Source organism: Streptomyces sp. NPDC012827 (genome assembly GCF_042900905.1).
GTDB lineage: Bacteria > Actinomycetota > Actinomycetes > Streptomycetales > Streptomycetaceae > Streptomyces > Streptomyces gulbargensis.
Window position 1 is genome coordinate 285,306 of the sequence record NZ_JBIBBY010000002.1, and the last position, 56,457, is coordinate 341,762.

At 73.2% G+C, this 56,457-nt stretch carries 51 protein-coding genes (2 of these 51 running past the window's edge); 22 read left to right on the top strand and 29 right to left on the bottom strand.

Annotated elements, in window-relative coordinates:
• Positions 1-109 carry the 3' portion of a TetR/AcrR family transcriptional regulator gene (locus ACFY60_RS04710; RefSeq protein ID WP_388609793.1) on the top strand. 485 nt of this gene lie to the left of the window's left edge, so the window shows 109 of its 594 coding nt (coding positions 486-594); its start codon lies beyond the left edge, outside the window; it ends in the stop codon at positions 107-109.
• A 102-nt stretch (positions 110-211) separates the two neighbouring features.
• Here the strand turns inward: ACFY60_RS04710 and ACFY60_RS04715 are convergent, their stop codons facing one another.
• Positions 212-790 (bottom strand): Lrp/AsnC family transcriptional regulator, encoded by a 579-nt coding sequence (locus ACFY60_RS04715; protein WP_388609791.1) that lies wholly within the window; start codon positions 788-790, stop codon positions 212-214.
• 177 nt (positions 791-967) lie between these two features.
• On the opposite strand from ACFY60_RS04715, the gene pdhA (ACFY60_RS04720) reads away from it, so the two are divergent.
• The 7 genes from pdhA (ACFY60_RS04720) to ACFY60_RS04750 all read left to right on the top strand — a co-directional run bounded on the left by pdhA (ACFY60_RS04720) (position 968) and on the right by ACFY60_RS04750 (position 9,118).
• Positions 968-2,128, top strand: coding sequence for a pyruvate dehydrogenase (acetyl-transferring) E1 component subunit alpha (pdhA, locus tag ACFY60_RS04720; RefSeq protein WP_388610217.1), 1,161 nt, complete (start codon positions 968-970; stop codon positions 2,126-2,128).
• A complete protein-coding gene (locus tag ACFY60_RS04725) occupies positions 2,128-3,165 on the top strand; it encodes an alpha-ketoacid dehydrogenase subunit beta (protein ID WP_388609790.1) in 1,038 nt (345 codons plus the stop codon). Before pdhA (ACFY60_RS04720) ends, ACFY60_RS04725 begins: the two co-directional genes overlap by 1 nt.
• Positions 3,165-4,574 carry a dihydrolipoamide acetyltransferase family protein gene (locus ACFY60_RS04730; RefSeq protein ID WP_388609789.1) on the top strand — a complete coding sequence of 470 codons (1,410 nt, stop codon included), beginning with the start codon at positions 3,165-3,167 and terminating at the stop codon, positions 4,572-4,574. The genes ACFY60_RS04725 and ACFY60_RS04730 overlap by 1 nt, the downstream gene beginning before the upstream one ends.
• Positions 4,575-4,607: 33 nt before the next feature.
• A complete protein-coding gene (locus tag ACFY60_RS04735) occupies positions 4,608-5,516 on the top strand; it encodes an NTP transferase domain-containing protein (protein WP_388609788.1) in 909 nt (302 codons plus the stop codon).
• Positions 5,513-6,973 carry a molybdopterin molybdotransferase MoeA gene (locus ACFY60_RS04740; RefSeq protein ID WP_388609787.1) on the top strand — a complete coding sequence of 487 codons (1,461 nt, stop codon included), beginning with the start codon at positions 5,513-5,515 and terminating at the stop codon, positions 6,971-6,973. The genes ACFY60_RS04735 and ACFY60_RS04740 overlap by 4 nt, the downstream gene beginning before the upstream one ends.
• A 20-nt stretch (positions 6,974-6,993) precedes the next feature.
• Positions 6,994-8,055, top strand: a complete 1,062-nt coding sequence (locus ACFY60_RS04745) for a potassium channel family protein (RefSeq protein ID WP_388610216.1) — start codon at positions 6,994-6,996, stop codon at positions 8,053-8,055.
• Between the two features lie 76 nt (positions 8,056-8,131).
• Entirely contained in the window at positions 8,132-9,118 is a 987-nt protein-coding gene (locus ACFY60_RS04750) for an NAD(P)H-quinone oxidoreductase (protein WP_388609786.1), read from the top strand.
• Positions 9,119-9,250: 132 nt separating this feature from the next.
• Here the strand turns inward: ACFY60_RS04750 and ACFY60_RS04755 are convergent, their stop codons facing one another.
• The 6 genes from ACFY60_RS04755 to ACFY60_RS04780 all read right to left on the bottom strand — a co-directional run bounded on the left by ACFY60_RS04755 (position 9,251) and on the right by ACFY60_RS04780 (position 17,454).
• The gene (locus ACFY60_RS04755; RefSeq protein ID WP_309049389.1) at positions 9,251-9,796 is read right to left on the bottom strand and encodes a bacterial proteasome activator family protein; all 546 of its coding nucleotides are present in this window, start codon (positions 9,794-9,796) and stop codon (positions 9,251-9,253) included.
• Positions 9,797-9,893: 97 nt separating this feature from the next.
• Positions 9,894-12,758: an ABC transporter permease gene (locus tag ACFY60_RS04760; RefSeq protein ID WP_388609785.1), complete on the bottom strand. Its 2,865-nt coding sequence runs from the start codon at positions 12,756-12,758 to the stop codon at positions 9,894-9,896.
• On the bottom strand, positions 12,755-13,513 hold the full coding sequence (locus ACFY60_RS04765) for an ABC transporter ATP-binding protein (protein WP_388609783.1): 759 nt from the start codon (positions 13,511-13,513) through the stop codon (positions 12,755-12,757). The genes ACFY60_RS04760 and ACFY60_RS04765 overlap by 4 nt, the downstream gene beginning before the upstream one ends.
• Positions 13,514-13,751: 238 nt before the next feature.
• On the bottom strand, positions 13,752-14,390 hold the full coding sequence (locus ACFY60_RS04770; RefSeq protein ID WP_388609781.1) for a PadR family transcriptional regulator: 639 nt from the start codon (positions 14,388-14,390) through the stop codon (positions 13,752-13,754).
• A 95-nt stretch (positions 14,391-14,485) separates the two neighbouring features.
• The gene (locus ACFY60_RS04775) at positions 14,486-15,202 is read right to left on the bottom strand and encodes a hypothetical protein (protein WP_388609779.1); all 717 of its coding nucleotides are present in this window, start codon (positions 15,200-15,202) and stop codon (positions 14,486-14,488) included.
• 611 nt (positions 15,203-15,813) lie between these two features.
• Positions 15,814-17,454: a protein kinase gene (locus tag ACFY60_RS04780; protein WP_388609778.1), complete on the bottom strand. Its 1,641-nt coding sequence runs from the start codon at positions 17,452-17,454 to the stop codon at positions 15,814-15,816.
• A 264-nt stretch (positions 17,455-17,718) separates the two neighbouring features.
• Between ACFY60_RS04780 and ACFY60_RS04785 the strand changes: the two genes are divergently transcribed.
• Complete coding sequence (locus tag ACFY60_RS04785) at positions 17,719-19,365, top strand: protein kinase (protein WP_388609776.1); 1,647 nt, start codon at positions 17,719-17,721, stop codon at positions 19,363-19,365.
• Between the two features lie 24 nt (positions 19,366-19,389).
• Here the strand turns inward: ACFY60_RS04785 and ACFY60_RS04790 are convergent, their stop codons facing one another.
• The 3 genes from ACFY60_RS04790 to ACFY60_RS04800 form a co-directional block, all read right to left on the bottom strand.
• Complete coding sequence (locus ACFY60_RS04790) at positions 19,390-20,406, bottom strand: phosphotransferase (protein ID WP_388609774.1); 1,017 nt, start codon at positions 20,404-20,406, stop codon at positions 19,390-19,392.
• A gap of 15 nt (positions 20,407-20,421) precedes the next feature.
• Entirely contained in the window at positions 20,422-20,877 is a 456-nt protein-coding gene (locus tag ACFY60_RS04795; RefSeq protein WP_388609773.1) for a pyridoxamine 5'-phosphate oxidase family protein, read from the bottom strand.
• Positions 20,878-21,114: 237 nt separating this feature from the next.
• Positions 21,115-21,774, bottom strand: coding sequence for a response regulator transcription factor (locus tag ACFY60_RS04800; protein WP_309049398.1), 660 nt, complete (start codon positions 21,772-21,774; stop codon positions 21,115-21,117).
• A 362-nt stretch (positions 21,775-22,136) separates the two neighbouring features.
• On the opposite strand from ACFY60_RS04800, the gene pdhA (ACFY60_RS04805) reads away from it, so the two are divergent.
• The 5 genes from pdhA (ACFY60_RS04805) (at position 22,137) to ACFY60_RS04825 (ending at position 27,907) form a co-directional block, all read left to right on the top strand.
• Positions 22,137-23,333: a pyruvate dehydrogenase (acetyl-transferring) E1 component subunit alpha gene (pdhA, locus tag ACFY60_RS04805; protein ID WP_388609771.1), complete on the top strand. Its 1,197-nt coding sequence runs from the start codon at positions 22,137-22,139 to the stop codon at positions 23,331-23,333.
• 2 nt (positions 23,334-23,335) lie between these two features.
• On the top strand, positions 23,336-24,316 hold the full coding sequence (locus ACFY60_RS04810; RefSeq protein ID WP_388609769.1) for an alpha-ketoacid dehydrogenase subunit beta: 981 nt from the start codon (positions 23,336-23,338) through the stop codon (positions 24,314-24,316).
• Between the two features lie 31 nt (positions 24,317-24,347).
• Entirely contained in the window at positions 24,348-25,748 is a 1,401-nt protein-coding gene (locus ACFY60_RS04815) for a dihydrolipoamide acetyltransferase family protein (RefSeq protein WP_388610214.1), read from the top strand.
• Between the two features lie 192 nt (positions 25,749-25,940).
• The gene (locus ACFY60_RS04820; protein WP_388609767.1) at positions 25,941-26,582 is read left to right on the top strand and encodes a GntR family transcriptional regulator; all 642 of its coding nucleotides are present in this window, start codon (positions 25,941-25,943) and stop codon (positions 26,580-26,582) included.
• Complete coding sequence (locus tag ACFY60_RS04825; protein ID WP_388609764.1) at positions 26,579-27,907, top strand: nitrate/nitrite transporter; 1,329 nt, start codon at positions 26,579-26,581, stop codon at positions 27,905-27,907. The genes ACFY60_RS04820 and ACFY60_RS04825 overlap by 4 nt, the downstream gene beginning before the upstream one ends.
• 31 nt (positions 27,908-27,938) lie before the next feature.
• On the opposite strand, the gene ACFY60_RS04830 is transcribed toward ACFY60_RS04825, so the two are convergent.
• Positions 27,939-28,766 carry a maleylpyruvate isomerase family mycothiol-dependent enzyme gene (locus tag ACFY60_RS04830; RefSeq protein WP_388609761.1) on the bottom strand — a complete coding sequence of 276 codons (828 nt, stop codon included), beginning with the start codon at positions 28,764-28,766 and terminating at the stop codon, positions 27,939-27,941.
• Positions 28,767-28,921: 155 nt separating this feature from the next.
• Between ACFY60_RS04830 and ACFY60_RS04835 the strand changes: the two genes are divergently transcribed.
• Positions 28,922-29,725 carry a carbon-nitrogen family hydrolase gene (locus ACFY60_RS04835; protein ID WP_388609759.1) on the top strand — a complete coding sequence of 268 codons (804 nt, stop codon included), beginning with the start codon at positions 28,922-28,924 and terminating at the stop codon, positions 29,723-29,725.
• Between the two features lie 165 nt (positions 29,726-29,890).
• Here ACFY60_RS04835 and ACFY60_RS04840 read toward each other — a convergent pair whose 3' ends face one another.
• The 3 genes from ACFY60_RS04840 to ACFY60_RS04850 form a co-directional block, all read right to left on the bottom strand.
• Positions 29,891-30,274, bottom strand: a complete 384-nt coding sequence (locus ACFY60_RS04840) for a VOC family protein (protein ID WP_388609757.1) — start codon at positions 30,272-30,274, stop codon at positions 29,891-29,893.
• A gap of 111 nt (positions 30,275-30,385) precedes the next feature.
• Positions 30,386-30,994, bottom strand: coding sequence for a hypothetical protein (locus ACFY60_RS04845; protein ID WP_388609755.1), 609 nt, complete (start codon positions 30,992-30,994; stop codon positions 30,386-30,388).
• Between the two features lie 20 nt (positions 30,995-31,014).
• The gene (locus tag ACFY60_RS04850) at positions 31,015-32,562 is read right to left on the bottom strand and encodes a PLP-dependent aminotransferase family protein (protein ID WP_388609753.1); all 1,548 of its coding nucleotides are present in this window, start codon (positions 32,560-32,562) and stop codon (positions 31,015-31,017) included.
• Positions 32,563-32,823: 261 nt separating this feature from the next.
• Between ACFY60_RS04850 and ACFY60_RS04855 the strand changes: the two genes are divergently transcribed.
• Positions 32,824-34,065, top strand: coding sequence for a trans-sulfuration enzyme family protein (locus ACFY60_RS04855; protein WP_388609751.1), 1,242 nt, complete (start codon positions 32,824-32,826; stop codon positions 34,063-34,065).
• 7 nt (positions 34,066-34,072) lie between these two features.
• Here ACFY60_RS04855 and ACFY60_RS04860 read toward each other — a convergent pair whose 3' ends face one another.
• From ACFY60_RS04860 to ACFY60_RS04870, 3 genes are all read right to left on the bottom strand, one after another.
• Complete coding sequence (locus ACFY60_RS04860; RefSeq protein WP_388609749.1) at positions 34,073-34,567, bottom strand: LURP-one-related/scramblase family protein; 495 nt, start codon at positions 34,565-34,567, stop codon at positions 34,073-34,075.
• A 62-nt stretch (positions 34,568-34,629) separates the two neighbouring features.
• A complete protein-coding gene (locus tag ACFY60_RS04865; protein ID WP_388609747.1) occupies positions 34,630-35,379 on the bottom strand; it encodes a hypothetical protein in 750 nt (249 codons plus the stop codon).
• Between the two features lie 4 nt (positions 35,380-35,383).
• On the bottom strand, positions 35,384-36,811 hold the full coding sequence (locus tag ACFY60_RS04870; RefSeq protein ID WP_388609744.1) for a hypothetical protein: 1,428 nt from the start codon (positions 36,809-36,811) through the stop codon (positions 35,384-35,386).
• 234 nt (positions 36,812-37,045) lie between these two features.
• Here ACFY60_RS04870 and ACFY60_RS04875 point away from each other — a divergent pair, with 234 nt between their 5' ends.
• Positions 37,046-38,857 carry a thioredoxin-like domain-containing protein gene (locus tag ACFY60_RS04875; protein WP_388609743.1) on the top strand — a complete coding sequence of 604 codons (1,812 nt, stop codon included), beginning with the start codon at positions 37,046-37,048 and terminating at the stop codon, positions 38,855-38,857.
• 21 nt (positions 38,858-38,878) lie between these two features.
• Here ACFY60_RS04875 and ACFY60_RS04880 read toward each other — a convergent pair whose 3' ends face one another.
• The 6 genes from ACFY60_RS04880 to ACFY60_RS04905 all read right to left on the bottom strand — a co-directional run bounded on the left by ACFY60_RS04880 (position 38,879) and on the right by ACFY60_RS04905 (position 45,826).
• The gene (locus tag ACFY60_RS04880; RefSeq protein ID WP_388609741.1) at positions 38,879-39,223 is read right to left on the bottom strand and encodes a hypothetical protein; all 345 of its coding nucleotides are present in this window, start codon (positions 39,221-39,223) and stop codon (positions 38,879-38,881) included.
• A 70-nt stretch (positions 39,224-39,293) separates the two neighbouring features.
• A complete protein-coding gene (locus ACFY60_RS04885) occupies positions 39,294-40,601 on the bottom strand; it encodes a M18 family aminopeptidase (protein ID WP_388609739.1) in 1,308 nt (435 codons plus the stop codon).
• 198 nt (positions 40,602-40,799) lie between these two features.
• Positions 40,800-42,629, bottom strand: a complete 1,830-nt coding sequence (locus ACFY60_RS04890) for an acyl-CoA dehydrogenase (protein ID WP_388609736.1) — start codon at positions 42,627-42,629, stop codon at positions 40,800-40,802.
• A 295-nt stretch (positions 42,630-42,924) separates the two neighbouring features.
• Positions 42,925-43,473: a hypothetical protein gene (locus ACFY60_RS04895; RefSeq protein WP_388609734.1), complete on the bottom strand. Its 549-nt coding sequence runs from the start codon at positions 43,471-43,473 to the stop codon at positions 42,925-42,927.
• The gene (locus ACFY60_RS04900) at positions 43,470-45,377 is read right to left on the bottom strand and encodes an alpha/beta hydrolase (RefSeq protein ID WP_388609732.1); all 1,908 of its coding nucleotides are present in this window, start codon (positions 45,375-45,377) and stop codon (positions 43,470-43,472) included. The genes ACFY60_RS04895 and ACFY60_RS04900 overlap by 4 nt, the downstream gene beginning before the upstream one ends.
• 5 nt (positions 45,378-45,382) lie before the next feature.
• Positions 45,383-45,826 (bottom strand): hypothetical protein, encoded by a 444-nt coding sequence (locus ACFY60_RS04905; protein ID WP_388609730.1) that lies wholly within the window; start codon positions 45,824-45,826, stop codon positions 45,383-45,385.
• A 131-nt stretch (positions 45,827-45,957) separates the two neighbouring features.
• Between ACFY60_RS04905 and ACFY60_RS04910 the strand changes: the two genes are divergently transcribed.
• The 3 genes from ACFY60_RS04910 to ACFY60_RS04920 all read left to right on the top strand — a co-directional run bounded on the left by ACFY60_RS04910 (position 45,958) and on the right by ACFY60_RS04920 (position 48,728).
• On the top strand, positions 45,958-46,464 hold the full coding sequence (locus ACFY60_RS04910; RefSeq protein WP_388609729.1) for an SseB family protein: 507 nt from the start codon (positions 45,958-45,960) through the stop codon (positions 46,462-46,464).
• A 136-nt stretch (positions 46,465-46,600) separates the two neighbouring features.
• Positions 46,601-47,563, top strand: coding sequence for a pirin family protein (locus tag ACFY60_RS04915; RefSeq protein ID WP_388609727.1), 963 nt, complete (start codon positions 46,601-46,603; stop codon positions 47,561-47,563).
• 85 nt (positions 47,564-47,648) lie between these two features.
• Positions 47,649-48,728, top strand: coding sequence for an AI-2E family transporter (locus ACFY60_RS04920; RefSeq protein WP_388609726.1), 1,080 nt, complete (start codon positions 47,649-47,651; stop codon positions 48,726-48,728).
• Positions 48,729-48,750: 22 nt separating this feature from the next.
• Here the strand turns inward: ACFY60_RS04920 and ACFY60_RS04925 are convergent, their stop codons facing one another.
• Positions 48,751-49,569 carry an MBL fold metallo-hydrolase gene (locus ACFY60_RS04925; RefSeq protein ID WP_388609725.1) on the bottom strand — a complete coding sequence of 273 codons (819 nt, stop codon included), beginning with the start codon at positions 49,567-49,569 and terminating at the stop codon, positions 48,751-48,753.
• Between the two features lie 148 nt (positions 49,570-49,717).
• Positions 49,718-51,844: a SpoIIE family protein phosphatase gene (locus ACFY60_RS04930; RefSeq protein WP_388609723.1), complete on the bottom strand. Its 2,127-nt coding sequence runs from the start codon at positions 51,842-51,844 to the stop codon at positions 49,718-49,720.
• 157 nt (positions 51,845-52,001) lie between these two features.
• On the opposite strand from ACFY60_RS04930, the gene aspS reads away from it, so the two are divergent.
• Entirely contained in the window at positions 52,002-53,822 is a 1,821-nt protein-coding gene (gene aspS, locus ACFY60_RS04935; RefSeq protein ID WP_388609721.1) for an aspartate--tRNA ligase, read from the top strand.
• A gap of 179 nt (positions 53,823-54,001) precedes the next feature.
• Here aspS and ACFY60_RS04940 read toward each other — a convergent pair whose 3' ends face one another.
• From ACFY60_RS04940 to ACFY60_RS04955, 4 genes are all read right to left on the bottom strand, one after another.
• Positions 54,002-54,442, bottom strand: coding sequence for a hypothetical protein (locus tag ACFY60_RS04940; RefSeq protein WP_388609719.1), 441 nt, complete (start codon positions 54,440-54,442; stop codon positions 54,002-54,004).
• Positions 54,443-54,721: 279 nt separating this feature from the next.
• Positions 54,722-55,285, bottom strand: a complete 564-nt coding sequence (locus ACFY60_RS04945; RefSeq protein ID WP_388609718.1) for a hypothetical protein — start codon at positions 55,283-55,285, stop codon at positions 54,722-54,724.
• The gene (locus tag ACFY60_RS04950) at positions 55,282-55,707 is read right to left on the bottom strand and encodes an Imm50 family immunity protein (RefSeq protein WP_388609716.1); all 426 of its coding nucleotides are present in this window, start codon (positions 55,705-55,707) and stop codon (positions 55,282-55,284) included. The genes ACFY60_RS04945 and ACFY60_RS04950 overlap by 4 nt, the downstream gene beginning before the upstream one ends.
• Positions 55,694-56,200: an Imm50 family immunity protein gene (locus ACFY60_RS04955; protein ID WP_388609713.1), complete on the bottom strand. Its 507-nt coding sequence runs from the start codon at positions 56,198-56,200 to the stop codon at positions 55,694-55,696. Before ACFY60_RS04955 ends, ACFY60_RS04950 begins: the two co-directional genes overlap by 14 nt.
• Before the next feature lie 146 nt (positions 56,201-56,346).
• Between ACFY60_RS04955 and ACFY60_RS04960 the strand changes: the two genes are divergently transcribed.
• Positions 56,347-56,457 carry the beginning of a response regulator transcription factor gene (locus ACFY60_RS04960; RefSeq protein WP_388609711.1) on the top strand. It continues 546 nt past the right edge of the window, so only the first 111 of its 657 coding nucleotides appear in the window; its start codon is at positions 56,347-56,349; the stop codon falls past the right edge of the window.

A 56,457-nucleotide genomic window follows, 5' to 3' on the forward strand; every position in this document is an offset into this window, starting at 1 on the left:
TTCGCTGGTGGAGTGGTACCGGCCCCAGCAGGCGACCGCCGAGGAGCGGGACCAGCTCGCCGGGACCGTCGTACGGCTGGCCTTCGACGGGCTGCGGACGGCCCGCTGAGATGTGAGCCCCCGGGCTCCCGGGTGCCTGCGGGTCCCTGGGGCCGGGGGCGGGCTGGGCCTGCCCTGACGCGCCCGCGGATGGGCGTGGGGCCCGCCCCTCTCAGGCCTGCGGGTCCGCGTTCAGGTCCGTCTCCTCGAAGACCAGCAGCGTGCGCGTGGACAGCACCTCGGGGATCGACTGGAGGCGGGTGAGCACCAGCTCCCGCAGCGTCCGGTTGTCCGGCGTGTGGACCAGCAGCAGGACGTCGAAATCGCCGCTGACCAGCGCGATGTGCGCGGCTCCCGGCAGCTTTCCGAGCTGTTCGCGCACCGTCCGCCAGGAATTCTGAACGATCTTGAGCGTGATGTAGGCGGAGGCGCCGTGGCCCGCCCGCTCGTGGTTGACCCGGGCGCTGAACCCGCGGATCACCCCGTCGTCGATGAGCCGGTTGATCCGCGCGTAGGCGTTGGCCCGCGAGACGTGCACCCGCTCGGCCACGGACCGCACCGAGGCACGGCCGTCCGTCTGGAGCAACCGCAGGATGTCGCGGTCGATCGCGTCGAGCGGCCGCGCCGGGGCGGCGTACGCCGGCGTGCCCACCGGGGTGCTCAGGAGTTCACCCGGGGGTTCGGCCCCGGCCTCGTCCCGTTCCCCGCCCGGAACCGAGCTCCGGTCGACGGCCATTTGTTCATCCGCCATGTCCCCCCGCCTCTCTTCGCTGGACGACCTGCTCCTATCCCAGGCTGTGGAGAACCGTTTGTCCACAGGCTGGAGGTGCCTGTAGCCAAAATGCCTCCACGACCGAACAATCGGTAGGTGAGGCGCGCCACACTCGCGCCACCCGCCTTCGGGTCTTGTGCCCGCTCCCACGAGGAGGTGGACTCGTTGCAACAGCGCAGTTCGACAGTCCAAGAGCCGCCCGGTGACACCGCCGCCCACCGGCCCAGCCCGCCGCCGGCGTGGCAGCCGCGCACCGACCCCGCGCCGCTGCTGCCCGAGACCGAGCCGCTGCGCGTGCTCGGTACGGACGCCGTGGCCGACGCCGACCCCGCGCTGCTGCGCCGGCTGTACGCGGAGCTGGTCCGCGGCCGCCGGTACAACGCCCAGGCGACCGCCCTCACCAAGCAGGGCCGGCTCGCCGTGTACCCGTCCACCACCGGCCAGGAGGCGTGCGAGGTCGCGGCCGCGCTCGCCCTGGAGGAGCGGGACTGGCTCTTTCCCTCCTATCGGGACACGCTGGCGGCCGTGGCCCGAGGTCTCGACCCCGTGCAGGCCCTGACGCTGCTGCGCGGCGACTGGCACACCGGTTACGACCCGCGCGAGTACCGGGTGGCGCCGCTGTGCACGCCGCTCGCCACCCAGCTGCCGCACGCCGTGGGCCTCGCCCACGCGGCGCGGCTCAAGGGGGACGACGTGGTCGCGCTCGCCATGGTCGGCGACGGCGGCACCAGCGAGGGCGACTTTCACGAGGCGCTGAACTTCGCCGCCGTGTGGCAGGCCCCGGTGGTCTTCTTCGTGCAGAACAACGGCTTCGCGATCTCCGTGCCGCTGGCCAAGCAGACGGCGGCCCCGTCCCTCGCCCACAAGGCCGTCGGGTACGGCATGCCGGGTCGCCTGGTCGACGGCAACGACGTGGTCGCCGTCCACCAGGTGCTGACCGAGGCCGTGGCCCGTGCCCGGCGCGGTGGCGGCCCCACCCTCGTGGAGGCCATCACCTACCGGATCGACGCCCACACCAACGCCGACGACGCCACCCGCTACCGCGCGGACGGCGAGGTCGAGGCGTGGCGGGCGCACGACCCGATCCTGCTGCTGGAGAGGGAGCTGACCGAGCGCGGGCTGCTCGACGAGGACGGCAGGCGCGCGGCGGCCGAGGCCGCCGAGACGATGGCCGCGGAGCTGCGCGAGCGGATGAACGCCGACCCGGTGCTCGACCCGATGGCGCTGTTCTCCCACGTGTACGCGGAGCAGACCGCGCAGCTGCGCGAGCAGGCGGCCCAGCTGCGGGCCGAGCTCGAAGCCGAGGGTGAGGCGTGATGACGACGGCGACGACCGGTCCGGCGGCGGCCAAGGCGGCCGGGAAGCCGAAGCCGGCCACGATGGCACAGGCCCTCCAGCGGGCCATGCGCGACGCGATGGCGGAGGACCCCACCGTCCATGTGATGGGTGAGGACGTCGGCACGCTCGGCGGCGTCTTCCGGGTCACCGACGGCCTCGCGAAGGAGTTCGGTGAGGACCGCTGCACGGACACCCCGCTGGCCGAGGCGGGCATCCTCGGCACGGCCGTCGGCATGGCCATGTACGGGCTGCGGCCCGTCGTGGAGATGCAGTTCGACGCCTTCGCGTACCCGGCGTTCGAGCAGCTGATCTCGCACGTGGCACGGATGCGGAACCGGACGCGTGGCGCGATGCCGATGCCGATGGTCATCCGTGTGCCGTACGGCGGCGGGATCGGCGGCGTCGAGCACCACAGCGACTCCTCCGAGGCCTACTACATGGCCACACCCGGCCTGCACGTGGTGACGCCGGCGACCGTCGAGGACGCTTACGGGCTGCTGCGGGCGGCCATCGCCTCCGACGACCCGGTGGTCTTCCTGGAGCCGAAGCGGCTCTACTGGTCCAAGTCCGACTGGTCGCCCGAGGCGCCGGCGGCGGTCGAGCCGATCGGAAAGGCCGTGGTGCGGCGGCGCGGCACCAGCGCCACCCTGATCACCTACGGCCCCTCCGTGCCGGTCTGTCTGGAGGCGGCCGAGGCCGCCACCGCCGAGGGCTGGGACCTGGAGGTCGTCGACCTCCGCTCGCTCGTGCCCTTCGACGACGAGACCGTCGCCGCCTCCGTGCGGCGCACCGGCCGCGCGGTCGTGGTCCACGAGTCGAACGGTTTCGCCGGCCCGGGTGCCGAGATCGCCGCCCGGGTGACCGAGCGCTGCTTCCACCACCTGGAGGCGCCGGTGCTGCGGGTCGCGGGCTTCGACATCCCCTATCCGCCGCCCATGCTGGAGCGGCACCACCTGCCGGGCGTGGACCGCGTCCTGGACGCGGTGGCGCGGCTCCAGTGGGAGGCGGGGAGCTGATGGCCCAGGTGCTCGAATTCAAGCTGCCCGACCTCGGTGAGGGACTCACCGAGGCGGAGATCGTCCGCTGGCTCGTGGACGTCGGGGACGTCGTGACGATCGACCAGCCGGTCGTCGAGGTCGAGACGGCCAAGGCGATGGTCGAGGTGCCCTGCCCGTACGGAGGGGTCGTCACCGCCCGGTACGGGGAGGAGGGCACCGAACTCCCCGTCGGCGCCCCGCTCCTGACCGTCGCCGTCGGAGGGGCGGAGACCGGACGGGAGACCGGCCCGGAGGCCTCCGGCGCCCCGGCCGACGCGGCGGCCCAGGCCGCCGTCTCCTCGGAGTACTCGGGCAACGTGCTCGTCGGGTACGGCACGGCGGGCCCCACCGCCCGCCGCCGCCGTGTCCGCCGGGACAACCCCGCGGCCCCCGCCGTCTCCGCCGCGGCGCCGGCACCCGCCGAGGCGCCCGCTCCGGTCCCCGCCCCGGCCCCCGCCGAGGCGCCTGCCCCGGTCCCCGTGGCGTCCGCCAACGGGGCCGTTCATGACGGGCCCGTGCCGGTCATCTCACCGCTCGTGCGGAAGCTGGCCCGTGACCGGGGGCTCGATCTGCGGCAGGTCCGCGGTTCGGGACCCGAGGGCCTGATCCTGCGGGCCGATGTCGAGCAGGCCCTCGCGGCCCTGGAGCGGCCCGCCGTCCCGGCTCCCGCGGCCGTCCCGGCTCCCACCCCGGTGGCCGGCGGCGAGCGGGTCCCGCTGCGCGGCCTGCGCGGCGCCGTGGCCGACAAGCTGTCCCGGAGCCGTACCGAGATCCCGGACGCGACCTGCTGGGTCGACGCCGACGCCACCGAACTCATGGCGGCGCGGGCGGCGATGAACGCGGCGGGCGGTCCGAAGATCTCGCTCCTCGCCCTCCTCGCGCGGATCTGCGTCCACGCGCTCGGCCGGTTCCCGGAGCTCAACTCCACGGTCGACACGGCCGCCCGGGAGATCGTCCGGCTGCCGTCGGTGCACCTCGGTTTCGCGGCCCAGACCCCGCGCGGACTGGTGGTCCCCGTGGTCAGGGACGCCGGGACCCGCACGGCCGAGTCGCTGACCGAGGAGTTCGCCCGCCTCACCGAGTCGGCACGGCAGGGCGCGCTCACCCCCGCCGATCTGACGGGCGGCACCTTCACCCTCAACAACTACGGGGTGTTCGGCGTCGACGGCTCCACACCGATCATCAACCACCCGGAGGCCGCCATGCTCGGCGTCGGCCGGATCATCCCCAAACCCTGGGTGCACCAGGGCGAACTGGCCGTCCGTCAGGTGGTGCAGCTCTCGCTCACCTTCGACCACCGCGTCTGCGACGGCGGCACGGCCGGCGGCTTCCTGCGGTACGTCGCGGACTGTGTGGAACAGCCCACGGTCCTGCTCCGCACGGTCTGACCGGCGCCGCGGTTGTCCGGCCCGTCTCCCTGGATGAGACGGGCCGGACAACCGCGGCCCGGCCCGGCCCATACTGCTGGGGTGACCACCGCATACGACGCCGTCGTCCTCGCCGGCGGCTCCGCCCGGCGCCTGGGCGGGGCCGACAAGCCCGGCGTACGCGTCGGGGGCCGGCCCCTCCTCGACCGGGTCCTCGCGGCCTGCCCCGACGCCCGCCGGACCGTCGTCGTCGGAGAACCGCGCCCCACCCTCCGGCCCGTCCTGTGGACACGGGAGGAACCGCCCGGCGGAGGCCCGGTGGCCGCCCTCGACGCCGGCGCGGCCGAGACCGGCGCCGACGTGCTGGTGGTTCTCTCCGCCGACCTGCCCTTCCTCGGCCGCGAGACCGTCCCCCGCCTGCTGGACGCCCTCACCGGCTCCCCCGACGCCGAGGCGGCGCTCCTCACCGACCCCGGGGGCCGCGACCAGCCGCTCGTCGCCGCCTACCGGACCGCGCCGCTGCGCCACGCGCTGGACCGGCTCCGCCACGATCACCGTGGTCTCGCTCACATGCCGCTGCGCCATCTCACCGGTTCCCTGCGCCTCACCAGGACCACCGCGGACCCGCTCGCCTCCTTCGACTGCGACACCTGGGAGGACATCGTCACCGCCCGCGCCCGCATCAGGGAGCATGGGACCGTGCTGGACGAATGGATCACCGCAGTCAAGGACGAGCTGGGCATCGAGCTGGACGTCGACACCGGCGTCCTGCTGGACCTGGCCCGGGACGCCGCTCACGGAGTGGCCCGCCCCGCCGCGCCGCTCACCACCTTCCTGGTGGGGTACGCGGCCGCACAGGCCGCAGCCGCAGGCGAAGACGGGCCGCAGGCCGTCGCCGAGGCCGCCCGCAAGGCGGCGGCCCTGGCGCAGCGCTGGGCGGCCGAACAGGACGAGGCCGGATGACCTCCTCCTCCCGGGCCCCTCGGGAGCCCGAGTCCACCCCGGCCGCGCCCGCCGCCCCCGCGTGGGCTGGCGACGAGGCCGACGCCGCGCGGACTTCGGCCCAGGCCGGGCCCTCACCCGGCGGAGCTCCCGAAGCACACCGGGCCACCCCCTGGCCCCAGGCGCGGGCCGCCGCCGTGCGGGCCGGGAGCGCCGCCCGGGCCGGGCGCGCGCCGGTGCGCGTCCCGCTGGACCGCGCCCTCGGCCGCTTCCTCGCCGAACCGCTCCTGGCCCTGACCGATCTGCCGTCCTTCGACACCTCGGCCATGGACGGCTGGGCCGTCGCGGGCGACGGTCCCTGGACCGTCCACGAGGAGGGCGCCGTACTCGCCGGGCACCTGCCCACCGGCGCTCTCGCCCCCGGCGGGGCCGTACGGATCGCCACGGGTGCCCGCGTCCCGGCCGGGACGACCGCCGTCCTCCGTACCGAACACGCGCGTACGGAGCCCGGGGCGGCGGGGCCTGCCGCGCCGCGGCCGGTCCGGACGGGGCGCCCGGACCTGCGGGAGGGACCGGCGCTCCCCGACGCCCCGCCCGCCCCCGCCGGCCTCGTGCTCCACGCGCTGCGCGAGGTCGTGGCGCGGCAGGACATCCGGCCGCGCGGGCAGGAGTGCCGTACCGGTGACGTGCTGCTGCCCGGGGGCGTGCCGGTGACCCCGGCCGTGCTCGGCCTCGCCGCGGCCGCCGGGTACGACGAACTCACCGTCCTGCCCCGCCCGCGCGTGGAGGTCCTGGTCCTCGGCGACGAACTGCTCGCGGAGGGCCTGCCGCACGAGGGCCTCATCCGGGACGCGCTCGGCCCGATGCTCGGCCCCTGGCTGGAAGCGCTCGGCGCGGAGGTCGTCGCCACCCGCCGGATCGGCGACGACGCCGAAGCGCTGTACGCGGCGGTCACCGGCTCCACCGCCGATCTCGTCGTCACCACCGGCGGCACGGCGGCCGGGCCCGTGGACCACGTCCACGGTGTGCTCGACAAGGCGGGGGCCACGCTCCTCGTCGACGGCGTGAAGGTCCGGCCCGGCCACCCCATGCTCCTGGCGTCGCTCGGCTCCGGCCGGCACCTGGTCGGTCTCCCGGGCAACCCGCTCGCCGCGGTCTCCGGGCTCCTCACCCTCGGGGCGCCGCTCCTGGCGGCCCTCGCCGGGACTCCGGCGCCGGCCCCGCACCACGCCCCCGTCGCCGACGCGGTGCACGGCCATCCCCATGACACCCGGCTCGTCCCGGTCGTACGCCGGGACGGGCGGGCCGTTCCTCTGCACTTCAACGGCCCGGCCATGCTCCGCGGCATCGCCGCCGCGGACGGTCTCGCCGTCGTTCCGTCCGACGGCGCCCACGCGGGCCAGGAGCTGGACATCCTCGATCTTCCCTGGCCGGTGGCGGCGGGGGCCGCCCCGGCCCAAGGAGCGTGTTTCACGTGAAACTTCCCAACCGTGACGTCATGGCCCGCCATGCGGACGAGAAGGTCACCGGGTCACGGATCAGACTGCCCCGGCAGGTGGTCGAGAGACCCCTGCGGCAGGTCACCAAACGGCTCGTCATGGCGCTCGCCGTGCTCGCCCTCACGGTCCTCATCGTCTACCTCGACCGGGCGGGCTACCACGACAACGCCAACGAGACGCTCGACTTCCTCGACTGCGTCTACTACGCGACCGTGACCCTCTCCACCACCGGTTACGGCGACATCGTGCCGCACAGTGACTCGGCGCGGCTCGTCAACGTCCTGCTCGTCACGCCCCTGCGCGTCCTGTTCCTGATCATCCTGGTCGGCACCACTCTCGAAGTCCTCACCGAGCGGACCCGGGAGGAGTGGCGACTGAACCGCTGGAGGTCCACCTTGCGCGACCACACCGTCATCGTCGGCTTCGGCACCAAGGGGCGGTCCGCGATCCAGACCCTCTGCGCGACCGGACTGCGCAAGGAACAGATCGTCATCGTCGACCCCTCGGAAAAGGTCATCGCCACGGCGAACGCGGACGGGTTCGCCGGTGTCATAGGAGACGCGACCCGCAGCGACGTCCTCATCCGCGCCGAGGTGCAGAAGGCGCGTCAGATCGTCATCGCCACCCAGCGGGACGACACCGCCGTCCTCGTCACCCTGACGGCCCGCCAGCTCAACCGCGGAGCGAAGATCGTCGCCGCGGTCCGCGAGGAGGAGAACGCGCCACTGCTGCGCCAGTCCGGCGCGGACGCGGTCATCACCAGCGCCAGCGCCGCCGGACGCCTTCTCGGCCTCTCCGTCCTGAGCCCCAGCGCGGGCACCGTGATGGAGGACCTGATCCAGCAGGGCTCCGGACTCGACCTGGTCGAGCGCCCGGTGACGAAGGCCGAGGTCGGCAAGAGCGTCCGCGAGACCGACGACCTAGTGGTCAGCGTCCTGCGCGGTCACCGGCTGCTCGGCTACGACGACCCGGCCGCCAGCCCGCTCCAGTCCCTGGACCGGGTGATCACGATCGTCCGCGCCGCTCCCATCACCCCGCTCACCACACCCCCGGAGGACTGAGACCGCCCGCCGCCCACCACGCCCCGCGGGAGACCGAGCCCGTCGTCCGGCGGGGCGCGGGAGTAGCCTCGCCGGCATGCATGCGATCACGATTCCGGAACCCGGTGGTCCCGAGGCCCTCGTCTGGGCGGAGGTACCCGATCCCGTGCCCGGCGAGGGCGAGGTCCTCGTCGAGGTGGTGGCCGGCGCCGTCAACCGCGCCGATCTGCTCCAGCGCCAGGGCTTCTACGACCCGCCGCCCGGCACCTCCCCGTACCCCGGCCTGGAATGCTCGGGCAGGATCGCCGCACTCGGCCCCGGTGTGTCCGGCTGGTCGGTCGGTGACGAGGTCTGCGCGCTGCTCACCGGCGGGGGTTACGCCGAACGGGTGGTCGTACCCGCCGGCCAGCTCCTGCCGGTGCCGGAGGGGGTCGACCTCACCACGGCCGCCGCGCTCCCCGAGGTGACCTGCACGGTCTGGTCCAACGTCTTCATGATCGCCCACCTGCGGCCGGGCGAGACCCTGCTCGTGCACGGTGGCGCCAGCGGGATCGGCACGATGGCGATCCAGCTCGCCAAGGCGGTCGGCGCCCGTGTCGCGGTGACGGCCGGAAGCCCCGAGAAGCTGGCCCGCTGCGCCGAACTGGGCGCGGACGTCCTCATCGACTACCGCGAACAGGACTTCGTCGACGAGGTGCGCAAGGCGACCGACGGGGCGGGCGCCGATGTCATCCTCGACATCATGGGCGCCAAGTACCTGGAGCGGAACGTGAAGGCGCTGGCGGTCAACGGACGCCTCGTGATCATCGGCCTCCAGGGCGGCGTGAAGGCCGAGTTGAACCTGGGGGTGCTGCTGGCCAAGCGCGCCGCCGTCATGGGCACCACCCTGCGCTCGCGGCCCCTGCAGGAGAAGGCCACGATCGTCGCCGCCGTCCGCGAGCACGTCTGGCCGCTGATCGGCGCCGGAACCATCCGGCCCGTGGTCGACCGTACGGTGCCGATGCCCGAGGCGGCCGAGGCACACCGGGCCCTGGAGGCCGGCTCCCCGGTCGGCAAGGTCCTGCTCCTCACGCCCGGGAACTGAGCCCGGACACCGGAACGGGCCCGGCATCACCGTGGTGACGCCGGGCCCGTTTCTCCCGGCGGCGTATGCCTCCGGGAGGTACGCACCTGGGGGTGCGGCATTCCGGAGGTACGGCTCCTGGAGGTACGACTCCTAGAGGTACGGTCCCGAGCGGGCCGCGTGACCGCGGCCGTGGTCGTCGTCCTCGTCGTGCGAGGCGCCCGGGGGCAACGCCCGGCGCATCTGCTCCAGTTGGGCGCGCGCCGCCATCTGCTGGGCGAACAGCGCCGTCTGGATCCCGTGGAACAGACCCTCCAGCCAGCCCACCAACTGCGCCTGCGCGATCCGCAGTTCCGCCTCGGACGGAACCGTCTCGTCGGTGAACGGGAGCGACAGCCGCTCCAGCTCCTCCACCAGCTCGGGTGCCAGACCGTCCTCCAGCTCCTTCACGGAACTGGCGTGGATCTCCTTCAGCCGTACGCGGCTCGCCTCGTCCAGAGGGGCCGCCCGCACTTCCTCCAGAAGCTGCTTGATCATGCTGCCGATGCGCATGACCTTCGCAGGCTGCTCGACCATTTCCGTCACCGGGACCTCGCGGGATTCGTCGTCACCCTGGCGGCCACCGAGCGCCATGCCGTCCTGTCCCACGACGAGGACCTGGGGGCTCTCCTGCGACCTGTCATTCCTCGGCATATCCATGCCGCCATTCTCTCGCACACATGCCTCTCCGGACGGTGTGCCCCGGGACGAGAGTGATCCACCCTCGTCCCGGGGCACAGGACGGCAACGAAGAACGTCAGGTCACGGCGCGCCGCGCCACGGCCCCCCGCGAGCGGGTCACCAGGGCCGCCAGGAGGGCGGCCCCGAGCGGGACGGCGACCAGGAGGACGGCCAGCGTCTCCCAGGGGATGACGATCGGCACGTACGGCGGGCTGACGTCGACGCTCCAGCCCTCGGCGAGAGCCTCCTCGTGGAAGCGGATCTCCTGGCGCTCCTCGGTGAGCCGCAGCCCCATCGCGGGCAGGACGCCGGCTGCCGAGCCGAGGACGACACCCATGGTGGCGACCACTCCGCACTGGAAACCGCTGAGCGTACGGCGTACGCGGGGCGGGGCGCCGACGGCCGCGAGGGTCTTCAGGTCCGCCTCGGCGTCGGCCTGGGCGAGACCGGTGGCGATGGCGGCCGCGCCGATGGTGACCAGACCGGCGAAGACGGCCAGCGAGAGCAGGACGATGCTGGTCTCGTCGGTGAAGCCGGTCTCCACGTGGACCTCGGCGGATCCGCCGAGCTTGGCGAGTTCGGCGTCCAGCTTCTGGCGCTGCTCCTCGTCGGGCATCCGGTCGGTGCTGAAGTAGGAGCCGTACGGGACCGTGGTGAGTCCGGCGGCCTTGGCGGTGGCGGGGGTCATCAGGGCCTGGAGGCCGTACGACGTCGGCTCGCCCCGCACCAGGTAGGCCGGTATCGGGCTGACCTCGCCGGGTGAGGGAAGGCCCTTCTCCATGGCCTTGTCGGCGGCGACCGTGTCGGTGACGCGCTTGATGCCGAGGGTGCCGTTCCTGTCGATCAGCGGCCGGTGGAGGGTGACGACCTTCCCCTCGGCGAGAGCCTTCTCGGCGCCGGCGTCCTCGATGCCGAGAACCTTGAGCAGTTTGGCGTCACCGACCAGCAGACCGCCTTCGACGTGCATGTTGCCGCCGTTGCCGTTCTGCTTGCAGCGCCAGTCCTCGGTGAGCAACGTGCGGCGCTGCTCGGGCGTGTACTTCTCCGAGGCGTCGCCGCCGCCGGGGACCCTGACGTACAGCGGGCACTCGTTGGCCGCGGGGATCACCAGTTCGTAGCGGCCGCAGCCCGGTCCGCCGCCCCACGGCGGGCAGCCGGGCTTGCCGACCTGGACGCGCTCCACGTCGGCCCGCACATCGACGGGCAGGTTCCGCTCGACGGCCTCGCGGACCGCCGGGACGTCCCGGCCGCCCTCCTCGAGGACGACGGCGGAGACGGCCCCGTGCGGCAGCATGGCCTCGTACTCGGCCCGGGACTGGGCGTCCCGGCTCGCGCCGTAGGTGGAGACGGCGACCGTGCCCGCGACGGCGGCGAGGACGGCGGCGACGGCCGGGGCCGTACGTCCCCGGTTGCGTACCGCGTCGCGCAGGGCGAGGCGGGGCGCGAGCGGCAGCCAGCGGCCGAGCCGGCCGAAGAGGCCCACCAGGGCCGGGGTCATGGCGACCACACCCAGCTCGGCGATGGCGGAGCCGCCGGCCACGATCATGAACTCGTCGCTCACGACGGAGCCGTAGAGGGCGATCGCCCCGCCGAGGAGCAGCGCGCCGAGACCGACGAGCGGCAGGACCCTGCTGCTGCGGCGGACACCGCGGCGGCCGGTGAGCGAGGCCAGGACGGTCTGGCGCGAGGCGGTGACGGCCGGGACGACGGCGGCGAGCAGACCGGTCAGCACGGCGATCAGGGCGATGCCGAGGAGTTCGAGCGGCCGGATGTCGAAGGCGCCGAACCGCTGGCCCATCAGCTCCTCGAGGTACGGCTCCAGAACGAGGGTCAGAATCAGGGCGAGGACCGTGCCGACCACGGCGGCGGCGACGCCGATGACGAGACCGCCGCTGAGGACGATGGCCCGGATGTGGCTGCGGGCACCGCCGTTGGCGCCGACCAGGCCGAGCTGACGGCGGGAGCGGCGGGCACCGACCGCGAAGGCGGGACCGGCGAGCAGACAGATCTCCAGCATCGCCAGGCCGACGACGGTACCGGCGGCGGCGAGTTCGGCGGCGTTGGCCGCGGCACTGGTCCCGTAGTTGCCCCAGCCCTCCTTCTTGTAGAGCGGCACCTCGGAGTCGGCGGGCGGATCCAGGACCACGGCGCGCGACATGACCACGACGCCCTTGGCGTTGATCTGCTGGACCGTGTTCCACGTGAAACCACCGCGGTGTCGCACCAGATACGAGGTGGAGGACTCCGGCGCGGGCAGGCCGGCCTTCTCCGCGGCCTTCGCGTACGGTGCGAGGAACGCTCCGGGCAGCGCGTTGATCTGGAGGCTCTCGAGCTCGTCGGGAAGTTCGTAGGAGCCGACGATCCGATACGGACGGTCGAAATTGCGGGCGGAAACGGTGGAGCCGACCGTCAGACCACTCGTCTTCAGGAAGTGCGAGGTCGCCATGACCTCGTCGGGCTTCTGGGGGTGACGGCCGTCGAGGAGGGTCATGATGCCCCGGGCGACCGGATCACCGGCCTTGAGCTCGCGCACCTCGGCCTGGAGCAGCCCGTGACGCGTGGTCAGCCGGGCCGATCCGGTGGAGTCGGTGAGCACCGAGGCGCCCGGGGGGACGGCCCGGTCGAGGTCGGTGGGACCCGTCGGCCACGCGCCGTCCCCGGTGTCCTTCGCCGGGGCGTAGCTGTCCCCGTCGGGGGTCTGGAGAAGCGGGGCACCGCCCATCCTGGCGTCGAGGAAGCGGGCGTCCGCGGCGCCGATGCTCCGGTCCATCTTCTCGGCGGGGGACAGCTCGGAGCTGCGGTAGGTCAGGTCGAAGGCGCTCACGCCGAGGATGGGCAGGGCGATCATCGCGAGGACGAGGGCGCTGCGGCCCTTTGCGCGCCAGGCGTCGCGGCGGGCGATGCGTATCGCGGCCCGCCAGGAGTGGAACCAGGTCTTCACCGCTCGGCCACCTGTCCCCAGGACGGGCCCTGGCCCTGGCCCGTGAGCAGCGAGTCGGCCTCGCTGCGGACGGTCTGGTCCACGATGGCGCCGTCGCGCAGGAACACGACCCGGTCGGCCCAGGCGGCGAACCGGGGCTCATGGGTGACGAGGACGCCGGCGGCTCCCGCGTCGCAGCGGGAGCGGAGCAGGGCGAGGACGGACTCGCCGGTCTCGGAGTCGAGCGCGCCGGTGGGCTCGTCGGCGAGGACCAGGCGGCGGTCGCCGACGAGGGCGCGGGCGATGGCCACCCGCTGCTGCTGGCCGCCGGACATCTCGTCGGGGAAGCGGTCGGCGAGATGGCCGAGGGACATCTCCTCCAGGGCGGCGAGCGCCTCGACGCGGGCCTTGCGGGCGGAGACACCGTCGAGCTCCCGGGGGAGGGCGACGTTCTCGGCGGCCGTGAGGGCCGGGATGAGGTTGTAGTCCTGGAAGACGTAGCCGATGCTGCGGCGGCGCAGGGCCGCGAGCTCCTTGAGGTTGGCGGTGGTGATGTCGGTGTTCTCGACGATCACCCGGCCCGAGGTCGGCATGTCGAGGCCGCCGGCGATGGTGAGCAGCGTCGACTTGCCGGACCCGGAGGGCCCCATCACGGCGACCAGCTCGCCCGGATGGACGGCGAGGTCGATGCCGCGCAGGGCGTGCACCTCGGTGGCGCCCGAGCCGTGCACCCGGACGAGGTTCTGGAGTTGCAGCACGGGCTGCTGTGTGGACATGGAGGGGTCCCCCTTGGTCGTACGCGGCGGTGGCCGGTACGGAGCGAGCGATGAACGGTGCGGTGGTGTACGGGCGGGGCGGCCGGCCGGGCCGCGGGCGGGGCGGGCCGGCTCCGGGCCGGGCCCCTGCCGGGCGGCGTGGGCGCGCGGGCCGCCGCGGCGGCGGGCGTCGCGGGTGCGTGCCGTCGCGCGGGACGGCGGGGTGCGGGGTCTGCCCGCCCGGTGGGAGAGGAAGGGGTCAGATGTGGCGGCCCTGGGGTGTCGGTTCCGGCGCCGTGGTCCGCGCCGGGGCCGGTGGCGCGGGCGCCGGGACCGGACCGGCGCCGGAGGCCGGGGTGGAGAGGCGGATCAGGCGCGCCTCGCAGTGGTCCAGCCAGCGCGCTTCGGCCTCGGTCTGGAAGATGAGCTGCTCCAGGACGAGGAGCCAGGCCACGTCGTCCCGTTCCCGTGAGCCGCCCGCCTCGACGGCGGTGAGCGCCTGGGCCTTGAGCCGGGTGTAGTCCTGCATCGCCTTCACGGTGTGCCGGCGCTGGGACTGGATGACCTCGCGGATGTCGACCCCCGGCGCCCCGACCGCCATGGCCAGCTTGATGGCCAGCTCGTCACGGGCCGGGCTGGTGCGGTCCACCGGACGTTCGAACCAGGTCCTCAGCTCGGCCCGGCCGCCGTCGGTGATCGCGTACAGGACGTGCCCGGCCTCGTCCTGTCCCTGCTGGACGACCAGGCCGTCCCGCTCCAGGCGGCCCAGGGTCGTGTAGACCTGGCCGACGTTGAGGGGCCACGTGGCACCGGTGCGGGACTCGAACTCCGTACGGAGCTGAGAGCCGTAGCGCGGGCCGCGTTCGAGGAGGGCGAGAAGCCCGTGGCGGATCGACATACTCAGTATGTATACCGAGTATGTGTGCGCGAACAACCGTCCTGAGGCGGAAGCGGCGGGTCCCTCTCAGGGGGGACCCGGGCAGGGCGGAGGGCTCAGCGGCGGCGCATCCGCAGCCCGAGAAAACCGATGCCGAGGCCCATCAGGGCCAGCCCCACGCCCAGGGTGAGGACGGGAATCCGCTGGTGAACGAGGGGGAGGGTGCTGTCGGGCGCCATCCGGGGCACGGCGGCGGGCCGGCTGGCGGGCGCCGCCTCCGGCCGGGCGGCGTCCTTCTCCGGTACCGCGGCGGGTGTCTCCTCCGGCTCCTCCGGGACCTCCTCGGCTGTTGCCGTTTCGGTACGAACGGTCTCGGGCGAAGGGTCCGCGGCGGTCTCCGGCGGAGCGGGGGGCTCGGGCCGCCCCGGCCGCGCCCGCCCCTCCCCGGCGGGCCGTCCCGCGAGCGAGGGGGAGCCGGTGGGGGTGGGCGCGTCACTGGGTTCGGCCGCGTCGGGCCCCCGGCCGGGGAGGACCGGCGGCGGGGGCGGCTCGGGCCGGGTGGGCCGGGCGGGCGGTGTGGACGCCGGGGGTGTGGTCGGCGCGGTGGAGGAGGGCGCGGGGGGCGCGGGGGCGCCGGTGGCCGGGGTGGCGGAGACCGTTCCCGCGGCGGCCGGAGGGCCCGCCGGGGCCGTCGGTGCCGTCGGCGCCCGGGGAGCGGGCGGCTCCCCCGCGTGGGCGGACGCCGCAGCGCCGAGAACCGTCGCGCAGGTGAACACGCAGGCCAGCGCGGGTCTCAGGACCCGCGCCCGTGCCCTGCGGAGTGCTGGAGTCACCGGGTGACCCCCTCCCGTACCGAGCCGCCGAGCTGTCCGACTCAGCGTCACATGACCGGACATCTCCGGCACCCGGGGTGGTACGGGAGGTGTACGGGAGTGCCCGCGGCGCGGCCGGGGAGGGGACGCCGGGGCCGAGGCGAACATGGCTCCCGGGGCGGACGCCGACGAGCCGCGACCGCTCAGCGCTCGGGGCGGTCGCCGCGCCCTTGCCGGGGCCCGTACCCCGGCGGCGCCGTGCGCCGGGCGTTCGCCGGCGCGGTGGCTCCGCATGCCGGGGCGGAAGCCCTCCCGGTGACCGGCGCGCCCCTGAGGGGCGGCCGCCGTCGTGGTCGGCGGCACCGCCGCCGGCCGGGCCTCCCCGGGGTGACGAGTCCCAGCCGTACCGATCCTCGGCCACCGGGCGACCCGGACGTGCCGGTCACCCCCGGCCCGGCCGGTGATCGTGCCGCTCGTCAGGTCCGGCCCCGTGGCCGTCCGTGCGGCGCTCGCGGCCGCGTACGGGAACGGCCCCCGGGGGCAGGGTTCCGCCGGACCCGGCTCCCCGGCCACCGAACGACCCGGATGTCCCGGCCACCGCCGGCACGGCTCAGGGGCCGGCCCCCCGCCGTCTACTGCGGCGGGTTGCCCGTCGAGATCTTCAGGGTGAACTCGGCGTCTTCGGCGGTGATGTCCTCGCCCGCCGGCGGGTACTGCTCCAGGACGGTGCCCTCGCCGTAGGTGGACTCGTCGACCGGGGTCTGGGTCATGATCTTCCAGCCGGCGGCCCGGACGCAGTCCTTCACGGACTGGATGTTCTTGTAGGTGAAGTTCGGCACCTCGAACTTGCTGGGGTCGTCGCTCGACTCCGTCGGCTGGGTGCACTTCTTCACGTCGATGGTCTTGGTCAGGTCGGGGCCCTTGTGCCCGGGCTTCGCCGAAGGGCTCCCCTCCGAGTCCGTGCCGGCCGTGCTGCCGCTGGTGGTGCCGCCGGTGCCGGCCTCGGTGGTCGGGTCGTCCTTCTGGTTGAGGGCGATGACCAGGCCGCCGACGGCGAGCAGGGCGGCGATGATCGCGCCGAGCAGGAGGGGCGTGTTCCGGCGGGAGCCGCCGCCACGGACGGGGGTGGGCGCGTGCGTCTGGTAGACCGGCGCGGGGGTCTGGGTCGGGTAGCCGCCGGGCGCGGGCGTCGGGGCCTGCTGCGGGTAGCCGTACGAAGGGGCGGGCGTGTGCGTCGCGGGGCCGTACGGGCCGGGCTGCGGGTGCGGCGTCGGCGGCAGGTAGGACTGCGGGCCGGGCGGCGGGGTCTGGCCGACCGGCGGGAAGACCGCCGAGCTGACGCCCGAGCCGCTGCCCACGGGGGCGCCCGGGACGATGACGGGGGCGGAGGTCTGGCCGGCGGAGAGCACCCGCAGGCACTCCTGGCGCATCGCGTCCGCGCTGGGGAACCGCTCGTTCGGGTTCTTCCGCAGTGCCCGCGCGACCAGCGCGTCCATCGCCGGCGTCACCGACCGGTTCACGGAGGACGGCGCGACCGGTTCCTCCTGCACGTGCGCGTAGGCGATGGCGAGCGGCGAGTCGGCGTCGAACGGCAGCCGGCCCGTCAGCAGCTGGAACAGCATGATGCCGACCGAATAGAGGTCGGAGCGGGCGTCCACGGCCCGCCCGAGGGCCTGCTCGGGGGAGAGGTACTGCGGGGTGCCGACGACCATGCCGGTCTGGGTCATCGAGGTGACGCCGGACTGCATGGCCCGCGCGATGCCGAAGTCCATGACCTTCACGACGCCGCGCTTGGTCATCATCACGTTGCCGGGCTTGATGTCGCGGTGGACCAGGCCCATCTCGTGGCTGGTCTCCAGGGCCGCGAGCACGTCGGCGGTGACCTTCAGCGCCTTGTCGGCCGGCATCGCGCCGAACTGCGCCACGTCGGAGGCGAGGACCGAACCGAGCGGCCGGCCCTCCACGTACTCCATGACGATGTACGGCATGACGGCGCCGTCGAGGGTGTCCTCACCGGTGTCGAAGACCGAGACGATGTTGGTGTGCGACAGCTTGGCGACGGCCTGCGCCTCACGGCGGAACCGCTCGCGGAAGGACTGCTCGCGGCCGAGCTCCGTGTGCAGCGTCTTGATCGCGACCTGACGGTCGAGCGCGGTGTCGTAAGCCAGGTACACCGACGCCATGCCGCCCTCGCCGAGCAGGTCGCGCAGCTGGTACCGGCCGCCCGCTACCGAACCGCCCGCATAGCGGCCCTGTGCGCCGTCCTGGCTCATCTGTGCTTCCCCCTACGCGCGCGTGGCGGCGTTGATCCGGATTTTCCTGGCCAAGTCTGCCCGAGGGCCCCGACACGTCAAGCCGGGTGCCCGTTCCGTGACCCTCCGCACAAGAAGCGTCTCGGAAGCGTTATGGGAATCCCATCGAATTTGCACAGGTGTACACGGAGAGGATGGGATGGCCGGTCCATCCCGGACCGTGATGTCGCACGGAGCCTGTAGCGTGACGACTGGACACGGCACGACAGACGACGGCGAGGACTGATGGCACCCGAATCCGGAGCAGGCGGCGGCGGTGTGTCGGACGCGTCGGCGGAGTGGGGCGTCGGCGGGGTCGTCGGGGACGGACGCTACCGCCTGACGCACCGTCTGGGACGCGGCGGCATGGCCGAGGTGTTCGCCGCCGAGGACGTACGCCTGGGACGCACGGTGGCGGTGAAGCTGCTCCGCGCCGACCTGGCCGAGGACCCGGTCTCCAAGGCGCGCTTCACCCGCGAGGCACAGTCCGTCGCGGGACTCAACCACCACGCGATCGTGGCCGTGTACGACTCCGGCGAGGACGTCGTCGGCGGCCGTTCCGTGCCGTACATCGTCATGGAGCTGGTCGAGGGCCGCACCATCCGCGACCTGCTGGTCAGCGCCGAGGCGCCGGGCCCGGAGCAGGCGCTCATCATCGTCTCCGGGGTCCTGGAGGCCCTGGCGTACTCGCACCAGCACGGCATCGTGCACCGCGACATCAAGCCGGCGAACGTGATCATCACGCACTCCGGCGCCGTGAAGGTCATGGACTTCGGCATCGCCCGTGCCCTGCACGGGGCGCAGTCGACGATGACGCAGACCGGCATGGTCATGGGCACGCCGCAGTACCTCTCCCCCGAGCAGGCTCTCGGCAAGGCCGTCGACCACCGCTCCGACCTGTACGCGACCGGCTGTCTGCTCTACGAACTGCTCGCCCTGCGTCCGCCCTTCACCGGCGAAACGCCGCTGTCGGTGGTGTACCAGCACGTCCAGGACACCCCGGTCCCGCCGTCCGACGTCACGCAGGACGTGCCGCCGGAGCTGGACGGCCTGGTCATGCGCTCCCTCGCGAAGGACCCGGACGACCGGTTCCAGAGCGCCGAGGAGATGCGCGGGCTGATCCAGTACGGCCTCCAGATGCTCCAGCAGCAGGGCGGCCACACCGGCACGTGGAACACCGGGCCCGTGGAGGCCCACGAGGGCGGGCACACCCCGGTCGGCGGCATGGCCGCGACGACCGCCATGGGCCACCCGATGCACGGGGACACCGCGCAGGGCCGCATCCTGCCGCCGGTGAACCCGGAGGACGGCGGATACGGCGGTTACGACGGCGGCACGGGCGGGTCCGGCGGTTACGGGCAGGGGCCCTACGGCGGTCCCGGCGGCGGATCGGGCAACGGCCGGCGCGCCAAGGTGATCCTGTTCGTGGCGCTCGCGCTGGTCGCGGTGGTCGCGGGAGTCGTCTTCGCGGTGCAGAAGGCCGGCGAGAAGGAGGGCGGCAAGGTCACCCCGACCCCCACCGCCACCAACTCGCCGTCGACGCCGACCCGGACGCCGACGACCTCCGCCGAGACGCCGAGCCAGGAACCCACCTGGGACCCGGACACGTCGACCGGCGGCAGCACGCAGCGGCCGTGGAACCCGCCGACGCGGACGTACACCACCGCGCCGCCGACGTACACCGGCGAACCGGAGCCGACGGACACGGGCACGCCCACCGACACGGCCACCCCGACGGACACGGGTGCCCCGACGGACACCAGCGCGCCGCCCACCGACACCGGTGCGCCGACGGAGCCGACCGGCGGGACGACCACCGGCGACGACTCCAGCGGCGGCGGTGGCGACCCGGGGACGGGCACCCCGCCCACCGGCGGGGACTCCACCGGCTGACCCGGGCCCCGGGACCGTACCCGCTCAGGCGGCGAAGGCGTCACGTACGGCGTCGTACTCCCGGGTCCACCAGACCGCCAGGGCCGACACCGCGGGAAACTGCGGGTCGGCCCTGCGGTCGTGCAGCTGGTAGCGCCAGCGCAGGGTCCAGAAGTCGTTGAGCCGCTCCCACCACACCCGGTGGGCCGCCGCGGCCAGCTCGGCGCCGTCCGCCCCCGTCGCCCGCCGGTACGCGCGCGCGTAGGCCCGGACCTTCTCCAGGGCCAGCTCTCCCCCGGGCCGTACGAAGAAGATCGCGGCGGCCCGGACGGCCTCCTCGGCGCGCGGGCGGACGCCGAGACGGTCCCAGTCGACGATGGCGGCCGGCTCCGCGCCCCGGTAGAGCAGGTTGAGCGGGTGGAAGTCGCCGTGCACCCAGCCCGAGGCGGGGGCGGGCGGCGGCCGGTGGTGGGCGTGCTGGGCGAGGAGGCGGCGCCGTTCCCGCAGGCGGTGCTCGGCCAGCACGTCGAAGCTGTCGTGGGGGCGGTGGGCGCGGACGAGGCGGATCAGCTCGTCGATGACGCGGAAGGTGTCCTCGGGACGGGCGCTCTCGTGCGCGGCACCCGGCCGCGGGCTGTCCATGACCCGGTCCAGGCAGGTGTGGACGTGGCCGAGGAGGGCGCCGAGGCGGCGGGAGCCGCCGGGGGAGAGCTGGGCGCCGTCGCGGTGGCGGCCCTCGACCCACGGGTGGAGGGCGTAGCAGTGGCCGCCGACGACGGCGACGGTGCGGCCCCTCCGGTCGGCGAGGGGCGGGGCGACGGGCAGGCCGAGGCCGTGCAGGCGCTGGATGGCCCGGTGCTGGCGGAGGATGGTGGCCCGGTCGGCGGTGGGGGCGTCGAGGTGCTGCTTGAGGAAGTAGGAGCCGCGGGTGGTGGAGAGGCGGTAGCCGCGGTTGAGCAGTCCCTCGGTGACGGGTTCGCAGGAGAGCGGTTCGCCGGCCTGCGGGTAGCGGCGCAGCACGGCGCCGACCGGAAGAGCGAGTGTTGCAGATGAGCGCGGCACTCCACATATGGTAGATCACGCAGCGTGTCGGGAGTGTCGCTCTGTGAAATCGGTGGGGGCGGCCCCGCCCGCCGTGTCCCCGGTCGCGTACTCGAGGACGTGGACCGACACGAACTGCGGGGTGATCCGCAGGAAGACCGGGACGAACGGCTCCCCGTCCACCCGGACGGGTCCGGGCCCGAGGGCGGCGCGCTCGTCCTCCGTCGGCTCGACGACCTCCGCCGTGCCGGTGAACTGGACGGACCACGGGGTGGTGAGGCCGGTGGCCAGGCTGTCCGCCTCGTACGCCACGACGCCGCCGTGACAGGCCCGGTGGTAGCCGAGGCCCTGGTGGAGTCGGACCAGGACGCACCGGCCGGTCACCACGTGCCGGGCGGGGGCGACGCACGGCAGGGCGCGCATGCTGGTCGCCAGGCGGCCGTACGGCACCCGGCCGAGCAGTTCGAGGGCGCGGCTCTCCTCGGAGGACATGGTCCTCACTCTGCGCGACCGCGTGCCGCGCCGGAAGGGACGGGCGCCCCGCGCCGGCGGGGACGTAGGTCCCGAATTCCGTACCCCGGATCGCGCGGGACGGGCCCTTTTCCGGACCCCGATGGCGGAATCCGCAATTCCGACCGTGCGTCGCGCGGCCGGGCCGCCGCCCCGGGACCCGCCGCATTCCGGCCGCCCGGCCCCGACCTGCCGAATCCCGGCCCGCCGGTTCGGCCGTCAGTGGCGTTCGGCCTGCAGCCGCGCCACGTACGCCGCGGCCTGCGAGCGGCGCTCCATGCCCAGCTTGGACAGCAGGCTGGAGACGTAGTTCTTGATGGTCTTCTCCGCCAGGTGGAGCCGCTCGCCGATGGCCCGGTTGGTCAGGCCCTCGCCGATCAGGTCCAGGATCCTGCGTTCCTGCTCGGTGAGGTGGGCGAGCCGGTCGTCCCCCTTGGGGCCGTTGCCGTCGCGCAGCCGCTCCAGGACCCGGGCGGTGGCCACCGGGTCGAGCAGGGACCTGCCGGCCGCCACGTCCCGGACCGCGTTGAGCAGTTCGTTGCCGCGGATCGCCTTGAGGACGTAACCCGAGGCCCCGGCCATGATCGCGTCGAAGAGGGCCTCGTCGTCCGCGTAGGAGGTCAGCATCAGGCATTTGATCGACTCGTCCTGGGAGCGGACCTCCCGGCAGACCTCCACACCGCTGCCGTCGGGGAGCCGGACGTCGAGCACGGCCACGTCCGGGCGGGTCGCCGGGATCCTGACCAGGGCGTCCGCCGCCGTACCGGCCTCTCCGACCACCTCGATGCCGTCCTCCACGGAGAGCAGCTCGTGGACGCCGCGCCGGACGACTTCGTGGTCATCCAGCAGAAATACCCGGATTTTTCCTTCTTCGCGCACGCGGACAGTCTCACATATTGACTCTTCCCGCGCCCGGGGTCCGCGGGATAACGTGCCGCATGTTCCGACGACGGCGTCGGGTCGTTGTCCATGCGCTGACCAGCGGCGTGTCCCCTTTTTTCGATTTACTTGGAAATCCAAGCAAAATCGCAGGTCAAGTGGGGTTACGCAGGAATGCCGCACTATGGGTAACGTGCCTATGACGGCGCTCGCCGGGGCACCTGTCACGCCCGACTCCGGCCGCGTCGCACCCACCCCGTGCGAAGGGTACGGATAGGGCGGAGCCCCCCCTTACTCGCAGTACGGGGGACCCCAGGCCTCACCGGCGAACCCGGGGGCCGGACCGACGGAGGAGCACGCACGTGACCGTGGAGAGCACTGCCGCGCGCAAGACGACGCGACGCAGCAGCGGCACCAAGCGCACCGCAAGCGCGAGCACGAGCACCACCAAGAAGACGAGCCCGCGCGCGGCCGGGGCCGACGCCACGGAGCCCGAGCTCGTCCAGCTGCTGACGCCCGAAGGAGAGCGCGTCCAGCACCCCGACTACGACATCGACCTGAGCGCCGAGGAGCTGCGCGGGCTCTACCGCGACATGGTCCTCACCCGCCGTTTCGACGCCGAGGCCACCTCCCTCCAGCGGCAGGGCGAGCTGGGCCTGTGGGCCTCGCTGCTCGGCCAGGAGGCCGCCCAGATCGGTTCCGGCCGGGCCCTGCGCGACGACGACTACGTCTTCCCGACCTACCGGGAGCACGGTGTCGCCTGGTGCCGCGGGGTCGACCCGACCAACCTGCTCGGCATGTTCCGAGGGGTGAACAACGGCGGCTGGGACCCCAGCAGCAACAACTTCCACCTCTACACGATCGTCCTCGGCTCGCAGACGCTGCACGCCACCGGCTACGCCATGGGCATCGCCAAGGACGGGGCCGACTCCGCGGTCCTCGCCTACTTCGGCGACGGTGCCTCCAGCCAGGGCGACGTCAACGAGTCGTTCGTCTTCTCCGCGGTCTACAACGCCCCCGTCGTGTTCTTCTGCCAGAACAACCAGTGGGCCATCTCCGAGCCCATCGAGAAGCAGACCCGCGTCCCGCTCTACCAGCGCGCCCGCGGCTTCGGCTTCCCCGGCGTCCGGGTCGACGGCAACGACGTCCTGGCCTGCCTGGCCGTGACGCGCGACGCCCTGGAGCGCGCCCGGCGCGGCGAGGGCCCCACGCTCATCGAGGCGTTCACCTACCGCATGGCCGCCCACACCACCTCCGACGACCCGACCCGCTACCGCCGCGACGCGGAGCGCGAGGCGTGGGAGGCGAAGGACCCGATCCAGCGCCTCAAGGTGTACCTGGAGAACGCGGGCCACGCCGACGCCGCCTTCTTCGAGGCCCTGGAGGAGGAGAGCGAGGCGCTCGGCAAGCACGTCCGCGAGGTCGTCCGCGCCATGCCCGTCCCCGACCACATGGCGATGTTCGACCACACGTACGCGGACGGCCACGCCCTCGTCGACGAGGAGCGCGCGGAGTTCGCCGCCTACCAGGCGTCCTTCGAGGGCGGAGAGGGCGAGTAATCATGGCTGTTCAGAAGCTTCCCCTCGCGAAGGCGCTCAACGAGTCGCTGCGCAAGGCCCTGGAGACCGACCCGAAGGTCGTCGTCATGGGCCTGGACGTCGGCAAGCTGGGCGGTGTCTTCCGGATCACCGACGGTCTGCAGAAGGACTTCGGCGAGGACCGGGTGGTCGACACCCCGCTCGCCGAGTCCGGCATCGTCGGCACCGCGATCGGTCTCGCGCTGCGCGGTTACCGGCCGGTCGTGGAGATCCAGTTCGACGGGTTCGTCTTCCCGGCGTACGACCAGATCGTCACCCAGCTGGCGAAGATGCGGGCCCGTTCGCTCGGCACCGTGAAGATGCCGGTCGTCATCCGCATCCCGTACGGCGGCGGCATCGGCGCCGTCGAGCACCACTCGGAGTCCCCCGAGTCGCTGTTCGCGCACGTCGCGGGCCTCAAGGTGGTCACCCCGGCGAACTCCTCCGACGCCTACTGGATGCTCCAGCAGGCGATCCAGAGCGACGACCCGGTCATCTTCTTCGAGCCCAAGCGCCGCTACTGGGACAAGGGCGAGGTCGACACCGAGGCCATCCCCGGCGAGCTGCACGAGGCGCGGGTGGCCCGGGAGGGCACCGACCTCACGCTCGCCGCGTACGGCCCGATGGTGAAGACCTGTCTGGAGGCGGCCGCGGCCGCCGCCGAGGAGGGCAAGTCGGTCGAGGTCCTGGACCTGCGCTCGATCTCCCCGCTCGACTTCGACACCATCCAGGCATCCGTGGAGAAGACCGGCCGCCTGGTCGTCGTCCACGAGGCACCGGTCTTCTTCGGCTCCGGCGCGGAGATCGCCGCCCGCATCACCGAGCGCTGCTTCTACCACCTGGAGGCCCCCGTCCTGCGGGTCGGCGGCTACCACGCGCCGTATCCGCCGGCGCGCCTGGAGGAGGAGTACCTGCCGGGCCTGGACCGCGTGCTCGACGCCGTCGACCGCTCGCTGGCGTTCTGAGGAGAGCACCGTGACGATCCGCGAATTCAAGATGCCCGACGTGGGCGAGGGCCTGACCGAGGCCGAGATCCTCAAGTGGTACGTCCAGCCGGGTGACACCGTCACCGACGGGCAGGTCGTGTGCGAGGTCGAGACGGCGAAGGCGGCCGTGGAGCTGCCGATCCCGTTCGACGGCACCGTCCACGAGCTGCGCTTTCCCGAGGGCACGACGGTCGACGTCGGCGAGGTCATCATCTCGGTGAACGTGGGCGGCGGCGCCGCCCCGGCGGCCCCCGCCGCCGCGTCCGCCCCGGCCGAGGCCCCGGCTCCGGCCGCCGCCGTTCCCGCCGCGCCCGCTCCGGCCGCCGAGGCCGAGCAGGCGGCCGAGGGCCGTCAGCCGGTCCTCGTCGGGTACGGCGTGGCCGCGTCCTCCACCAAGCGGCGGGCGCGCAAGGGCGCCGTGGTGCCCGGCCAGGCCTCCGCCGCCATCCAGGGCGAGCTCAACGGGCACGGTGGTACGGCCACGGCCACCGCCACCCGTCCGCTGGCGAAGCCGCCGGTGCGCAAGCTCGCCAAGGACCTCGGTGTGGACCTGGCGACGGTCGTCCCGACCGGTCCGGACGGGGTCATCACCCGTGAGGACGTGCACAAGGCGGCCACCCCCGCGCCCGCACCCGTCGTGGAGGCCCCGGCCCCCGCGCCGGCCGCCCAGGCCCAGGCCCAGACCCCGGCCGCCGCACCGGCGGCGGAGGCGCGGGAGACCCGCGTGCCGATCAAGGGCGTGCGCAAGGCCACTGCGGCGGCGATGGTCGGCTCGGCCTTCACCGCCCCCCACGTCACCGAGTTCGTGACCTTCGACATCACCCGCACGATGAAGCTGGTCGAGGAACTCAAGACCGACAAGGACATGGCGGGGCTGCGGGTCAATCCGCTCCTGCTCATCGCCAAGGCCGTCCTGGTCGCGATCAAGCGCAACCCGGAGATCAACGCGGCCTGGGACGAGGCGGCGCAGGAGATCGTCCTCAAGCACTACGTGAACCTGGGCATCGCCGCGGCCACCCCGCGCGGGCTGATCGTGCCGAACATCAAGGACGCGCACGCGCAGACCCTGCCCGAGCTCTCGCGGTCGCTGAGCGAGCTGGTCGCCACGGCCCGCGAAGGCAGGACCACCCCGGCGGCGATGCAGGGCGGCACCTTCACGATCACCAACGTCGGCGTCTTCGGCGTCGACACCGGCACGCCCATCCTCAACCCGGGCGAGTCCGCGATCCTGGCGGTCGGTGCGATCAAGCTCCAGCCGTGGGTCCACAAGGGCAAGGTGAAGCCGCGCCAGGTCACCACGCTGGCACTCTCCTTCGACCACCGGCTGGTCGACGGCGAGCTCGGCTCCAAGTTCCTGGCGGACGTCGCCGCGGTCCTGGAGCAGCCGAAGCGCCTCATCACCTGGGCCTGACGGTCCTGGTGCGCTCGGCGGGAGCCGGTCCGCGTTCCGGCGGACCATGACCGCCCGTACGAGTGCGCGCGTTTCACGTGAAACATCCGGCGGTGGCATCCGCCACCGCCGGATGTGCCTCCAGCCCCGGGGTCCGGTCCATCATGTGGACGGAGCGCTGTCCGGTGGACCTGATGTATCTATGCTGTGTTCATGGCATCAGCACCTCCCGCGGCCGACCGCGTCTACACGCACGTCAAGCAGGCCGTACTCGACCGGCGCTACGAGGGAGGCACTCTCCTCACCGAGGGCGAACTCGCCCAGGCCGTCGGGGTGTCCAGGACCCCCGTCCGCGAGGCCCTGCTCAAGCTGGAGATGGAAGGGCTGCTGAAGCTCTACCCCAAGAAGGGCGCCCTCGTCCTCGCCGTCTCCGCCCAGGAGATCGCCGACGTCGTGGAGACCCGCCTCCTCGTGGAGGAGTTCGCCGTCCGGCGGGCCGTGCCCGCCCCCGCCGCCCTGATCGCACGGCTCGAGGAACTCCTGGAGGAGCAGAAGCGGCACGCCGCCACCGGTGACCTCGCCGAGGTCGCCGTCACCGACCGCTGCTTCCATGCCGAGATCGTCCGCCACGCCGGCAACCAGATCCTCGCCCGCCTCTACGACCAGCTCCGCGACCGCCAGCTCCGCATGGGCGTCGCCGTCATGCAGTCGCAGCCGCACCGGATCGCCAAGAACATCACCGAACACGCCGAGATCCTCGACCGGATCAAGGCCGGCGACGCCGAGGGCGCCGCCCACTGCGTCCGGCAGCACCTCAGCTGGGTCAAGGTCCTGGTCCGGGGTGAGGCCCGGTGAGCCGCGACAAGCACCGGACGTACGGCTCCGGCGCCGGGCTCCCCGGTGACCCGCCCGGCGGCCGCCGCGCCGCCCTCGTCTGGGGCGTCGGCGTCGCCGTCTACTTCGTCGCGGTCATCTTCCGTACGTCCCTCGGCGTCGCCGGACTGGACGCCGCCGACCGCTTCCAGGTCAACGCCTCCGCCCTGTCCACCTTCTCCATACTCCAGCTGCTCGTCTACGCGGGCATGCAGATACCCGTCGGCCTCATGGTCGACCGGTTCGGCACCAAGAAGGTCCTCGTCCTCGGCGTCGTCCTCTTCACCGCCGGCCAGCTCGGGTTCGCGCTCTCCCCCTCGTACGGCACGGCCCTCGCCTCCCGTGCCCTCCTCGGCTGCGGCGACGCCATGACCTTCATCAGCGTCCTGCGCCTCGGCACCCGCTGGTTCCCCGCCCGCCGCGGCCCGCTCATCGGCCAGGTCGCCGCCCTCTTCGGCATGGCCGGCAACCTCGTCTCGACGGTCTTCCTCTCCCGGGCCCTGCACGGCCTCGGCTGGACGACCACCTTCGTCGGCAGCTCCCTCGCGGGCGTCCTCGTCCTCGTCCTGCTGCTCGTCTTCCTCAAGGACCACCCCGAGGGGTTCGAACCCGCTCCCGGCTCCGCCCGGCGCGCCGGGGCCGCCTCCGTCCGCCGCCAGATCGCCGCCGCCTGGCGCGAGCCCGGCACCCGGCTCGGCATGTGGGTCCACTTCACCACCCAGTTCCCGGCGATGGTGTTCCTGCTGCTGTGGGGACTGCCGTTCCTCGTCGAGGACCAGGGGCTGACCCGCGCCACGGCGGGTGAACTCCTCACCCTGGTCGTGCTCTCCAACATGGCCGTCGGCCTCGCCTACGGCCAGATCATCGCCCGCCACCACGCCGCCCGCGCCCCGCTCGCCCTCGGCACGGTCGCGGCCACCGCCCTGCTGTGGGCGGCGACCCTCCTGTACCCGGGCGACCACGCGCCCATGTGGCTGCTCGTCACCCTCTGCCTCGTCCTCGGCGCCTGCGGCCCCGCCTCCATGATCGGCTTCGACTTCGCACGGCCCGCCAACCCGCCGGAGCGCCAGGGCACCGCCTCCGGCATCGTCAACATGGGCGGCTTCGTCGCCTCCATGACCACCCTGTTCGCCGTGGGCGTCCTGCTCGACGCGACGGGCGACGACTACCGGATCGCGTTCTCGTCCGTCTTCGTCCTCGAAGCGCTCGGCGTCGCGCAGATCCTCCGCCTCAAGGCCCGCACCCACCGCAGGGAACGGGAGCGGCTCGTCGCGAGCCGCGTGGAGGCCGTGCACGTACCGGCGTGACCCCCCACGGCGGGAGGACCGGTGAGGGCCGTCAGCGGGGGGTGACCGCGATGTTGTCCAGGATCGCCGCCGCCAGCGCCTCGTCGCCCTCGGTCTTCACCCGGTCGGCCACGTCCGCCGGCCGGACCCGGCCGCAGGCCAGCCGGACGAAGGTCTCCCAGTCCGTCGCCAGCGTCACCGCCGGTCCCAGCGACGGCGCCCCGTCGATCGAGCCGCGGCCCTCCGCGTCCACCCGGACCGTCCGCAGGAACTCCACCGGACCGCTCACGTCCAGCACCACCGCCGAGGAGGCGGGCGCCCCCGCGCCCCGCGCGACCACGTCCGGCATCGCCTCCAGGAGCACGTCGCGGGTCACGAGCGCGCCGGGCGCGTCCAGGTTCCCCGGCGTACCGAGCGCCGCCCGCAGGTCCTGCTCGTGCACCCACACGTCGAACGCGCGCATCCGGTAGCCGAGTTCGAGGGTCTGCTCGGCGCCGAGGGGCGCGCGGATCACATGGTCGGGGGAGCGGTTCTCGTTGCGCAGCTGCCGCGCCCGGCGGATGAGGACGTACTCCAGCTCGGCCGTCATCTCCGGCGCCGTGTGGTGCCGCCGGGCGTCCACCTGCACCTCCATGTAGCGCGCGAAGTCGGTGCGCACGTGGTAGAGGTCGCGCGGCAGGGCGTGGATCGGGCGCGGGTCGCCCAGCATCTCCGTCTCCATGCCGATGACGTGGGAGACGATGTCCCGCACCGACCAGCCCGGGCACGGGGTCGGCCGGTTCCACACGGCCTCGGGCAGCGGCTGCACCAGCTCGGCTATCGCCTCGATCGAATGGGTCCAGGCGTCGGCGTAGTTCTGGAGGGTGGGATGGACGGTCACGGGACCCCTCGGCGGTTCTTCGGTGCGCGGGCTGAAAACACGACTGAGTGGGAGGCTCGGACGCTAAGTTACGCTGCCCGAAGGCACCCCGGCAGTGCTTTCGTGTGACGATCGTAGGCCGGTGTTGACGGCTCCGATGCCAGGACGGTGGTAGTGTGCGCGCCTCGCTGATCCAGATCGCGGTGGACCCGGACGAACCGGTCCACACCCGGCGGGCGCGTGCGGCGCGCCTGGTACGGGCGGAATCCGGCCACGCGGACCTCGTGGTCCTGCCGGAACTCTGGCCGGTCGGCGCCTTCGCCGCCGACTCCTTCGCGGCCGAGGCCGAGCCCCTGCGCGGCCCCACGTACGAGGCGATGTCCGCCGCCGCGCGGGACGCCGGGGTGTGGCTGCACGCGGGATCCTTCGTGGAGGAGGCGGGCGGCCTGCTCCACAACACCTCGCTCGTCTTCTCCCCCGACGGGGAACTCGCCGCCAGCTACCGGAAGATCCACCGCTTCGGCTTCGACCAGGGCGAGGCGGTCCTCATGGCCGCCGGGGAGGACCTGGTCACCTTCGACCTGCCGCACCTCACCGCCGGCGTCGCCACCTGCTACGACCTGCGCTTCCCCGAACTCTTCCGGGGGCTCGTGGACGCCGGCGCCCAGGCCTTCGTCGTCCCGGCCGGCTGGCCGGCCCGCCGCCTCGCCCACTGGACCCTGCTCGCCCGGGCCCGTGCGGTGGAGAACCAGGCGTACGTCCTGGCCTGCGGCACCGCCGGCACCCACGCGGGCGTGGAGCAGGCCGGGCACTCGGTCGTCGTCGACCCCTGGGGCGAGGTCGTAGCGGAGGCGGGCCCGGGCGAGGAGATCCTGCGGGCCGTCCTCGACCCGAAGAAGGTGGCCACGACGCGGGAACAGTTCCCGGCCCTGAAGGACCGCGTCCTGGGCGTGACCGCCCCCCGGCGCGACCAGGTCTGAGAGGCGCGGGGGCCGTCCGCGTACCCCGGGGACCCGGCCCCCCGCCGCCACCGGCCGGGCGCCGTCCTCACGGTCTTCCCGGACTTCACCGTCTTCGTGGGACCAGTGGGACCGTGGGACCCGTCGGAGCAGCCGGACCCGCCGGGCCACCGCCCGGGCGACCGGTCAGGGCGCGGTGGCCGCCCGGTCCGCGTCACCGCGCAGGACGCAGAACTCGTTGCCCTCCGGGTCGGCCAGGACCGCCCAGCCCGTGCCGTCGGGCCGGCGGTGGTCGGCGACGAACGTCGCCCCGAGGCCGAGCAGCCGTGCCACCTCCTCGTCCCGGGAGGACTGCGGCCGCAGGCACAGGTGGAGCCGGTTCTTGACCGTCTTCGGCTCGGGCACCTGGTTGAAGTACAGGACCGGGCCCTCCGGGAGCATCACCTGCGCCTCCGCCACCCCCGGCCGATCCTCCGGATGGAGCGGACGCCCCGTCACCTTGCTCCAGAAAAGCGCCAGTTCATAGGCGTCCGCACAGTCGATCGCCACGTTCTGCAGTACCGAGACCATGTGCCCAAGCCTTCCCGATCCCGGCGCCGGACGCCACCGCGTACCAAAGCCCGGCCCAGGAGGTGCCCCGCCGATCACTCCGCGAGCCCGGTAAGGCCCGCGAGACACCTCCTAGTACTGGACCTCCGCCCACAGCCGGGTCACCCGGGAGAGGCCGGCGCGGACCGCGCCGCCCCGGGTCAGGGCCGCCCGGTCCACCCCGGCGAAGATCAGCGCGAGGGAGAGATCCGCCGCGACGGCCCGGCCCGCCACCGAGACCTCGAGACGCCGTCGCGCGCCGCGCCCCGCTCCCCGTACCGACACCGCGACGCCCGGGTCCTCGGCGTCCGCCGCGCGGGCCAGGTGCCAGGAGCGGCGGTCCACGGCCCGCAGCAGGTAGCGGTCACCGCCGTACCGCATCCGCAGGCCGCGCTGCCGGGCCGTCGCGCCGAAACGGTTCCGCTCCAGGGACACCAGCGCGTCACCGACCCGGAGGGTCGCCCGGTTCAGGGTGGGCAGCCGGATCACCTCCGTGTGGATGCCCCGCGCCTCGTACGAGGCGGGCGGCAGCAGCCCGCCCCGCAGCTCCGAGACGACCACCTCCGGCACGGTCTGCCGCAGCGGCGCCTCCACCGTGATCTCGCCGAACTCGGCCGAGACGCCCCGCCATCCGGACCGGCGCTCGTACCCCTTGCCCTCGCGCCACGGGCGCAGCGTGAACGGTGTGACGGCGCTGTGCATCAGCTCTCCTCCCCCTCGCGTCACACGACGATCGCATGCAGGGCACCCGGGCTGCGCCCCGGCCCCGGCGCGTACTCCGCCCAGGCCGCCGCCAGCCGCCGTACCGCCTCCGTCAGCACCTCCGGCGCCGCCATGAAGTGCAGCCGCAGCCGGTCGGCGCTGCCTCCGAGCGCGTCCGCCGTGGAGCCGGGCAGGACCGCCACCCCGTGCCGCAGGGCGAGCTGGGCGAACGACACCCCGTCCCCGTACGGCAGCCGCACCCACAGCGTCTGCCCGCCGGCCACCGGCGGGCACTCCCACGAGGGCAGCAGCCGGCCCAGCTCCGCCCGCAGGTGGTCGTGGCCGGCGCGGCACGCCGTCCGGCGCGCCGCGAGCACCGGCCCGAACCCGTCGAGCAGCCGGGCCGCGACCAGCTGGGACGCCACGTCGCCACCCAGGTCGTGCAGCGCCTTGAGCCGGGCCAGCCGGGCGATCAGCGCGGCCGGGCCCCGCACCCAGCCGGCCCGCAGCCCGCCCCACACCACCTTGCTCAGCGAACCGACCGAGAGCACCTCCCCGTACGCGGCGAGCGGCGCCCCGGCCGGCTCCCCGCCGAAGGCGAGTTCGGCCGGCACCTCGTCGTCGACCAGCGGCACCCCGAGCGCGTTCGCCGCCTCCACGAGACGCCGCCCCGCGAGCGGCGGCAGCACGGTCCCGGTCGGGTTCTGGAACCGGGCCATCACGTACGCCAGGGCCGGCCGGTGCCGCTCCATGGCCCGTACCGCCGCCGTCACGTCCAGCCCGTCCGGCCCGACCGCCACGGGCAGCGGCACCGCCGCCGCCTCCCGGAAGAGGTCGAGCGCCCCCGGGTACGAAGGCGCCTCCACCAGCACCCCGTCCCCCGGTGCGAGCAGCAGCCGCGCCAGCAGCGCGAGGGCCTGCTGGGCGCCCGTGGTCACGAGGATCTCCCCCGGCCCGGTCGGCACCCCCCGCGCCGTGTACCGCGCGGCCACCGCCTCCCGCAGCACCGGCAGGCCCGCCGGGTGATAACCGAGGTCCCGGTCCGGCAGGACGATCGCGCGGTACGCCTCCGTCAGCTCGGGCGGCGGGGCGGGCGGGGCGGCGCAGCTGAGCAGGATCACGTCGTCCGGCGCCTCCAGGAGGTGCAGGAACAGCGGGTTCGAGGTCTCCACGACCCGGGGCTCGCCGGTACCGCCGGCCGGCACCGGGCCGTCGGCCGCCCCGGCGCGGCGGCGCAGGGGGAGCGCGGCCGGAGCCACCCGGGTCCCGCTGCCCTGCCGCCGTACCAGCCGGCCCTCCTGCCGCAGCGTGTCGTACGCGGCGACCACCGTCGTCCGGCCCACGGCGAGCGCGCCGGCGAGGCGCCGGTCGGGCGGCAGGAGGGCACCGGGACGCAGCACCCCGTCGTCGATCAGCGCCCGCAACCGGGCCGCGAGCAGCAGGTACAACGGCCCGCGCCCGGCCGACCAGCGACCGAGCCGGGCCACGAACGCGTCGGCGTCGAGGGGTGCGAGGGGGTCGGGGGCGACGGCGGAGGAGTTGCGGGTGCCGGGACCGCCGGGGGTCACGGCGGAGGACCTGCGGGTGCCGGAACCGCCGGGGGTCACCCGTGCGGCCGCGCCACCCGTACCGCGCGCCCTGCTCGTACCCTCCGCCCCTCCCGTACCACCGGCATCACCCGCCCCCGCCGGACGCCTCGGCTCCGCCGCGCGCTCCCCCCGCTGCCCGTCTCTTCCCACGCACCCCACCCACCTCATTGGCTCCCCAGGCGAACCAATCTGCCGTGATTGGCTCTGTGACCACAAGTCGGCCCCGCGCAGACTGCGTTCATGAGCAGCAGCGCGAACGACATCACCGGCGTCCCCGCGAAGACCGACGGCGGAGCCCCGCGTCCCGAGACCCTCGCCGTCCACCCGCCCCGCGTGGAGATCACCGGCAGCACTCCGCTCGGCGTCCCGCTCCACCAGGGCCACGTCTTCGCCTTCGACTCGGCCGACGCCCTCGCCGACGCCTTCACCGACCCCGACACCTTCCTCTACAGCCGCATGGGCAACCCCACCGTCCGTGCCCTGGAGGACGCCGTCGCCCGTCTCGAAGGCGGTACCGGCGCGCTCTCCTACGCCTCCGGCATGGGGGCCATCAGCGGGGTCCTGCACACCCTGTTGTCCTCCGGCGGTCACGTCATCGCCCAGCGGTGCCTGTACGGCGGTACGTACGCGGTCCTCACCGACCTCGCCGCCCGCTGGGGCGTCGACGTCACGTACGTCTCCGGCACCGACCCGGAGGAGGTGCGGGCCGCCCTCCGGCCCAAGACCCGCCTCCTCTACCTGGAGACCATCGCCAACCCCACCACCCGCGTCGCGGACCTGCCCGCGCTCGCCGCCGTGGCCGCCGGGGCGGGGGTGCCGGTCGCCGTCGACAACACCTTCGCCTCCCCGCTGCTCTGCCGCCCCCTCGGCCACGGCGCCGACATCGTCCTCCACTCCGCCACCAAGTACCTCGCCGGCCATGCCGACGTCCTCGGCGGCGTCGCCGTCTTCAAGGACCCCGCGCTGCAGCGGCGCGTCCGCGCGCACGCCGTCGAACAGGGCGCCGTCACCGACCCGTTCGCCGCCTGGCTCACCCTGCGCGGCATGCAGACCCTGCCGCTGCGCGTCGAGCGCCAGTCGGCGAGCGCCGCCACGCTCGCCGCCCGCCTCGCCGCGCACCCGGCCGTCGCCGCCGTCCGCCACCCGTCCCTCGCGGACCACCCCGACCGGGCCGTCGCCGCCCGGCTGCTTCCGGCCGGGGGCGGCGGGGTGATCTCCGCCGATCTCGCCGGAGGGCGGGACGCGGGCCGCGCCTTCGTCGAGGCGGTCCGGGTCGCCTCCCTCAGCGTCTCGCTCGGTGACGTCCGGACGCTCGTCATGCACCCGGCCTCCACCTCGCACCGGCAGCTCGACGCACAGGCTTTGGAGGCGGCCGGCATCGGCCCCGGCACCATCCGCCTCTCCGTCGGCATCGAGCACGTCGAGGACCTGTGGGCGGACCTGGAGCAGGCCCTCGAGAAGGCCGCCGCGAACGCCGTCTGACCCCGGGTCAGTTCCCGTCGCGCTCGCGTTCCGTCATCCGGATCACGCACACCGCGAGCGCGATGAGCAGGGCGGCGTCCGCGTCCTCCCGTACGACGTCCACGGCGTAGGTGTCGCGGACGGTCAGCCACCGGCGCGAGATGCGGGCCAGCGGCTCGCCCTCGTACGTGACGTCGAACTCCCGGTCCAGGACCCGGCCGCTGACGTCCAGCTCCGTCCCGTCGGCGAGCGTCACCCGGAAGTGGTTCCGCAGCAGCGAGAGGCGCTTGCGGCGGACGGTCGCCAGCGGCAGGTCGTCCCGTTCGACCGTCATCGTCTCCCGCAGCGCGAACATCTTCTGCCGCAGGGTGATCAGGACCCGCCCGTGCGGGTCCTTGATCTCCAGGGTGTCGCGCAGCCGCAGGGCCTTGCCGTCCACGAGGAAGGCGGGGCGGCCGCCCTCGTCCTCGATCCAGTAGTCGTCGCCGATCGCGAAGATCCGGTCCCGCACGAGATATCTCATGGGCCCATACCTGCCCCCTCGTCCCGGTTCGTCACCTTCTCGCCTCCCCGACGCGTGCGTCCTCAGGCGAAGTAGCGGACGAACGCGTCGGGGGACGTGCCGAGCGCCTTGCCGAACGGCGAGTCGAGCTGCTGGATGAGCAGCACCGTGAAGGCGATGAACCCGGCCAGGCCCATCACCATCACCACGTGCGTCGCGCTCCGCCGGACGCCGAAGAGGAACATGAAGGCGAGCGTCAGCACGCCCCCGAACAGCAGCCCCGCCCACAGCACGGGCGACAGCCGCTCCTGCGCGGCCGCCTCCCGCCCGCGCCGGGCGTCGTCCACGTACCCGAGCTGCGCCAGCACCTCCTGGGCGGCGATCTGCTCGGACACCTTGTCCGTGTCGCCCGCCTCCCCGGCCCGCCGCACCCGGTCGAGGAGCTGCCAGCCGAGGGGGTCGAGGGGTTGGCGCTCCGCCATCATGGGCCACTCGACCTCCACGACGTGGGTGGCGTAGGCACGGGTGGCCCGGCGCAGCGGTTCGGCACGCGCCGGCGGGTAGGCGTCGGCCAGCAGGTACGTCTGGTGCAGCGCGCTCGCCTCGGCGTGGGCGTGGTCGGCGGCGGAGGCGCGGGTGTCCCAGACGGAGACCAGGCAGAGGCCGAGGACCACGGCGTAGAGGACCGAGACCATCATGGCGATGTACTCGGCCACGTCCTCACGCGGCTCCTCGTCCTCACCGAGCGGGAACAGCTTCGTCTTGAGGACGACGGAGAGGGCGGCGGCGAGCGCCACCCCGAGGGTGATGACCAGGGTTTCGATCAGGGCCATGGGGTCAGCTCCTGCGACTGCCGAGAAGGGCGGCGGCGATGGCGGCCGGGACGAGGAGCAGCAGGAGCATCACGACGACTCCCAGCTCCCGTGCCTGGTGGGCGCGGCGCCGGACGCGGCCGAGGAACCCTTCCGCGTGGGGGGCGGCGACCGCCGCCCGGGGCGGCGCGTCGGGCGGTACGCCCGGGGGAACCAGGGGTACGGTCGCGGCCCCCGGCGGTCCGACGGGCAGGGGCCCGCCCCCTTCCCCGGCCCCGGGCACGGCTCCGGCCCCGACCCCCGCTCCCGGCGGCGCGACGGCCAGGGCACCGGGCCCGGCCCCTACGGCCCCGGCCCCGGCACCTGCTCCCGCCCCCGCTCCCGCGCCTGCCGCGCCGGCGGCCCCGGCGCCTGCTGCGGCCCCGGCAGCCCCAGCAGCCCCAGCGGCCCCGGCGGCCGCCCCCGCGGCACCTGGCACCGCGCCCGCCGCACCGGCCGCCGCCGCACCCGCTGCCCCGGGAGCCCCCACCGCGCCGCCTGCCCCCACGGTCCCTGCGGGCCCACCGGCCCCCGGCACCCCCACCGCCCCAGGGACCCCCGGAACTGCGGGAACACCCCCTGTCCCAGGCGCTCCTGGTGTCCCGGGTGTCCCTGGCACCCCCGGAGCCCCGGGAGCGGGCACGGCCACCGGTGGGGCCGGCACCGTGAAGACGGCGGTGGCGCGGGCGGTGAGGACCGGCGGGGGAACCAGGACGCCCCCGGGCGCGTACGTCCAAAGGCGGTCGGTGCCGGTGGCGAGCCCCTCACTGCGGTGGGTGCCGGGCGGGCGCCGTACGGAGGCGGCGCAGCGGGCGGAGGCCCCGGCCTCGAGCAGGGGCACGACGGAGGAGCCCCGGCCGCAGTCGACGGCGCCCGGCGGGAGCCCGAGCCCCGGGTCCGTGACCCGTACCGCGTGGACGGGACGGTTGCCCCGGTTGGAGACGGTGTACGTGAGGGTGGCGGCGTCCCGGGCACGGAGCGCCACCCGCTCGGTGAGCCCGAGGATCCCGCCGACCCCGGTGTACCCGGAGCGTGCGGTGGCGGTGACGGTCCGCCCCAGGGACGGCACCCGGCCCTCCGCCCGCAGGGTCGCGCGGTGCCTGCCGGGCGCGGCGGGGAACCGGGCGACGCACTCCACCTCCCCGAGCGCGGGCAGCGGCCGGGCGGGACAGCGCGCCGCCCCGCCGGGCACCCCGGGATCGAGCACGCGCACCTCGTACAGGTCGGCCTCACCGTTGTTGACCAGCCGGTACCGCTTCTCGACCGTCGTCCCGATGCGTACCTCCGGCGGCCGCGACCACGACCGCTCCCGCCCGTTGACGGTCACGGTCACCCGCAGGGCGTCCCCGGCCCCCCCGGCCCGCGCCTCGGTCCCGCCCAGCGCCAGACACGGCACGACGAGGAGCACGGCCATGAGCCCGCCCCTCACCCGAGAGCAGCAATAGTCCGATGATCTACCCGCACGCTCCATGCCCGCCATGCTGACGACCCGCTCCCCCCACTCCCACGGGAAGACACACCCCGCGGCCCCCGCCCGGCCCCCTCTTTCCACCCGTACGGCACCCTTGCCCGGCTGGAGCGCATGCCCTGAGCAGGCGGTTCACACCGGCGTGATCCCGCGCTCACGGGCGGATGGCAAGCTTGAAGGATGAACGATGCTGCTCCGGCGCCCACCCCCGCGCCCGCACCCCGCAAGCGTGCCCGTGTCCGTGCCCCCGAGCTGATCGGCCGGGGCGGCTGGCTGAACACCGGTGGGAAGGAACTCACCCTCGCCGACCTGCGAGGTAAGTGCGTTGTCGTCGATTTTTGGACCTTCTGCTGCATCAACTGCCTGCACGTCCTGGACGAGCTGCGGGAGCTGGAGGAGAAGCACCGCGACACGCTCGTGATCGTCGGGGTGCACTCGCCGAAGTTCGTGCACGAGGCCGAGCACCAGGCCGTGGTCGACGCCGTCGAGCGGTACGAGGTGCATCACCCCGTGCTGGACGATCCCGATCTGGCGACGTGGAAGCAGTACGCCGTGCGGGCGTGGCCGACGCTCGTCGTGATCGACCCCGAGGGGTACGTCGTCGCGCAGCACGCCGGTGAGGGACACGCGAACGCGATCCGGACGCTGGTGGAGGAGCTGGAGGCCGAGCACGAGGCGAAGGGGACGCTGCGGCGCGGCGACGGGCCGTACGTGCCGCCGGAGCCGGTCGCGACGGATCTGCGGTTCCCGGGCAAGGCGGTGCTGCTGGAGTCGGGGAACTTCCTGGTCTCCGACACCACCCGCCATCAGCTGGTGGAGCTGGCGGCGGACGGCGAGACCGTGGTGCGTCGCGTCGGCGGGGCGGGCGAGTTCCGGGAACCGCAGGGCCTGACGGTGCTGCCGGACGGGAAGGTCGTGGTCGCGGACACCGTGCACCACGCGCTCCAGCTGTTCGACCCGGCGACCGGGGTGGTCGAGCGGATCGCCGGCACGGGCACACAGTGGTGGCAGGGCTCGCCGGCGTCGGGGCCCGCCCTGGAGACGGACCTCTCCTCCCCGTGGGACGTGGCCTGGTGGCAGGGGAAGGTGTGGATCGCCATGGCGGGCGTCCACCAGCTGTGGACGTACGACCCGGAGACGCGGACCGTGGAGGTCGCGGCGGGCACGACGAACGAGGGCCTGGTCGACGGTCCCGCCGCCGAGGCCTGGTTCGCGCAGCCCTCGGGGCTCGCCGCCACCCCGGACCGGCTGTGGATCGCCGACTCGGAGACCAGCGCCCTGCGGTGGATCGACACCGAGGGGGTCGTGCACACGGCCGTCGGCACCGGCCTGTTCGACTTCGGCCACCGGGACGGCGACGCCGGGCAGGCCCTGTTCCAGCACCCGCTGGGCGTGACGGCGCTGCCGGACGGTTCCGTCGCGGTCAGCGACACGTACAACCACGCGCTGCGCCGTTACGACCCGGCCACCGGTGAGGTGACCACCCTCGCCACCGATCTGCGCGAGCCGAGCGACGCGGTCCTGGTGGGCGAGGACATCGTGGTGGTGGAGTCGGCGCGGCACCGGCTGACCCGGCTGCGGCTGCCCGAGGAGGCGGTACGGGTGGAGGCGGTCGCGCACCGGACGCGGCGCGAGGCCACCGAGATCGCCCCCGGCCGGCTGCGGCTCGACGTGATCTTCCAGGCGCCGGCCGGCCAGAAGCTGGACGAGCGGTACGGCCCCTCGACCCGGCTCCTGGTCTCCTCGACGCCGCCGGAGCTGCTGGTGGGCGGCGAGGGCACGGGCACGGACCTCTTCCGGGAGCTGGAGCTGAACCCGGAGGTGACGGAGGGCGTGCTGCACGTCTCCGCGATGGCCGCCTCGTGTGACGACGACCCGGCCAACGAGTACCCGGCCTGCCACGTCCACCAGCAGGACTGGGGCGTGCCGGTGAAGGTCACCGACGGGGGTGCGGCCCGGCTGCCGCTGATCCTGGCGGGCATGGACGCCTGACCCCGTCCGGGGCAGGGCAGGTCAGCGGACGAGGCCCTGGTGCCTGGACGGGCGGCCCGCCGCCGCGTCCAGGCAGCCGGCCACCCAGGCGGCCGGGTCGTGCACGGCCCGGTCGCCGCCCATGCCCTGCTGCCGCATGAGCGTGCATTCGCCGCTCAGCAGGGCCTTCGTGCGGGAGCCGTCCTGGTCGTACTTGCGGATGCGCGTGGCCTGCACGTAGCCGCCCTCGTAGGCGATGTCGGCGGCCCACGGCGGCCGGTCGTTGTACTGCTCGATGATCCCCCAGGCCACCGCCGTCCCGAGGAGGACGGCGGTGGCGAGCAGGAGGACGAACGTCCGCCGGGGCGGCCCTTCATGACGCTGCATGGCAGCCACGCTGCCAGGAGGGGCGTTTCGCGGATGTTTCGCCGGGCGCCGGGACGGGGCCCGGCTCCGGTCAGCCCTCCAGGAAGGCGACGAGCGCGTTGGCGAGGAGGTGGGGGTCCTCGGCGCCGCAGAGTTCGCGGGCGCTGTGCATGGAGAGGATGGCGACGCCGATGTCGACGGTGGTGATGCCGTGGCGGGCGGCGGTGATCGGGCCGATGGTGGTGCCGCAGGGCATGTCGTTGTTGGAGACGAACGTCTGCCAGGGGACGCCGGCCTTCTCGCAGGCGGCGGCGAAGACGGCGCGGCCGCTGCCGTCGGTGGCGTAGCGCTGGTTGACGTTGACCTTGAGGATCGGGCCGCCGTTGACGCGGGGGTGGTGCGTCGGGTCGTGGCGCTCGGCGTAGTTGGGGTGGACGGCGTGGCCGGTGTCGGAGGAGAGGCAGACGGTGCCGGCGAAGGCGCGGGCGCGGTCCTCGTACTGGCCGCCGCGGGCGTAGACGGAGCGTTCGAGGACGGTGCCGAGGAGGGGGCCCTGGGCGCCGGTGTCGGCCTCGGAGCCGTTCTCCTCGTGGTCGAAGGCGGCGAGGACCGGGATGTAGGGGAGGTCGTCGCGGCCGGCGAGGGAGGCGAGCGCGGCGGCGGCGGCGTGGACGGAGAGCAGGTTGTCCATGCGCGGGCCGGCGAGGAGTTCGCGGTCGCGGCCGAGGTAGGCGGGGGCTTCGAGCGCGTGGACCATGAGGTCCCAGCCGGTCACGTCCTCGGCGTCGAGGCCGGCGTCGGCGGCGATGTGCGCGACGAGGTCGCCCTCGTGGACCTCGCCGAGGCCCCAGATGGGCTGCATGTGCCGCTGCCGGTCCAGCTTGAGGCCGTCGTTGGCGCCGCGGTCGAGGTGGATGGCGAGCTGCGGGACGCGCAGGAGCGGGGTGTCGATGTTCACGAGGTGGTGGCTGCCGTCGCGGAGCGTGAGGCGGCCGGCGAGCCCGAGGTCGCGGTCGAGCCAGGTGTTGAGGAGGGTGCCGCCGTAGACCTCGACGGCGACCTGGCGCCAGCCGTGGGCGCCGAGGTCGGGCTGGGGCTTGACGCGCAGGTTGGGGGAGTCGGTGTGGGCGCCGACGATCCGGTACGGGGTGTGCGGGGCGGCTCCCTCGGGCACGTACCAGGCGATGATCGCGCCGCCGCGGGTCACGTACTTCCCGCCGCTCGTCGCGTCCCAGGCCTCGGTCTCCTCGACCCGGCGGAATCCGGCCTTCTCCAGCCGTTCGGCGGTGTTCGCGGCCGCGTGGTACGGCGACGGGGAGGCCGCGAGGAAGGACATGAGGTCATCGGTGTGGCCGCGGTCGAAGGGGCCGGCCGTCGGGCGGGAAGCTGCGCTGCTCATGGGTTCACCTTACGATCCCGGCCTGCGGACACCGGCCCCCCGGGGGGACGGGAACGGCGGTGCCGGGCACGCCTCGTGGGATCTTCCGCGGGTGGGGTGGCCCCGGGCGCCGGGGGCGGTGCGAGCGCCCCTGGGGAAACGGAACGGCCCGCCCCCCTCCCCGGGGACGAGCCGTTCCAGTATGGACGAGAGGCGTTGCTAGAACGCGGCCTCGTCCAGGTCCATGACGGAGCCGTCGACGGCCTCGGCGAGCGCGCGCTCGGTGGAGACGCCGGGCAGGACGTTGGCGGCGAAGAACTTCGCGGCGGCGATCTTGCCCTGGTAGAAGGCGACGTCCTTGCCGGAGGCGCCGTTGGCGAGCTTCTCGGCGGCGACGGCGGCACCGCGCAGCAGCAGGTATCCGACGACGACATCGCCGGAGGCCATGAGCAGGCGGGTGGTGTTGAGGCCGACCTTGTAGATGTTCTTGACGTCCTCGCCGGTGGCGGTGAGGTCGGTCAGCATGGCGCCGACGATGCCCTCGAGGTCGACGGCGGCCTTGGCGAGGGCGTCGCGGGCGGCGGCCAGCTCGTCGCCGCCGGTGCCGACGGCAAGGAACTTCTTGATCTCCTCGGCCAGCGCGTTCAGGGAGGCGCCCTGGTCGCGGACGATCTTGCGGAAGAAGAAGTCCTGGCCCTGGATGGCCGTGGTGCCCTCGTACAGGGTGTCGATCTTCGCGTCGCGGATGTACTGCTCGATCGGGTACTCCTGCAGGAAGCCGGAGCCGCCGAACGTCTGGAGCGACTGCGCGAGCTGCTCGTAGCCCTTCTCGGAGCCGTAGCCCTTGACGATCGGGAGGAGCAGGTCGTTCAGGCCGTGCAGCGCCTTGCTGTCCTCGCCCGCGGCCTCCTTGATCGCGATCTCGTCCTGGATCGTGGCCGTGTAGAGGACGAGGGAGCGCATGCCCTCCGCGTACGCCTTCTGCGTCATCAGCGAGCGGCGGACGTCGGGGTGGTGCGTGATGGTGACCTTGGGGGCGGTCTTGTCCATGAAGTTCGCCAGGTCGGTGCCCTGGACGCGCTCCTTGGCGTACTCCAGGGCGTTGAGGTAGCCCGTGGAGAGGGTGGAGATCGCCTTCGTGCCGACCATCATGCGGGCGAACTCGATGATGAGGAACATCTGGCGGATGCCGTCGTGCTTGTCGCCGATGAGCCAGCCCTTGGCGGGGTGCTTGTCGCCGAAGGTCATCTCGCACGTGTTGGAGGCCTTGAGGCCCATCTTGTGCTCGACGTTGGTGGCGTAGACGCCGTTGCGGGCGCCGAGCTCGCCGGTCTCCCAGTCGAACTCGTACTTCGGGACGAGGAAGAGGGAGAGGCCCTTGGTGCCGGGGCCGGCGCCCTCGGGGCGGGCGAGGACGTAGTGGAGGATGTTCTCCTCCATGTCGTGCTCACCGGAGGTGATGAAGCGCTTGACGCCCTCGATGTGCCACGAGCCGTCCTCCTGCTGGACGGCCTTGGTGCGGCCGGCGCCGACGTCGGAGCCCGCGTCGGGCTCGGTGAGGACCATGGTGGAGCCCCAGCGGCGCTCGACGGCGATCTTGGCGACCTTCTTCTGCGCCTCGTTGCCCTCGGTGTAGAGGATGCCGGCGAAGGCCGGGCCGGAGGAGTACATCCAGACGGCCGGGTTCGCGCCGAGCAGCAGCTCCGCGTAGGCCCAGATCAGGGAGCGCGGGGAGACGGTGCCGCCGATCTCCTCGGGGATGCCCAGGCGCCAGTACTCGGACTCCATGAAGGCGTTGTACGACTTCTTGAAGGAGGCCGGGACGGGGGCGGTGTTGGTCTCCGGGTCGAAGACCGGCGGGTTGCGGTCGGCGTCGGCGAAGGACTCCGCGAGCTCGTTCTCGGCCAGGCGGCGGATCTCGTCGAGGATGCTCTTGGCGGTCTCGACGTCCATCTCCTCGAACGGACCGGTGCCGTACACCTTGTCGCGGCCGAGGACCTCGAAGAGGTTGAACTCGATGTCGCGGAGATTCGACTTGTAGTGCCCCATGGCGACGGCTCCGTAAGGCTCGGGGAGGGAGGTTCCTCGTACACGTACCGGCAAGTAGCAAAACGCTCTCTCCGATGATGCTACCCACCGGTAATAAGAGCAACCCCTGATCCGGACATGTGATGCGGGACGCAGGAAAAAGGGCCCGGGGAATCGCTCCCCGGGCCCTTCGCCACCCGCTCGACCGTCACGGACCGTGTCGTCCCGTCACCCGCGCCACGGGGACCGGCCCGACTCTCGGCCGCACCTCGTGCGGTCCTCGTTCATCCGTCTCGCCCCCGGCGCCTCCGTGTGGTCAGTCGCCGGTCCGGTACTCGGGGTCGGTGTGGCAGGGGGAGGTGACCGAGACCGAGAGGCTGTCCCTGGACGCCTTCTCCCACTTCGAGGCGGACTCGTACGTGGACGGCAGCAGCAGCTCGATCGTCGCCGTGTGGTGGTCCTTCTCGTGTTCCACGTCGAGCTGGAGCTGCTTGGCCTCGGACTTCGCCGGACCGAAGCGGACGACCTTCCAGCCCTTGGCCGGCAGGCCCTCGTGAAGCCGGTCCATCGCCTGCTTCAGCGTGCTCGCGTCCGGTCCGTACATCGACCAGAAGTGACGGACGCGGTAACCGTTGTCCACACCGTCGCAGGGCGCGGCGTCGGGAGCGCCGTTGTTCGCCTCGCGCAGACCGGCCGTGTCGAAGATGTCGCTGGACCGTTCACGGACCAGGTCCTTCGCCTCGGTGACCTTCATGGGGCGCGGCTCGTAGGGCAGGCCGCCGTCGTTCATGGTGGTGCATCCCGTCGAGAGGAGGAGGGCGGTGGCCAGGGCGCCGCCCAGGGAGAGGGCCTTGCGGCGGATCATTGGTAGGTCACTTCCTTGTACCGGCCGGTGACGACCCTGGCCTGGTTGGTGAGACTTTCCGTGCCGTTGTCCCAGTAACCGCTGTGGCCGCGCGAACCGTCCGTGGCCACGACGTGCGCACCGAAGTCCGGATTGGTCGGCGTGAGCGTCTTGACGACGCTCTCGCCGTCGCCGTCCATCCAGGACGGCAGGATGTCGATGTCCACCTTCTTGGGCGCGTGTCCCCAACCGCCGATGTCCGGCACCGGGTCACTGGTGACGAAGGGGATGTTGAAGCCGCCGTACTTGTCGTCGGTGACACCGCCCGGCAGGTGCAGCCCGCCCAGGTAGGGATCGCTGTCGGCTTCGGCCGCGTAGACGTGCCCCTTCGGCACGTCCAGGTCGGTGGCGCTGCCGACCTGCATGCCGGGGCTGCCGGCCACGAAGATGTCGTCGGCGTCCAGGTGCCCCTGGCGGGCGGCGGACCCGATGACGGTCGAACCGTAGCTGTGACCGGTCACGGTCATGTGGGTCCGGTCGCCCTCGTGCGAGGCGCGCAGTCCGTCGACGAAGGCGTTGAGCTTGGGGGCGCCGTCGTCCGCGTAGTGGCTGAACGGGGCGTCCTTCACGATGTTCTGCGGCGCGTCGTAACCCAGCCAGGTGATCGTGGAGACGCTCTGCCCGTTCGCCAGGTTGTCGCTGGCCCGCCAGAGGGTCTCCATGCGCTTGATGTCGCCGCCGATGCCCTCCAGGTTGGACGTGGTGCCGGGCACGTACATCGCCGTGTGCGTGGCGGTGTCGGGGTTGCCGTTGGCGACGATCGCGTGCCCGTTGCCCTTGGTGTCGAAGCCCAGCAGATAGGCCTCGGGCAGGGGGCGCTCGCCCGGCCGCTCGGACTTGCCGGAGCGGTCGAAGCGCTCCTGGATGGCGTCCATCCCCTTCTTCCGGGCCGTGAGTTCTTCGTAGCGGTCGCCGTACTTCTCCTCCCACTGCCGGTACGCCGGATTCCTGATGACCGCCGGGTACTGTCCGTTGGGGTTGGGGAGGTACTCCTGCGGCTGCTTCGGGATGGCGTTGAGTTCGAGCTGCGTCTGCGCCCGCGTCTCCGCCAGCACCATGCGGTTGGCGTCGTCGCGGACGGTGGAGGGGATGCCGTCCAGGGCGCCCACGGAGGCGGGGTAGAGCGTGGCGTACTCGTCGCGCTGTTCCTGGGTGAGGCCGTTCCACCAGGCGGCGTTCTCCTGCGGGGACTTGCCCTGCGGGATCTTGCCGTCGTCGGCGTACTTGCCCGCCGCCTCCTGCATCGCCCTGGTGTCGGCGGCGGCGTCGGCGAGGGTGGCGTCGCTGACCGTCAGGCCCGGCTCCGCCTTCAGTTTGCGCAGGACGGCGGCGTAGCGGCTGTCGATCTCGGTGGCTTCGCGGACGGCGTCGCCGATGCGCTGGGCGATGTCCTCCGCCTTGCCCTTGTTGGCGTCGGCGGATCCGACGCCCTCGCCGGCGCCCGGGGCGTAGGGGACGGGGGCCCCGTCCTGGGCGGTGTTGCTGCCGGGGGCGAGGACGGACGAGGCGGTCGGGTACTCCACCGAACCGTCGGGCTTGACCGTGAACTTGAGGTTGGCCGCGTCCTCGAGGGCCCGCTTCAGCTTGTTCTGCGGCGCCGCGAGTTCGGCGGCGAGGCCGTTGAGCGCGGTGCGGATCAGGCCGCACTCGGTGTGCAGGTACTGGTAGTTCCGGGAGAGCTGCCTGACCTCGTCGCAGGCGGCCTTCGCCGCGTCGCCCTCCTGCGTGTCGTGGATGCGGGCGAACATGGCGTTGTCCACGCGGTCCTTGTCCGCGTTGGCGCGTGAGGAGACCTTGCCCCAGCCGTCGGCGGCGTCGGTGTACTCGCTCAGTTTCACGTCGCGGAGCTGCTGCCAGGTGGGCACGGGCCTCAGTTCTCCTTCCGCTGCGGCGGTACCGGGGCCTCCGCGGCGATCTTCCGCCTGGTGGCGTCCTCGCGCTCGCCGAAGTCCCGCCCGGCGGCCTTCAGGGAGCCCTCCAGACGGCCGCACTCGTCGCGGACGGCCGTGAGCCGGGTCTTCCAGGTGCCGAGGATCTCGGTGAGCGCGGCGGAGGAGTCGAACCCGGCGGTCCCGCCGGCGACTCCGTCGTTGGCGCTGTCCAGGTCGGTCAGCGACGTCCCGGTGCTGGTGCGCAGTTCGCCGGCGGTGTTCCCGGCCGCGTGCCAGGGCGCCTCGTCGGCCTTGAGGTCGGCGGAGCCGCCTCCGCCGCCCCCGCCCGGTTCCGAGGGCAGTCCGGCCAGTGTCATCGCGGCCGGTCGCTGCTGCGGCGCCGCGCCTCCGAACAGTTCGGTCCATGCGTCGTTCAGTGTCATGTGCACCCCCGTGCGCGTCGTTGCTCCCGCGAACTTAGCAGGCACCCCACGGCGCCGGGAGGGCCCTGGGCAGGGCCCGCCCAGGACGGATCGCGGCGCGGGGCCGGGGCGGTGCTCGCTAGGCTGGGGGCATGTACGGCTACGAGCAGAATCCGGGTGCCCAGCAGCAGTACGCGCCGCCCCCTCAGCAGCAGTACGACCCGCAGGCCGGCATGCAGGGCGGGGCGCAGCCCGGTGGCGGGTACGGGCAGCAGCAGGCGCCGCTCTACCCGGAGCCCTCGCCGCCGTCGCTCGCCGACGCGGTGCGCGCCTTCACCACCGGCACCCTCGCGGCCGAGGACTTCCAGCAGATCTTCGCGACCTCCAAGGTCTACTGCCCGCGCGGTGACAACCCCGGCTTCCTGGCCCTGCACAACACCCAGCAGCCGGTGATCCCGATGTTCACCTCGCTGAAGGAGCTGCGGCGGTACGCGGGCAAGGAGTCCAAGTACTTCGTGATCACGGGCGCGGAGGTGATCGACCTGCTGCCGACCGGGTACGGCTTCGTCCTCGACATGGAGGGCGACCACCGGATGGTCTTCGACGCGAAGGCCGTGGAGCAGATGGTCGACTACGCGATGCGGCGGATGTACGGCTGACGCAGGCGGGAAGCGGTCGGGGAGAGCGCCCGGGAGGAATTCCTCCCGGGCGTTCCGCGTTCCGGATGGCAAGAAGTTCATCGTTCAACTAAAGTGGACGTACGAGGTCGCCAAGGCCCGCAACAGGAGGTCCCCCATGCCCGCCGTGACTGTCGAGAACCCGCTCACCCTGCCGCGCGTCACCGCTCCGGCCGGCGCCGCCGCCCGCCCCGTGCTCGCCGTCACCACGGCGCCCTCGGGCTTCGAGGGCGAGGGCTTCCCGGTCCGCCGCGCCTTCGCGGGGATCAACTACCAGTACCTCGACCCGTTCATCATGATGGACCAGATGGGCGAGGTGGAGTACGCGCCCGGCGAGCCGAAGGGCACCCCCTGGCACCCCCACCGGGGCTTCGAGACCGTCACGTACATCATCGACGGCACCTTCGACCACCAGGACTCCCAGGGCGGTGGCGGCACCATCACCAACGGGGACACCCAGTGGATGACCGCCGGCTCGGGCCTGCTCCACATCGAGGCCCCGCCGGAGTCCCTCGTCGTCAGCGGCGGCCTCTTCCACGGCCTCCAGCTGTGGGTGAACCTGCCCGCCGCCGACAAGATGATGGCCCCCCGCTACCAGGACATCCGCGGCGGCCAGGTCCAGCTGCTCACCTCCCCCGACGGCGGCGCCCTGCTGCGCGTCATCGCCGGCGAGCTCGACGGACACGACGGCCCGGGCATCACCCACACCCCGATCACGATGATCCACGCCACGCTGCGCCCCGGCGCCGAGATCACCCTGCCCTGGCGCGAGGACTTCAACGGCCTCGCCTACGTCATGGCCGGCCGCGGCACCGCCGGCGCCGAGCGGCGGCCGGTCCATCTCGGTCAGACCGCCGTCTTCGGCAAGGGCGGCTCGCTCACCATCCGCGCCGACGAGAAGCAGGACGGGCACACCCCCGACCTGGAGGTCGTCCTCCTCGGCGGCCGGCCCATCCGCGAGCCCATGGCGCACTACGGCCCCTTCGTGATGAACACGCAGGCCGAACTGCGCCAGGCCTTCGAGGACTTCCAGGCGGGCCGCCTCGGCACCGTCCCCGCGGTCCACGGCATGGGCGAGTGACGGGGCGCCCGCGTCGCTGACGAGCCGTCACCCGTACGGCCCGTCAGCGCGCGACGCCCGCCCGCGGGCGTGGTCCGGTGGACAGGTGCAGACGAGTGGAGGAGTCGCGCCGATCCCCGAGGGCGCCAGGCGGGTCGCCGCCTGGTGCGCCGTCCTCCTGCTGGTCGCGGGGGTCGCGGCCGTGTTCGTCTGGTTGTGCGTGGTCTTCCGGACGGCCGTCACCCCGGCGCTCCTCGCCGTCCTCGGCACCGCGCTCCTCGGCCCCCTTCACCGGCGCCTGCTGCGCATGAAGGTCCAGAGGTCGCTCGCGGCCGGGCTCACCGTGGCCGCGGTCCTCGCGGTCGCCGGCGGCGCCACGTACATCGTCGTCGCCGCCCTCGTCGAGACCGGCGACCAGATCATCGCCTCGCTGCGCCAGGCCGCCACCGGCATCGCCGACCACTTCGGCGCGGCCGGAACCTCCCTGGACGACCTGGCGGCCAACTCCCGGCAACTCCTCCAGAAATTCGGCGGGACCGCCGCCTCCGGGGTCCTGAGCGGGATCGGCGTCGTCGGCCAGATGCTCGCCACCGCCGTCCTCGCCCTCCTCCTCGTCTTCTTCTTCCTCCGCGACTCCGACCGGGCCGTGGGCGCCCTGCGCTCCCTCGTGCCGCCCGCCACCGGCGACGCCGTGGAGGCCATGGCGCGCCGTGCCTTCGAGGCGGTCGAGGGCTTCATGCGGGGGACGACGTTCATCGCCCTCGTCGACGCCGTCCTCATCGGCGTCGGGCTGCTCGTCCTCAGGGTGCCCGGCGCCGTCGGCCTCGCCGCGCTCGTCTTCGTGACCGCCTACATCCCGTACCTCGGGGCCTTCCTCTCCGGCGCCGTGGCGGTGCTCGTGGCGCTCGCCGACCGGGGCTTCGTCATCGCCCTGTGGGCGCTGGGCGTGGTCCTGGCCGTGCAGGTCATCGAGGGGCACGTGCTCCAGCCCATGGTCCAGAGCCGCACCGTCCACATGCATCCGGCCGCCGTCATGCTGGCCATCACCGCCGGGGCCTCGGTCGCCGGCATCCTCGGCATGCTCCTGGCCGTACCGCTGACCGCCGCCGCCACCGGCGTCCTCGGTGAACTCCGCAGCCGGTACGGGAGCCAGGCGCCGCCGCCCCCGGGGGCGGCGGCCGGCTGAGCCGCGTCCCCGCTCGCCTCCCTCAGGTGGCGGCGGGCTGGCCGCCCGGCTCGAAAGAGGCCAGCATCTGCACCAGGGCGGCCTGGTCGGGCCCGACGAACGGGTCGGCGTCCGGAGCCGTCATGATCGTGTCGATCATCCGGTCGGTCATCCGGACGGCGGGCGGCAGGTGGGTGGAGAGCACGATCTCCGCGCCCATCTCGCGCAGCGGCGTGAGCGTCGCCCGGTACTTGTCCGCGTCCACGACGTGCACCCACGGGCTGTCCAGGGTCGCCCACAGCAGTTGCGCGTCCCGCAGCTGCGCGGGCGACAGGTCGTTCGCGTGCCCGCTCTCGGCGAGTTCGGCGCTCGGCATGGGGCCGCCGAAGCAGTCGGAGGTGAAGCAGATCCGGGTCCGGTCGTCGTAGAAGCCGACGGTGGCGGGGTTGTCGAACAGCGGCGGCCGGAAGCCGTGCAGCGTGCGGTCGCCGACGTCGAGGGACTGGCCGGGGTTGAGGAAGTACACCCGGTCCAGCGGAAGCGGGCGCTCCGTGGACATGATCCCGGCGCCGATGAAGGTGGTCACGACCTTCGCCAGGGGCGCGGCGACCAGCAGGTCGAAGAGGCCGCCGGTGTGGTCCCGGTCGGGGTGGGTGAGCCAGATCCAGCGGACGTCGGCGGGGTCGACGACGGAGCCGAGGGTGTTGACGAAGGTCCGGTCGGCCAGCGAGAGCCCGGTGTCGACGACCACGGGCTCGGCGGCGGTGAGGACGTACGCGTTGGCGGGGATGTATCCGATCCCCGGCACTTCGAGGCTGTCGGCCAGGACGGTGGTGTCGCTGCCGACCTTGTGGGTGTCCATGACGCACTGCTCCGTGGTCCCCCCGGGCGGCCGTACGCCACCAGTCTCCTCCGTACGGGTGAGCCCCGCGCGCCGGAGGCGCCCGTACGGCCCCGGCGGAGGCGCCCGTACGGGTCCGGCTCCCCCCGCCCCGTACCCTCTCCGCCCCCTACCGGCAGCAGCCGTCCGCCGGCGCGGGCTCGTTGAGCTCGAACCAGATCGTCTTGCCCTCGCCCCTCGGGTCGACGCCCCACGCGTCCGCGAGCATCTCCATGAGGACCAGCCCGCGCCCGCTGGAGGCCATCTCGCCCGGGTGGCGCTTGTGCGGCAGTTCGTCGCTGCCGTCGGAGACGTCGACCCGCAGCCGGCGGGTCTTCTCGCCGCAGGCGACCTCCGCGACGAGCAGGGCGTCGCCGTCGGTGTGGACGAGGACGTTGGTGAGCATCTCCGAGACCATGAGGACGGCCGAGTCGAGCTGCTCGGGGTCGGCCCAGTCGTGCAGGAGCTGCCGCAGCTGCTCGCGGGCCTCGGCGACCCGCTCGGGCTCGGCCTGCGCGATCGTCATGAGGGTGCGCCGGGGGGTCGCGCGGGCCGCCGTCGCGGCCTGGCGGGAGATCAGCAGGAGCGCGATGTCGTCCTCGCGGCGGTCGGCGAGCGGGCCGGTGGTGTGGTGGGAGGCCGGGCCGTGGACGGCCTCGACGAGGGTGTCGGCGAGCGCCTCCAGGTCCTCGCCCTCGTGCGCCTCCAGAAGCCGCCTGGCCCGCTCCCAGCCGCTGCCGAGGTCGTGTCCGCCGGTCTCCAGGAGCCCGTCGGTGCACATCATCAGGGTCTCGCCGGGTTCCAGGGTGAAGCGGGTGGTGGGGTAGTCGGTGTCCGGGTCGATGCCCAGGGGCAGGCCGCCGGCGGTGGGCCTGAGCAGCACCGTTCCGTCGACCATCCGTACCGCCGGGTCCGGATGCCCCGCCCGCGCGATGTCGACCGTGCCCGTGGCCAGGTCCACCTCCAGGTAGAGGCAGGTCGCGAAGCGGGGCCCGCCGCCGTCGTCCCCGTCGTCCCCGTCCGTGATCCCGTACAGGAACCGCGAGGCCCGGGACAGCACCGCGTCCGGCCGGTGCCCCTCGGAGGCGTACGCGCGCAGGGCGATCCGCAGCTGGCCCATCAGCCCCGCCGCCCGGACGTCGTGGCCCTGGACGTCCCCGATGACCAGGGCGATCCGCCCTGCGTCCGACCCGCCGGCGCCGGGGCGCGAGGGGCCGCCGGGCAGCCGGATCATGTCGTACCAGTCACCGCCGACCTGGAGCCCGCCGCCGGTCGGCACGTACCGCGCGGCGACCTGGATGCCGGGGATGCCCGGTCCGAGGACCGGCATCATCGCCCGCTGGAGGCCGAGCGACAGCTCGCGCTCCGACTCGGCCACCCCGGCGCGCGCCAGGGCCTGCGCGAGCATCCGCGCCACCGTCGTCAGGACCGAGCGCTCGTCGGGGGTGAAGGCCACCGGATGCTTGAAGGCGGCCATCCAGGCGCCCATGGTGCGCCCGGCGACGATGAGCGGGACGAAGGCCCAGGAACGGCGGCCGAAACGTTCCGCCAGCGGCCAGGTCATCGGGAAGCGGCGCAGGTACTCCTCGGGGGTCGGCAGGTAGATCGCCCGGCCCGTCCGCACCACCTCCGCCGCCGGGTAGTCGGTGTCCAGCGACATCGACGTGAACGGACCCTCGTCGCCGTCCCGCTGCCCGTGGTGCCCGATGACCGTCAGCCGGTCGCCCGACACGCCGAAGACGGCGAGCCCGTCCGGCGAGAAGCCGGGCATCGACAGCGAGGCCGCCACCCGCAGCACCTCGGAGGTCGACCGGGCCTCCGCGAGCGCCCGCCCCGCGTCGAGCAGGAAGGCCTCGCGGGAGCGGCGCCAGTCGCCGGTGACGGGGGTACGGGCGGCGGTGCCCGGCTCCGGTTCGGCGACCTCCTGGAGGGTGCCGACGAGCCGGTGGCCGGTCCCGTCGACGAAGGGCTTCGACCGGGTCCGTACGGTACGGAGCACCCGGCCCTCCTCGTCCATGATGCGCAGCCGGGCCTCGGCGAGGGTGCCCTCCGCGACGGCCAGGTTGACCACGCCGTCGATCTCGTTCCAGTCGACCGGGTGGAAACGGGACCGCACCGCCGCCTCGCTCAGCTCGACGGGGGCGGCGGGCAGGCCCAGCAGCCGGGCGGCCTCGGCGTCGAGCGAGACGATCCGGGAGGCGTTGTCCCAGCGCCACAGGCCCGTCGCGATGGCGGCCAGGACGTCCTCGGTGCGCATTGCCCTACTTTATGAATATCGGCCAGGGGGCCGCCACCGACGGTATTCGAATGGCGATCCCGGACCGGCCGGTACCCTGGACGGGTCCGCGGTACGGGTCCCCCGGGACCCCGGGCGACGGACCCACCCCAAGATCCCGAAGACTGGATGAACGACGATGCATCGGTACAGGTCCCACACCTGCGGCGAGCTCCGCGCCTCTGACGTCGGCACCGACGTCCGGCTGAGCGGCTGGCTGCACAATCGGCGCGACCTGGGCGGCATCCTCTTCATCGATCTGCGCGACCACTACGGCATCACGCAGCTCGTCGCCCGCCCCGGCACCGCCGCCTACGAGGCCCTCGACAAGCTGACGAAGGAGTCCGTCGTCCGCGTCGACGGCAAGGTCGTCTCGCGCGGCGCGGAGAACGTCAACGCCGAGCTGCCCACCGGTGAGGTCGAGGTCGAGGTCGGCGCCGTCGAGGTCCTCGGCGCCGCCAAGCAGATCCCCTTCACCATCAACGCCGACGACGGCGTCAACGAGGAGCGGCGCCTGGAGTACCGCTTCCTCGACCTGCGCCGCGAGCGCATGCACCGCAACATCATGCTGCGCTCCGCCGTCATCGCCGCCATCCGCTCCAAGATGGTGGCCCTCGGCTTCAACGAGATGGCGACCCCGATCCTCACCGCGACCTCCCCCGAGGGCGCCCGTGACTTCGTCGTCCCGTCCCGGCTCAACCCCGGCAAGTTCTACGCGCTGCCGCAGGCCCCGCAGCAGTTCAAGCAGCTGCTGATGATCTCCGGCTTCGACCGGTACTTCCAGATCGCGCCCTGCTTCCGCGACGAGGACGCCCGCGCCGACCGCTCGCCCGGCGAGTTCTACCAGCTCGACGTCGAGATGTCGTTCGTGGAGCAGGAGGACGTCTTCCAGCCCATCGAGAAGCTCATGACCGAGCTGTTCGAGGAGTTCGGCGGCGGCCGCCCGGTCAGCTCCCCCTTCCCGCGGATCCCGTTCCGCGAGTCGATGCTCAAGTACGGCAACGACAAGCCGGACCTGCGCACCGACCTGGAGCTCGTCGACCTCACCGACGTCTTCGAGAAGTCGGAGTTCAAGGCGTTCGCCGGCAAGCACGTGCGCGCGCTCGCCGTGCCCGACACGGGCGACCAGCCGCGCAAGTTCTTCGACTCGCTCGGCGACTTCGCGATCTCCCTCGGCGCGAAGGGCCTGGCCTGGATCCGCGTCGGCGAGGGCAACGCCCTCACCGGCCCGATCGCCAAGTTCCTCACCGAGGAGAACGTCGCCGCCCTCACCGAGCGCCTCGGCCTGAAGCCCGGCCACGCCGTCTTCTTCGGCGCGGGCGAGTTCGACGAGGTCTCCAAGATCATGGGCCCGGTCCGCGTCGAGGCCGCCAAGCGCGCCGGCCGCTTCGAGGAGAACGTCTTCCGCTTCGCGTGGATCGTCGACTTCCCGATGTACGAGCGGGACGAGGAGACCGGCAAGATCGACTTCTCGCACAACCCGTTCTCCATGCCGCAGGGCGGCCTGGAGGCCCTGGAGACCCAGGACCCGCTGGACGTCCTCGGCTGGCAGTACGACATCGTCTGCAACGGCATCGAGCTCTCCTCCGGCGCCATCCGGAACCACGAGCCCGAGATCATGTTCAAGGCCTTCGAGATCGCCGGCTACAGCCGCGAGACCGTCGAGACCGAGTTCGCCGGCATGCTCCGCGCCTTCCAGTACGGCGCCCCGCCGCACGGCGGCATCGCCCCGGGCGTCGACCGCATCGTCATGCTCCTCGCCGACGAGCCCAACATCCGCGAGACCATCGCCTTCCCGCTCAACGGCAACGCCCAGGACCTGATGATGGGCGCCCCGACCGAGCTCGACGAGGCCCGCCTGCGCGAGCTGAACATCCAGCTCCGCAAGCCGGTCGCCTCAGCCAAGCCCACGGACGACCGCCCGGTGACGGACGCGGTGCACCCGGACGGGGCGCGGTAGTCCTGAGGGACGTGTGAGAGGGGCCCGGAACCGTGGGAACGGTTCCGGGCCCCTCGCCGATGTCCCCGCGCTCTCTGCCGCAGCCAGGAACCCGGCGGCGCGGGCTCGTGCAGCACCCCCGCCATCTCCCCAGCGGTTCACTCGTCTGACGGTCACCCCGATCGCGACCGGTCCGATCGTCACAGATGCTGGACGACGACCCAGTAGTCGTATTCCTCTTCGGTCACCGCGCAGACCACCTTTCCGTCCACTGACATGGCCAAGAAGTCCAGTCCTTCCCCCGGCTTCGCCAGCCTCGGGGCCAGTTCGGCATCGGCCGACCACTTCACCACGGCCCAGCCGAAATCCGACGCTCCGGCTCCGGAAATGCTGAACAGGAAAGAACCGTCATCGCCGAAGAGGCCGCAGCGCTCGGCGTGGAGACGCCACTGCCGGTCCACTTCCTCCAGCGCTCGGGGTTGACCGGCGGGAACGGTGGCAGTGGGGCGGACCTCCCAGTTCGCCACGCTCCTCAGCGCCTCCAAGACAGACGGCACACCGTCAGGGGCGGCGTTGTCCGAGACCGCCAGACCCGTTGAGGCCATCCGACGCAGCCAGGTCTCCCTCGTGTTCTCATCCATGGTTTCGGCCGTCACTCCTCATAGAACAGATGGTGGTCTCCCCCTAGTCGCCGATCGTGCGGCCGGCCTCCCGGCCGAGGGTGTCGCGCTCGAACCGCACCGTCTGCCCGAGCGCGTTCGTCCGGGCGCTGCCTGTGCGGCGGCGATCGTCCCCGGCGGCGTTCTCGGGAGCAAAGCGCGCGGGCGCACTTTGTCACCTGCGCGGGTGGGCCGGGTGCCTGCGAGGGACGCGGTCCATCGGGACGGAGCGTGCGGCCCGTACGCGCTCCTCGGGCCCGTTCAGGGAAGTCTTGGGTGGAGCGCCAGCCAGGTTCGTATCTCCCGCAGGTCGGGGGTGTCACCCTCCAGGTGGGCCCGGATGGGCACCAGGGGGGTCAGCAGGTTCTTGATGCGGCGCAGGCGGAGCATTTCTTCCCGTGACGCCGTCCGCCACTCTCCGGCCAGCCGCGAGGCGTCCTCGTACGGCAGCCCCAGGTGCCGCAGGACGTCCGAGCACAGCGCGGAGGGGTCCCGGGCGGTGTCGGTGTTGTCGGCACCGAACTCCTGGATCATGGAGGCGCGTACGGCGGCCTCCTCGGCCATGGCCCGCTGCGGGAGCGTGCCCCGGCCCTTCGCCGCGACCGCGGCGAGCGCGAGCCGCCCCCACCGCAGCCTGACCTCGTCGGGCAGCTCACGATTCTGGAGGCGCCCGACCGCGAGATCCCGCAGCTGTTCGGCCCACTCCTGAGAGAGACCGCCCTCCGAAGCCTCCCGTACGGACTGCTCCAGGCTCTCCGGCGAAGCTGTGGCGAAAGCGGCGTGCCCGGCCTGCTCAAGGGGCCGCGTCCGGTGGCGGCCGGTCACGGCTTCCTCGGGCCGGCGACGGTACGGGCGGCGAGGTAGGCGCGGGGGCGGGCCACCGTGGCGGTCGAAGCCGTGAAGGACAGCCGGGTGCCCGGCTGGTCGACGCGTACGCGGATCCGTCCGTCCTGGTGGAGGCCCACGGTGATGCCGTGGCGCGCGCCGGCGTCCCATCCGCTGATCCGGAGATCGGTGATGTCCGTGAACCGGAGGGCGAACTCGACGGTGTCGTACGGGGCTCCGTCCCACTCGGCCGGCGGTCGGGTGGGAAGTTCGGCCGTCTCGAATCCGATCGTCACGGAGTCACCCCGCTCGTCGACGAGGAGGGTGAGAAGGTCGCAGGTGCTCAAGGGGGGAATTGCGTCGTAGAGGTCCGTCAGGGCTGTGGCGTCGCCGAACGCGGACGCCCAGTCAGAGCCGTTCAAAGAAGATCCTTTCCTCCGGTTCCGGAACCGACCGGTGACGAAGGCGGTCGAGCTTCCCGAGAAACACGTGCCGGCCGCGATCCGACCTGTCCGCCGGAGCGACGAAGCCGCTGAAGTGGCCGATGAGCACGGACCGGTTGCAGGAGAACGACGCCCGTACTCCCTCCCCGGTCAGCCGGATCTCCACCCTTTCCGCGACGGGCAGCGGAACTGCGGTGAGCGTCACCGAAGGGACCGGCGGCTCCCACTCGGTGAGCGAGAAGTCCTCCACGGCCAGGAACTGGAAGTGGCACTGAACGGTGTCGATGCCCTCCTCGCGCCATTCCCGCGGCAGGTGCGGCGGAAGTGCGGGGAGGTCGACGCGCAGGGTGACGGTCGGGCCGCGCCAGTTCAGGTGCAGGGAACGGAGCCGGAAACCGACGAGGTCGGGGATCCCGCCATAGAGCGAGGTGGCGGCCGTGGAATGCACCGCGAGCAGGCGATCGGCCGTCATGACGGTTCCCTTTCTCGTCGAAATGTGCCCCGGAGCGTCTCTCCGGTGTGCGACGACCCCCGGGTGCCCGCGGTTCCGGAAGCCCTGGTCGAATCGGGGGTGCCGGTACGTGCCGGGTGGCGGGGTGCGGTGAGGAGGAGGGTGTCATGCGGGTGTTGGTCGCCGAGGACGAGGTCGTGCTCGCGGGGCTCGTGGCCACCGGGCTGCGGCGGGCCGGGTTCGCCGTGGACACCGTGCACGGGGGCGACGACGCGCTG

Bases quoted from the DNA above. Each gene is read 5' to 3' on its own strand.
- ACFY60_RS04915 (WP_388609727.1), top strand. From the start codon at position 46,601: ATGCCCGCCGTGACTGTCGAGAACCCGCTCACCCTGCCGCGCGTCACC.
- ACFY60_RS04905 (WP_388609730.1), bottom strand. From the start codon at position 45,826: ATGACACTGAACGACGCATGGACCGAACTGTTCGGAGGCGCGGCGCCG.
- ACFY60_RS04745 (WP_388610216.1), top strand. From the start codon at position 6,994: ATGGCCCGCCATGCGGACGAGAAGGTCACCGGGTCACGGATCAGACTG.
- ACFY60_RS04855 (WP_388609751.1), top strand. From the start codon at position 32,824: ATGAGCAGCAGCGCGAACGACATCACCGGCGTCCCCGCGAAGACCGAC.
- ACFY60_RS04930 (WP_388609723.1), bottom strand. From the start codon at position 51,844: ATGCGCACCGAGGACGTCCTGGCCGCCATCGCGACGGGCCTGTGGCGC.
- ACFY60_RS04875 (WP_388609743.1), top strand. From the start codon at position 37,046: ATGAACGATGCTGCTCCGGCGCCCACCCCCGCGCCCGCACCCCGCAAG.
- ACFY60_RS04755 (WP_309049389.1), bottom strand. From the start codon at position 9,796: ATGGATATGCCGAGGAATGACAGGTCGCAGGAGAGCCCCCAGGTCCTC.
- ACFY60_RS04845 (WP_388609755.1), bottom strand. From the start codon at position 30,994: ATGCACAGCGCCGTCACACCGTTCACGCTGCGCCCGTGGCGCGAGGGC.
- ACFY60_RS04820 (WP_388609767.1), top strand. From the start codon at position 25,941: ATGGCATCAGCACCTCCCGCGGCCGACCGCGTCTACACGCACGTCAAG.
- ACFY60_RS04795 (WP_388609773.1), bottom strand. From the start codon at position 20,877: ATGTCCTCCGAGGAGAGCCGCGCCCTCGAACTGCTCGGCCGGGTGCCG.
- ACFY60_RS04750 (WP_388609786.1), top strand. From the start codon at position 8,132: ATGCATGCGATCACGATTCCGGAACCCGGTGGTCCCGAGGCCCTCGTC.
- ACFY60_RS04840 (WP_388609757.1), bottom strand. From the start codon at position 30,274: ATGGTCTCGGTACTGCAGAACGTGGCGATCGACTGTGCGGACGCCTAT.
- ACFY60_RS04955 (WP_388609713.1), bottom strand. From the start codon at position 56,200: ATGACGGCCGATCGCCTGCTCGCGGTGCATTCCACGGCCGCCACCTCG.
- ACFY60_RS04860 (WP_388609749.1), bottom strand. From the start codon at position 34,567: ATGAGATATCTCGTGCGGGACCGGATCTTCGCGATCGGCGACGACTAC.
- ACFY60_RS04740 (WP_388609787.1), top strand. From the start codon at position 5,513: ATGACCTCCTCCTCCCGGGCCCCTCGGGAGCCCGAGTCCACCCCGGCC.
- ACFY60_RS04865 (WP_388609747.1), bottom strand. From the start codon at position 35,379: ATGGCCCTGATCGAAACCCTGGTCATCACCCTCGGGGTGGCGCTCGCC.
- ACFY60_RS04815 (WP_388610214.1), top strand. From the start codon at position 24,348: ATGCCCGACGTGGGCGAGGGCCTGACCGAGGCCGAGATCCTCAAGTGG.
- ACFY60_RS04940 (WP_388609719.1), bottom strand. From the start codon at position 54,442: ATGGATGAGAACACGAGGGAGACCTGGCTGCGTCGGATGGCCTCAACG.
- ACFY60_RS04880 (WP_388609741.1), bottom strand. From the start codon at position 39,223: ATGCAGCGTCATGAAGGGCCGCCCCGGCGGACGTTCGTCCTCCTGCTC.
- ACFY60_RS04895 (WP_388609734.1), bottom strand. From the start codon at position 43,473: ATGATCCGCCGCAAGGCCCTCTCCCTGGGCGGCGCCCTGGCCACCGCC.
- ACFY60_RS04910 (WP_388609729.1), top strand. From the start codon at position 45,958: ATGTACGGCTACGAGCAGAATCCGGGTGCCCAGCAGCAGTACGCGCCG.
- ACFY60_RS04810 (WP_388609769.1), top strand. From the start codon at position 23,336: ATGGCTGTTCAGAAGCTTCCCCTCGCGAAGGCGCTCAACGAGTCGCTG.
- ACFY60_RS04890 (WP_388609736.1), bottom strand. From the start codon at position 42,629: ATGGGGCACTACAAGTCGAATCTCCGCGACATCGAGTTCAACCTCTTC.
- ACFY60_RS04730 (WP_388609789.1), top strand. From the start codon at position 3,165: ATGGCCCAGGTGCTCGAATTCAAGCTGCCCGACCTCGGTGAGGGACTC.
- aspS (WP_388609721.1), top strand. From the start codon at position 52,002: ATGCATCGGTACAGGTCCCACACCTGCGGCGAGCTCCGCGCCTCTGAC.
- ACFY60_RS04925 (WP_388609725.1), bottom strand. From the start codon at position 49,569: ATGGACACCCACAAGGTCGGCAGCGACACCACCGTCCTGGCCGACAGC.
- ACFY60_RS04725 (WP_388609790.1), top strand. From the start codon at position 2,128: ATGACGACGGCGACGACCGGTCCGGCGGCGGCCAAGGCGGCCGGGAAG.
- ACFY60_RS04735 (WP_388609788.1), top strand. From the start codon at position 4,608: ATGAGACGGGCCGGACAACCGCGGCCCGGCCCGGCCCATACTGCTGGG.
- ACFY60_RS04870 (WP_388609744.1), bottom strand. From the start codon at position 36,811: ATGGCCGTGCTCCTCGTCGTGCCGTGTCTGGCGCTGGGCGGGACCGAG.
- ACFY60_RS04785 (WP_388609776.1), top strand. From the start codon at position 17,719: ATGGCACCCGAATCCGGAGCAGGCGGCGGCGGTGTGTCGGACGCGTCG.
- ACFY60_RS04765 (WP_388609783.1), bottom strand. From the start codon at position 13,513: ATGTCCACACAGCAGCCCGTGCTGCAACTCCAGAACCTCGTCCGGGTG.
- ACFY60_RS04885 (WP_388609739.1), bottom strand. From the start codon at position 40,601: ATGAGCAGCGCAGCTTCCCGCCCGACGGCCGGCCCCTTCGACCGCGGC.
- ACFY60_RS04715 (WP_388609791.1), bottom strand. From the start codon at position 790: ATGGCGGATGAACAAATGGCCGTCGACCGGAGCTCGGTTCCGGGCGGG.
- ACFY60_RS04770 (WP_388609781.1), bottom strand. From the start codon at position 14,390: ATGTCGATCCGCCACGGGCTTCTCGCCCTCCTCGAACGCGGCCCGCGC.
- ACFY60_RS04780 (WP_388609778.1), bottom strand. From the start codon at position 17,454: ATGAGCCAGGACGGCGCACAGGGCCGCTATGCGGGCGGTTCGGTAGCG.